This window comes from Burkholderia sp. SRS-25 (assembly GCF_004343765.1).
Taxonomy (GTDB): Bacteria; Pseudomonadota; Gammaproteobacteria; order Burkholderiales; family Burkholderiaceae; genus Burkholderia; species Burkholderia contaminans.
This window is the reverse complement of the sequence record NZ_PTXM01000007.1, coordinates 57,672-115,342: the sequence shown is the minus strand read 5'-3', so window position 1 is coordinate 115,342 and position 57,671 is coordinate 57,672. Positions and strand designations below refer to the sequence as shown.

Sequence of the window (57,671 nt, the reverse complement as noted above, 5' to 3'; positions counted from 1 at the left end):
GTCGCCGTGACCGGTACGGTCAGCATCACCTGCACGTGGTCGGCCGTCTCGCTGACGCCGAACGTGCTCGTGTGCCTGAACCTCGGCGGCACGAGCCCGCGCAGCCTCGTCAACGGCGGCAACGCGATGCAATACGACCTCTATCTCGACGGCGGGCATTCGGTCGCGTGGGGCTCGGTGTATTCCGGCACGACACCGGCGTCCGTCACGCTGGCCAAGCCCGCGCTCGGCACGAGCGCGTCCGCGACGGTGACGGTGTACGGACAGATCACCGGGAACCAGCCGACCGTACCGACGACCGGCAACAGCACCACGACCTACTCGCAGACGTTCGGCGGCAACACGACATCGATCAACGCCGGGTTCTATCTGCTCGGTGCGCCGACTTGCGCGTCGCTGACGACATCGAACGGGACCTTCCCGTTCAGCGCGACCGCCAACGTCATCAACAATTGCAACATCAATGCGACCAACGTCAGCTTCGGCACCGCGAGCCTGCTGTCGGGCACACTCACGGCAACGGGTACGATCACCGCGCAGTGCACCAACGGCGACGCATGGAAAATCGCGCTGAGCGGCGGCAACAGCGGCGACGTGACGGCGCGCCAGATGCAGCGCAACGGCGGCGGCGGCGCGATCAGCTACGGGCTTTACACGGACGCCGCACGTTCGATCGCGTGGGGCGACGGCACGGGCGGCAGTTCGACGGTCACGGGTGTCGGCACGGGCACGTCGCAGGTCGTGACCGTGTACGGCGCGGTGCCGGCGCAAACCACGCCAGCGCCCGGCAACTACAGCGACATGATCACTGCGACGATCAGTTTCTAGCGTTCAGTGGCATGAGCGGGCGCAGGCGCACGCGCCGCGCCGCCCGCTCAAAACATGACGGTCCATGCGGACGGCGCGCCCGCCCCGCGCGACGCCGACCGCGCATCGGGCAGCGGCGCGTGGCTGAGCAGGAACGGCGTGCCGTGCGCGCAACTGACACTCGGGATGCCGGTATCGGCGACGCCCTGCGGCGCGCCGGTGCCGATCGTGCAGGTTTCCGGAATGGTGAGACTGACGCGCAGCGGAATCGAGGGCTCCGTCGCGTTCGCGAGGGACCCTACGCCGGGCGCGGCCAGCGCGAGCGCGATCGCACCCCGTCTGATTTGGTCGGCTGTCATCGTGCGGCTCTCCTTCGTGCATCCATTCAGCATATGCGCGAATTATCGGCGTGCGGGCGGAAAACCTGAACCCGCACGCACGTGGCCGTGCCCCGCCGCGCCGGTCAGCGCGCGGCGGCGAACCCGCCGAAAAACGCGCGCGCATTCGCATCGAGGCTGTCGAGGTGATAGCCGCCTTCCTGCACGATCACCGTCGGCAGCTCGAGTGCGCCGATCGCACCGCCAAGCCGCCCGAAGCCGTCGGTCGTGACGGCCACCTGCGATTGCGGATCGTCCTTGTAGATATCGAAGCCGAGCGCGAGCACGAGCGCATCGGGCTGGAACCGCGCAAGCGCGCGCAGCGCGTCGTCGAGCCGCGCGAAGAACGCCGACTCCGGCGCGCCGTGCGGCATCGGCAGGTTGAGGTTGAAACCGTCGCCGGCCCCGGTGCCCGTCTCTTCCTCGTAGCCCGCGACGACCGGGTAGAAGTTGGTCGGGTCGCCGTGGATCGACACGTACAGCACGTCGTCGCGGCCGTAGAAGATCTCCTGCACGCCTTGCCCGTGATGCATGTCGGTGTCGAGGATCGCAACCCGGCGATGGCGGCCGAGCAGCGACTGCGCGGCGATCGCCGCATTGTTCAGGTAGCAGAAGCCGCCGGCCGCGTCGCGGCGCGCATGATGGCCGGGCGGCCGGCACAGCGCGTACGCCTCGCGTGCGCCGCCGTTGACGTCGGCCGCGGCCGCCAGCGCGCCCTGCGCGGACCAGTACGCAGCGCGCCACGTGTTCGCACCGACCGGGCAACTGCCGTCGGCGAGGTAGCGCGCGGCTTTCGCGAGCACGCCGCGCAGCGGGTTCGGGTCGCGCACGAACACGTTCGACATCACTTCGTCGCCCCAGTCGTCGGGCATCTGCTTCCAGTCGCGATGCGCTTCCTCCAGGAAGCGCAGGTAGTTCATGTCGTGCACGGCCGCGATCGGCGCGGTGCCGCGGTCGGCCGGCTCGCGCACGTCGAAGTCCAGCGACCGGACGGCGGCGACGAGCCGCGCCGCGCGCTCGGGTACTTCCTGCGGCTCACGCATCTGGCCGCGCGACAGGTAGCTGCGCGGATGGTGCAGCAACTGCTCGGGATGGAAATAGGTTTTCATCGTTCGCCCTCGTCGGTGTTTCGATTTACCGGCTTGCCGGTTCGCCGCGTCATGCGTCCTGCGTGGCGGCCGCCACGGCGGCGCCCGCCGCAACACCCGCACGCGCGAGCACCGCATGAAGCAGCACGTTCGTGCCGCGCGTCACGTCATCCGGCAGCGCATCCTCGGCTTCGTTGTGCGACAGGCCGTCGACACACGGGATGAACACCATCGCGGTCGGGACGCAACGCGCAAGCAGGATCGCGTCGTGCCCGGCGCCGCTGACGATCCGTTCGTTCGAATAGCCGAACGCGGCGGCCGCCCGCGCGACCTGTTCGACGCAGTCGCGATCGAATGGCGTCGCCGGGCTACGCCAGCACGTTTCCATCGCAACCTGCACGCCGCGCGCGGTGGCGACACGCGTGCACGCATCGCGCAAGTCGCGCTCCATCGCGTCGACTTGCGCATCGTCGTGATGGCGAAGGTCGACCGTGAACGTCGTCTCGCCGGCAATGGTGTTGCGCGACGCATTGCGAATGCCGACCTGACCGATCGTCGCGAGCCCGCGCGGCGCATGACCGGCGACGATCCGTTCGAGTTCGAGCGCCATCTGCGCGCTCGCGAAATATGCATCCTTGCGATACGGCATCGGCGTCGTGCCCGCATGCGCGGCCACGCCCGTCACCGTCACGTCGAGCCAGCGGATCGCCTGCCCGCCCGTGACGATGCCGATCGTCGTGCCGTTCGCCTCGAGCACGGGGCCCTGTTCGATATGCGCTTCGAAGTACGCATCAACCGCACCGCCCGTCGCACGCGTGCCGCGATAGCCGCATGCGTCGAGCGCAGCGCCGAGCGTGATGCCGTCGGCGTCCTGCTTCGCGAGCGCTTCGTCGAGCGGCAACGCGCCCGTGAAGACGGCCGAGCCGAGCATGGCCGGCGCGAAGCGCGCGCCCTCCTCGTTGGTCCAGGACACGATTTCCAGCGGCTTGCCGGTCGCGATGCGTGCGTCGTTCAGCGTGCGCACGAGTTCGAGCGCGGCGAGCACGCCATAGACGCCATCGAAGCGGCCGCCTTCGGGCTGCGTGTCGAGGTGGCTGCCGATCAGCACCGGCGCTGCCTGCGCATCGATGCCGTCGCGCCGCGCGAACAGGTTGCCGACGGCGTCGACGCTCACCGTCATTCCCGCGTCGCGGCACCACTGCGCGAACAGGTCGCGCCCGCGACGATCGTCGTCGGTGAGCGCGAGGCGCCGCACGCCGCCGCGCGGCGTCGCGCCGACGCGCGCCATGTCCGCCAGGCTCTGCCACAAACGGGCGCCGTCGATTTCCAGCAGGTCTTTCATGTGCACTCCGGATGAATTCGTTCGTTGAGGTTCACTGCGAGCCGAGCGCTTCGGCGGCGGCCGGCCGTGCCGCGCGGCGGGCGTCGAGCGCGACGATGCACAGCAGCGAGATGCCGGCGAGACACGTGTAGAACACCGCGAGCGGCCACCACTGGCCCGCGAAGCGATGCGCGAGCCACGTGCCGACGAGCGGCGTCAGCCCGCCCGCGATCGCGCCGCAGATCTGGTAGGCGAGAGAGATCGCCGAATAGCGCACGTGCGCGGGGAACACGTCGCTCACGAAACCCGCGATCACCGAATAGAAGCCGGCCATGCAGACCACCGCGAGCGCGATGCCCGCGATGAGCGACGCGGACGTGCCGCCCTGCACGAGCATGAACATCGGATACGGCGACAGCATCGCGAGCAGCGCCGCGAGCTTCAGGAAGCGTGCACCGCCGATGCGCTCGGCGATCCACGCGGCGATCGGTTGCGCGATGAACTGGATGATAGCGACCGCGAACAGGCTGTCGAGGATCAGCGAGCGCGAGACGCCGATGTACTGCGTCGTGTACGCGATCATGAACGTGTTCGTGAAATAGACGCCCGCGATGCCGATCGTGTTCGCGCCGATGCAGAGCGCCACGAGCCCCGACGCGGAGCGGAACACTTCCGCGACCGGCAGCTTCACCGTGCGGTTGGCTTCCTTCACGCGCGCGAATTCCGGCGATTCGTTCACGCCGAGCCGGATCAGGATGCCGACCACGAGCAGCACCGAACTCGCGAGGAACGGCAAGCGCCAGCCCCACGCGAGGAAGTCGGCCTTGTCCATCGACGTGACCGCGCGAAACGCGATCAGCGACAGGATCAGCCCGGCCGGGCTGCCGAGCTGCGCGAACGACGCGAAGAACGTGCGGCGCCCCTGCGGCGCATGCTCGCCCGCCATCAGCACCGCGCCGCCCCATTCGCCGCCGACCGCGATTCCCTGCACGACGCGCAGTGCGACGAGCAGCACCGGCGCGAGCATGCCGACCTTCGAATAATCGGGCAGCAGCCCGACGCAGACGGTCGCGACGCCCATCATCATCAGCGTCGTCATCAGCGCCTTCTTGCGGCCGATGCGGTCTCCAAGATGGCCGAAGATCACGCCGCCGAGCGGCCGCGCGAAGAAGCCGACCGCGAACGTCGCGAACGACGCCATCGTGCTGACGAAGCGGTCATGCGACGGGAAATAGAGCTCGCCGAATACGAGCGCGGCGGCGGTCGCGTAGATGTAGAAGTCGTACCACTCGATCATCGTGCCGATGAACGCGGCCGTCGCGGCGCGCCCCGGCTGGCGGGCGGAAGGAAGGGACTGGGTCATGCGGGCTCCTGACGCGCGCCGCGGCAGGCGGTGCGCAATGTCGTGTGACGGCCGTCTGTCGCGGCATTGCGCCGCACGCTGCGGCACCCCTCCTTTATCGGTGACCGCAAATCATTAGTCAAATTTCAAGTTATTATTCGCTGTATAAATTCAACTAATGTCATTGACGATGCCCCGCCCGGAGACCCGATGCGCCCCGACCTCGCCCCGTTCCTGAACGACCGACTCGACTGGAACCTGTTGCGCACGTATCTGGTGATCATCCAGGAGCGCAGCGTGAGCCGCGCGGCCGCGCGCCTGCACGTGACGCAGCCGGCCGTGAGCCAGGCCTTGCGGCGGCTCGAGGACACGCTCGAGCGCAAGCTGATCGAGCGGCGCGGCACGCACTTCGCGCCGACGCCGGCCGGCGAAGCCGTCTACCGGATCGCGAGCGACATCTACGGCGGCATCTCGCGCCTCGAAACCGAAATCGACGACAGCACCGCCGACCTGACCGGTTCGATCCGGCTGCTGACGGTGAGCCGCATCGAGTCGCCCGTCTACGACGAATTCCTCGCGGACTTTCATCGCGCGTACCCGCGCATCGACCTGCAGATCGAGGTGATGCGCTCGTCGGACATCCTGTCGTCGCTGCTGCAGAAAACGGCCACGGCCGGGCTCGGCCTGTGCCGCACGCCGCACGACAAGCTGGAGATGCGCTGCTTCCTGCGCCAGCGCTATGCGATCTACTGCGGCCGCCATCACCGGCTCTTCGGGCAGACGCAACTGCGGATGGACGATCTGCTCGCCGAGAATTTCGTGTCGTTCACGAGCGACCAGATTGGCGACAGCCTGTCGCCGCTCACCGTGTTTCGCGACCAGAAGGGCTTCACGGGCCGCATCGTCGCGTCGTCGCCGAGCCTCGAGGAAGTGCGGCGGCTGATCTTCGCCGGCTACGGGATCGGCTGCCTGCCCGAGCACATCGTGCGCGACGACATCGCGCAGCAGCGGCTGTGGCGGCTGCCGCCCGACGACGGGCTCGTCGACGTCGACGTGTTCCTGCTGTGGCATCGCGATCGAAAGATGAACGCGGCCGAGCACGCGTTTCTCGACGCAATGGAGCGCTGCATGCAGCGCTATTCGCTTGCTGAGCGGCTGGGGAAGTAACGGCGCGAATGCGCCCGCGGCGAGCGCCGGGCGCACACGGCCCGGCGCGCCGGCTGCATCAGAACCGATGCACGATGCCGAGCTGCACGCCGCGTGCATTCGCCCCCGGGTATGCGAGCGGCAGGCCGGGGTTCGCCGCACCGGCGAGCGTATAGCCGGCCTGCTTGCGGTTGCGCAGGTACGACAGCGCGCCATAGAAGCTCGTGCGCTTCGACAGGTCGTACTCGTACATCAACCCGAGCTGGTCCGCATGGTTGCCCTGCGACGACTGGTCGTGCAGATACGCGTAGCCAAGTGCGACGTAGTTCGCCGGATTGAACTGATATTTGACCGAAAGCCCGTACACGCGCGAATCGATGCCGAGATCGGCCCACTTCACCGCGGAGAAGCCGCCGTACACGGTTGCCTTGCCGATCTCGTACGACGCGCCGGCCATGATCGTGCGATCGGTGGTGGTCGCCGTCGCGTTCTTCAGCCACTGGCCCGCGACGAACGCGCCGAACGGCCCGTGTTCGTAGGTCAGGTCGAACTGCTGGCTGGAGCCTGCCGAGCGCACGCCGCCCGCATCGCCGAACCCGAAGTACAGCCCGCCCTGGAAACCGGCGATTTCCGGGCTCTGGTACGACAGCGTGTTGCTGGTGCGGAACGCGAACACGGTCAGGTTGTCCATGCCGGACGCCTGCGTGACGCCGCCGAACGCATCCTGTCCGCCCTGGTCGTTGAACAGGGGTGAATTCTGGCGGCCGGCGCGCACCTTGCCCCATTGCCCCGCGATGCCGACCCATGCCTGCCGGTTGAACATGCTGCCGGAACTCGCGAGCGAACCGTCGTTCGGATTAAAGCCGTTTTCCAATGCGAATTCGATCTTCTGGCCGCCGCCGATGTCCTCGCCGCCCTTCAGCCCGAACCGGCTGCCCCACTGGCCGCCCGAATTGATCGCCGCCGTGTAGCCGTTGCCCGTATTCACGTATTGCGCGAATTCGTCGATCACGCCGTACAGCGTGACGCCGTCCTGCGCGAACGCGGCGCCCGGTCCTGCGATGCACGCCACTGCGAACGTCATGCGAAGACCGGCGTGCGCCGGCCGCGCCCGGGAATCGCTTCCGCGGACTGTCTTTTGCTTAGTCATACTATTCAATTGTCAGAGAATGAAACGACACCGGGCGCGACAGTCATGCCGCACCGGCATCGCGGGAAAGGAAACGTGGGGAAGCGCCGGGTGCAGGCAGCGCCCGGCTCGCGCAACGGTCAGGCCGGCAGGCCCGATGCGCGTGACGTGTCGTCAGTGGTGAACTTCGCCGCGTTCGAGCGGCAGGATCAGGTGTTCGGGAATGCTGCGGCGCGACGCACGCGCGCCGATGTAGTACAGCACCGCCGGCACGACCAGGCCGAGAATCCACGAGATATCGGTGCCGCCGAGCGCATCGACGAGCGGCCCCGTGTAGATGTGCGTCGACATGAACGGCAACTGCACGAGGATGCCGACCACGTAGATCGTGATCGCCATCATGTTCCAGCGGCCATAGCGTCCGTCCGGATCGGACAGCGCCGGCACGTCGTAGCGCGAACGCGTGAAGCAGTAGTAGTCGACCAGGTTGATCGCGCTCCATGGCGTGAAGAACGCGAGCAGGAACAGGATGAACGCGGTGAATTCCTTCAGGAACGAATGGCGGCCCGCGAGCGCGATGAGCGTGGATACGCAGATCATCCCGAAGATGTAGACGAGGCGGCTCTTCGACGACACCGCACCCTTGCCGCGAAAGCCGCTGACGATCGTCGCCATCGACATGAAGCTGCCGTATGCGTTGAGCGCCGTCACCGTCACCTTGCCGAACGCGATGCTGAAGTACAGCAGTGCAGCCACGGCGCCCGTCGAGCCGAGGCCGACGATATACGCGACCTCATGGTGCGCGAACTGGCCGCCGGCCAGCGCGGCCGCAAACACGCCGAACACCATCGCCGCCTGCGCGCCGATCACCGAGCCGAGGCCCACCGCGACGAACGTCGCGACCGACGACGTCGAGCGCGGCAGGTAGCGCGAATAGTCGGCGACATACGGGCCGAACGCGATCTGCCACGACGCGGACAGCGACATCGACAGCAGGAAGCTCGCGAGCGAGAAATGCTTGTTCGCGAGCAGCGCGCCGATGTCGTGGTTCGCGAACAGCTGCGTGAACATGTAGACGAACGCGGCGATGCCGACCACGCTGGCGATCCGGCCGACGGCGTGGATCGCGCGATAGCCGAATACCGTCAGCACGACGATCACGGCCGCGAACAGCAGGATGCCGGCCGCGTCGTCGACGTTCAGCAGCTGCGCGACGGCCTGCCCGGCCAGCACCGAGCCGCTGGCGGAAAAGCCGATGTACATCAGGCACACGAGCACGATCGGGATCATCGCGCCGTAGACGCCGAACTGCACGCGGCTCGAGATCATCTGCGGCAGCCCGAGCTGCGGCCCCTGCGCGCCGTGCAGCGCCATCACCGCGCCGCCGATGAACTGGCCGAGCAGCAGCGCGACCAGCGACCAGAACACGTCGCCGCCGAGCACGACCGCGAGTGCACCCGTGACGATGGCCGTGATCTGCATGTTCGCCGACAGCCACAGCGTGAACTGGCTCAGCAAGCCGCCGTGGCGCTCGGCGTCGGGAATGAAGTCGATCGAACGGACTTCGATCAGGCCGCCGGCTTTTCCGCTGGGATTCGTTGACACGGGGAAATCTCCAAAATACTCAGGATCACAAATGGTTTGAACGTGGCAGGAAGCTGCGAGCCGCCCTTTCGGCTCGGTGGGTGCGGGGCGCCGTGGATCGCCGGCATGCGCCACGCACGCACGGTCTGCACGCTGGCGCGCAAGCGGCACGACGTGTGCCGACATTGCCAGCGGATGATCTTGTATATACAACTTGCGAGGTATCGGTGATTACCCGGAATCCGCCGATTTTCGAAAATGTCCGAATGATCGGGCTACGTTCGACCTGTCCAGTCGAAAGATGGATGTCGGAATAATGAAAGCTCAGGCGCGTGCGGGTGATGCCTGATCGGGCTCGGCCGTCATGTCGGCTGCGGGAAGGAGATTCAGCATGCGCCGGGCGGCCTCGATGTCGCGCACGTGCAGCCATTCGTCGTAATCGTCGCGGCGCAGCATCACGACGCCCCGCTTCTCTTCGTCGGGCCGATGCATCCGCGCGAACAGCGGGTGCGTGTCCGCGTTGACCGTGAGCATCGCCATGCCCACGCGCTCGCGGCCGTCGTCACCTTCGTAACGCCGCCAGATGCCGGCGACACAGTACGGCTGCCAGCCGTCGACGCCGATCCGCTGCCACACGTTGCGGCCGGTTTCGTAGCAGGGTTCGAAGATCCAGCGCACCGGAATCAGGCAGCGCTGGCCGTTGCGCCACGCGTTGCCGTAGAGCCGCGACGAGCCGACCGTTTCCGCGCGTGCGTTCACCGTGTCGAGCTTCTTCTTTTTACGGCCGTTCTCGTCGAGCCGCTCCGGCTGCATGAATTTCGGCCAGAAGCCGAACACGGCCGCGACGACTTCGAGGCCGTCGCCGGCGGCGCGCGCGATCGGCGCCGCGTAGTCGGGATACACGTCGGGGGCCCACGGGTCGCGGCGATACAGATCGCCGATGCCGATCTTCAGTTCGCTGATGCCCGGGTCTTCGTCGGGGGCGCGGTAGTGAGTGCACACGGCTCGGCGGACGATGGATGCAATGTTTCCATCGTAGATCAGCGCAGGGGCCGCGGTCGCGCTATTGTTTGGTATGACGAAACAGTTTTACGAATCGATGATGTGCCGGGAGCGACCCGGTCGGCGTCCAGCCCAGATGCCGGTAGAAGCCATGCGAGCGCGACGCGGGATCGGTCGAGCATCCCAGAAACAACGACGTGAAACCATTCGCCGCGAACGCGTCGATCACCTGCCGCATGTCGGCTTCCTGCCCGGCCATGTCGCGGCGCCGTGGGTCGCCGCGGGCAAGATGCGCCGGCTGCTCGCGAGCAAGCTGAGCCATACGGTCGCATTCCAGCTCGCGACGCCGAGGAACTGCGACGGCAGCGAAGCGCTGGAGGCGTTCACGGCGGCGCTTGCCGAACAGTTCGGCGGGCTCGACGGCGTCGCGGATCGGTGACCGGCGCGCGCCGTCCGTTTTGCGTCAGACGAGTTGGTCCGACGCGATGACCTGCACACCCGGCCGCGCGTCGATTGCCGCGTCGAGCATCGCGCGGGCGATCCGCGACGCGGGATTCACGCGCCACTTCGCCGGCAAAACAGGCCGGGCCACGTTCAACACGGACACCAGCAGCCGCTCGCCGAACCTGAATTCATCGCGGCTGCCGCCGATCAGGCCGGGCCGCACGTAAGTGAGCGACGCGAACCCGACACCGGCGAGCGCCTGCTCGACCTCGCCCTTCACGCGGTTGTAGAAGATGCGCGACGCCGGATCCGCGCCGAGTGCGGAATTCAGCACGTAAGCCGGTGTGCCGTGGCGGTGCGCGAGCCGCGCGATCGCGAGCGGATAGTCGTGGTCGACGCGCCGGAATGCCGCCTGGGAGCCCGCGGCCCGCATCGTGGTGCCGAGCGTGCAGATCACGGCATCGGCGTGCCACCAGTCGGCGGTGTCGGGCAGATGATCGAAATCGACTTCCAGCGCACGCATCTTCGGATGCGGCGACAGCGGCCGGCGCGCGAGGACGACCACCTGATCGACCCGCGAATCGGCGAGCGCGACTTCGAGGACGTGACGCCCGACGAGACCGGTCGCGCCGACGAGCAGCAATTTCATGTCCGCTCCTTCCGTGTAGAGCCTGCGTTGGCGAGCCGGGAACGGCCCGGTTTACGGCTTCCCACATGATCGTCGGCCGACTCCGCGCCGACAACCTTCCAACATCTCCAAAAGTTACAGGGCGTGCGCTACAAACCCGCCCCCTGTCGCGGCACGCTCGGCGCGACACCTGTCCAGCGCCTGTACGCCTGCGAGAACGACGACGTGCCGCCGAATCCCGGGTTCTGCGCGATTTTCTCGATCGACAGCCGCCCTTGCGCGATCAGCGCCTGCGCGCGGATCTTGCGCACCGCGCCCGACATGCCCCAGACGCATGCGCCGTCGTCCTGCAACCGGTCGAGCCGGCACGGCAAACGAAAAACCGCCGATGCGCACGTTGCGCATCGGCGGCTTCGTGTCACCCGCGAGACGCGTCAGACGTGCAACGCGTGCCCGAGCGCGCGCAGCGCCGCTTCCTGCAGCGCCTCACCGAGCGTCGGATGCGCATGAATCGTGCCGCCGATGTCCTCCAGCCGCGCGCCCATCTCCAGCGACTGCGAGAACGCGGCAGCCAGCTCCGACACGCCGCGCCCGACCGCCTGCCAGCCGACGATCAGGTGGTTGTCGCGCCGCGCGACGACGCGCACGAAGCCGTCGGTCGCCTGCAGCGTCATCGCGCGCCCGTTCGCCGCGAACGGGAACGACGCGCTCACGCAGTCGACATCGGCCGCACGCGCGTCGTCAGGCGACCAGCCTGCCGTAACGATCTCCGGATCGGTGAAGCACACGGCCGGGATCGATGCGGGCATGAACTTGCGACGCTTGCCGGCGATCAGCTCGGCCACCATCTCGCCCTGCGCCATCGCGCGATGCGCGAGCATCGGCTCGCCGGCGACGTCGCCGATCGCCCAGACGTTGCGCATCGAGGTCCGGCATTCGTCGTCGATCCACAGCGCGCGGCCGTTGCGATCGAGCGGCAGCGACTCGAGCCCGAAACCGTCGACCCGCGGCCGGCGGCCCACCGCGACCAGCACGCGATCGGCCGGCAACGTCTGCTCCGCGCCATCGGCAGCCTGCACGCGCACCGCGCCGTGTTCCGCGAGCCCGAGCACCTTGTGGCCGAGCAACAGCCGCACGCCGAGTCTTGCAAGCGAATCGGCAACCGGCCGCGCGAGTTCGGCATCGTACGCGGGCAGCACGCGCTCCGCCGCTTCGACGACGCTCACGTCGACGCCGAGCTTGCGATAGACGATCCCGAGTTCGAGCCCGATATACCCGGCCCCGACGACGACCAGCCGCTTCGGCAACGTGGCAGGCGACAGCGCCTCGGTGGACGACACGACATGCCCGCCGAACGGCATCGACGGCAGCGCGACCGGTTCGGAGCCGGTCGCGAGCAACAGGTGCTCGCAGCTGATGCGCGTCGTATGGCCGCCGCCGACGACGTCGACGGTCTTGCCGTCGACCACGTGCGCGTCACCATGCAGCACGCGCACGCCGTTCTTCTTGAGCAGCGCGCCGACCCCGCGCGTCAGCCGGTCGACGATGCCGTCCTTCCAGGCGACGCTTTTCGCGATGTCGATCTCGGGCGTGCGCACGCGGATCCCGAGCGCGCCCTCGCCCGCGTGGCCGCACGCCTGTTCGAATGCGTCGGCCACGTGGATCAGCGCCTTCGACGGAATGCAGCCGATGTTCAGACACGTGCCGCCGAGCCGGTCGCGCTCGACGAGCACCGTCGGAATGCCGAGCTGGCCGGCCCGAATCGCGGCGACGTAACCGCCCGGGCCGCCGCCGATGATGAGCAGTGTGGTGTGTTCGTTCTTCATCGTGCTCACTCCACGAACAGCAGGGCCGGGCGTTCGAGCACCGCGCGCACGGCCTGGATGAACTCGGCCGCATCCGCTCCGTCGACGACGCGATGGTCGAACGATGACGACAGGTTCATCATCTTGCGCGCGACGACCGCGCCGTCGCGGATCATCGGCCGCTCGACGATCCGGTTCACACCGACGATGCCGACCTCGGGATGATTGATGACCGGCGTCGACACGATGCCGCCGAGCGCGCCGAGGCTCGAAATCGTGATCGTCGAACCGCTCAGCTCGTCGCGCTGTGCACGGTTCGCGCGCACGGCATCGGCGAGCCGCGCAATTTCTGCGGAGATCGACCACACGTCGCGCGCTTCGGCATGACGCAGCACCGGCACCGTCAGCCCGCCGTCCGTCTGCGTCGCAACACCCATGTGCACCGCGCCGTAGCGCGTGACCACGCCGGCTTCGTCGTCGAAGCGTGCGTTGATCTGCGGGAAGTCGCGCAGCGCGAGCACCATCGCGCGGATCAGCAGCGGCAGCGGTGTGAGCTTGCCGCGCGTGTCGCCGTAGCGGCGGTTCAGTTCGGTGCGCAGCGATTCGAGCTCGGTGACATCGATTTCCTCGACGTAGCTGAAGTGCGGAATGCGGCGCTTCGCTTCCTGCATCTTGCGCGCGATCGCGCGCCGCAGGCCGATCACCGGTACGTCGGTTTCGTCGTTGCGTTCGTCGTAGCCGCGCGCCTGCGACGCATGGCTCGTCCCGCTGCCCGTACGCGCATACGCATCGAGATCCGCGTGCAGGATCCGCCCCGCTTCGCCGGTGCCGCGCACATAGCGCAGCTCGATGCCCATGTCCCACGCGCGCTGGCGCACGGCCGGCGACGCGAGCGGCCGTTCACCCGGCGCGAGCGCCGCGCGCGGCGGCTCCACTTTCTCCGCGTGATCGGCAGGCTTCGCACGACGCGGCTCCGCGGGTGCGTGCTTCGCCGCCGGCTTGGCGGACGATTCCGCGGGCGCGTCCGCCACCGCCTTCGAAGGCGCTGCCGCGACCGGTGCGGTTGCTACCTTTGATTCCCGCACCGGTGCGCCGGCCTTCAGGTTGCCTTCGCCTTCGACCTCGAGGCGGATCAGCTCGCTGCCGACCGCCATCATCTCGCCGATCCGGCCGCCGAGCTCGATCACCTTGCCCGTCACCGGCGACGGAATCTCGACCGCCGCCTTGTCGGTCATCACGTCGGCGAGCGGCTGGTCTTCCTTGATCGTCTGCCCGACTTCCACGTGCCAGGCCACCAGCTCGACCTCGGCAATCCCTTCGCCGATATCCGGCATCTTGATGACATGAATCCCCATCTCACGCCTCCATCACGCGTCGCAACGCTTCACCGACCCGGGTCGGGCCCGGAAAATACGCCCACTCCTGTGCGTGCGGATACGGCGTATCCCAGCCCGTCGTGCGCTCGACCGGCGCTTCGAGGTGGTAGAAGCAATGTTCCTGGACCAGCGACACCAGCTCCGCGCCGAAGCCGCAGGTGCGCGTCGCCTCGTGCACCACGACGCAGCGCCCGGTCTTGCGCACCGACGCGACGATCGTGTCGAGGTCGAGCGGCCACAGCGTGCGCAGGTCGATCACCTCCGCATCGATGCCCGTCTCCTCGGCCGCGGCGAGCGACACGTGCACCGTCGTGCCGTAGGTCAGCACCGTCACGTCGTTGCCGGGCCGCACCACGGCGGCCGTATCGAGCGGCACCGTGTAGTAGCCCTCGGGCACCGCGCTTGCCGGATGCTTGAGCCACGACGTGACCGGCCGATCGTGATGGCCGTCGAACGGCCCGTTGTACAGCCGCTTCGGTTCGAGGAAGATCACCGGATCGTCGTTCTCGATCGACGCGATCAGCAGCCCTTTCGCGTCATACGGATTCGACGGCATCACCGTGCGCAGCCCGCACACCTGCGTGAACATCGCTTCGGGGCTCTGGCTGTGCGTCTGCCCGCCGTAGATCCCGCCGCCGCAGGGCATGCGGATCGTCATCGGCGCGGTGAACTGGCCAGCCGAGCGATAGCGCAGCCGCGCGCCTTCCGACACGATCTGGTCGGACGCCGGGTAGAAATAGTCGGCGAACTGGATCTCGCACACCGGGCGCAGCCCGTATGCGCCCATTCCCACCGCTGCGCCGACGATCCCGCTCTCGGAGATCGGCGCATCGAACACGCGCGACTTGCCGTATTTGTTCTGCAGTCCTTCCGTACAGCGGAACACGCCGCCGAAATAGCCGACGTCCTGCCCGAACACCACCACGTCGCTGTCGCGCCCGAGCATCACGTCCATCGCCGAGCGCAGCGCCTGGATCATCGTCATCGGCTGCGTTGCCGTGCCTGTCTCTTGTTGCGCCATGATCACGCTCCCAGTTCCTGGCGCTGACGGCGCAGGTGCGCGGGCAGCTCCTTGTACACGTCGTCGAACATCGAGGCGGGCGATGGGATCCGGTCGTCGGCCAGCGTCCCGTACTTTTCCGCCTCCTTCTGCGCGGCGATCACCTCGGCCTCGAGCTCGGCCGTCAGCGCTTCATGCGCGCTGTCCGACCAGATGCCCTTGACGATCAGGTGGCGCTTGAAGCGCTCGACCGGATCGCCGAGCGGGAAATGGGACCAGTCGTCGCTCGGCCGGTACTTGGTCGGATCGTCCGACGTCGAGTGCGCGCCCGCACGGTAGGTCACCCACTCGATCAGCGTCGGGCCGAGATTGCGGCGTGCACGTTCGGCCGCCCAGCTCGACGCCGCATAGATCGCGAGGAAGTCGTTGCCGTCGACACGCAGCGACGCGATCCCGCAGCCGACGCCGCGCCCGGCGAAGGTCGTGCCTTCGCCGCCCGCGATCGCCTGGAACGTCGAGATCGCCCACTGGTTGTTGACGACGTTCAGCACGACTGGCGCGCGGTACACGTGCGCGAACGTGAGCGCGGTATGGAAATCGGATTCGGCCGTCGCGCCGTCACCGATCCACGCGGACGCGATCTTCGTGTCACCCTTGATCGCCGACGCCATCGCCCAGCCGACCGCCTGGATGAACTGCGTCGCGAGGTTGCCGGAGATCGAGAAGAAGCCGGCTTCGCGGTCCGAGTACATCACGGGGAGCTGGCGGCCTTTCAGCGGATCGCCTTCGTTCGACATCAGCTGGCAGATCATCCGTTCGAGCGGGACGTCGCGCGCGATCAGGATGCTCTGCTGCCGGTAGGTCGGGAAGCACATGTCGCCGTCGCGCAGCGCCATCGCATGCGCGGTGCCGATCGCCTCTTCGCCGAGGCTCAACATGTAGAAGGAGATTTTCTTCTGACGCTGCGCGATCATCATGCGCGCGTCGAAAATGCGGGTCTTGAGCATCGCGCGCAGGCCGGCGATCAGCCGCGCATCGTCGAGATCCGGGGCCCACGGGCCGACGGCCTTGCCGTTGTCGTCGAGCACGCGCACGAGGCTGCGGGCGAGATCGGCGGTGTCCGCCGCGGCAACGTCGATCGGCGGGCGGCGAACGGCGCCGGCCGGCGATAGATGCAGATAGGAAAAGTCCGTCTTGCAGCCCGGGCGCCCGGTGGGCTCCGGCACATGCAGACGCAATGGCTCTGACAGGCTCATCGTGTCGTCTCCACGCTCGATTGTGTCTCACGCTGTTTGGGAACGCGCAGGCCGGTTGCCGGCCTGCGCGCGAGCTGGCGTGCGGATACGCACGTCAACCTCGGAAATCTATGCCTTGCGGCGGCGGGCGTCGATGCCCAAGCCGCTCGTTCGTCGTGAGCAGATTTGCCATGGGGAATCGCTTCGGCGCGTCGGGGCGACCGGTGGCATCGGCGCAGCACGGGTTTGCTGCGGTGCAGGGTCGCAGGGTCGCCTGGCCGGCGGCGATCGGGCATCGGGGCGCGCACGGGTCGTGCGCGCGGCGGTCATGCGAAGGTACGACGCAAAAGACCCCGCGAAATCGTCGATCTCGGCGGGGTCTTTCTGGGCGGCCGCGGCCGGGCCCGGTGGCCCGGCTAGCCGGCTTACTCCGGCGCGCGACCGGTCACGCGTCGGGGCGGAAGATGTCGAAGCGGCTGTCGGGCTTCACGTGCACGTAGGCGGACGGGCCGCCCGCACGAAGAATGATGCCGGCGCCGAACGTATCGAAGATGCCGTCCTTCAGCAGGTCATGGCGGATATGGACCGCGACGACCTCGCCCAGCACCAGCGTGGCCGGCGTCTCGACGCCATGATGATCGCGCAGCCGGATCACGTCGGTCACCTTGCATTCGAAGTTCACGCCGCTTTCCGCGACACGCGGCACGTTGACGACACGCGACGGCACCGCGGTCAAGCCGCCGAGTTCGAATTCGTTGACCTCGTACGGCACGGCGGCGCAAGTCTGGTTCATCCGCTCGGCGAGATCGCGCGTCGCGAGATTCCACACGAACTCGCCGGTCTCCTGCACGTTGCGCAGGCTGTCCTTCGCGCCGGTACTCGAAAAACCGATGATCGGCGGACGATAGTTGAACGCGTTGAAGAAACTGTACGGCGCGAGATTGAGCGTGCCGTCGCCGCCGCGGGAGGCGATCCAGCCGATCGGGCGCGGGCCGATGATCGCGTTCAGCGGATCGTGCGGCAGGCCGTGGCCTTGCGAGGGTTCGTAATAGTGATGGGTCGAGTCGGTCATGACGGGTGGTGTGGCGAAACTCAGGCGGGCCGGCGAGGCGTGTTTGCCGATGGCGAAAAAGGTATGCGATGCAACGTGCGCGCCAGTATCACATGGCGCGGTTTTCAGTGCAGTGACGCGGAGAGCCGGCGTCGCGTTTCACGCGTCCGGTTCGCCAAGGCGCGTGAGATGGTCGACCAGCCACTGCGTCGCCGGCCCGCTCGCACGATCGGCCCGCCGGATCAACGACATCTCGTATCGAAACACATCGCGGTCCGACAACCGCACGACTGCCAGCCGGCCTTGCCGCAGGTCGTCCTCGATCAAATGCGTCGGCATCGAGCCCCAGCCGAGCCCTTCGAGCAACAGCCGATGCTTCGCGCCGAGGTCCGCGGTCTTCCACGTCCGGGTCGCATACACACCGAACGACTGCCCTTCGGTGAGTTTGCTTCGATCCGTCAGCACGAGTTGCGTATGTTCACGCGCCTCGGATAGCGAAACACGGCCGCGGCGCTGCGCCAGCGGATGTGTGGGCGCGGCGACGGTGACGAGGTCGATCGCGCCCATGGAGGTCGCGTCGATCACGTCCGGCCAGTTTTGCGCGGGGCCGCTGATGCCGAGTGCGCAGCCGCCGTCGACCACGAGCTTTAGCACGCCGCCGAGTGCCTCGATCGTCAGGTTGAGCGCGACCGTGGGAAATTCGTCGGCGAACGCGCTGAGCCCCTCGACCAGCCTGGCCAGTGGAAACATGACGTCCACCGCCAGCGACAGTTCGGCTTCCACTCCGCCGCGCAATCCCGCGGTTTTCGCCAGCAACTGGCCCGCCAGCATGTCGAGCCGCCGTGCGTCGGCGAGGACGATTTCACCGGCCGCCGTCAACGTCGGCCGCCGTTTCCCTCGTTCGAACAGTGCCACGCCCAGCAACGACTCCAGGTTGGCGATCGCGTAGCTGACGACGGATTGCGCGCGCTCGAGCCGCCGCGCCGCGCCGGAAAAGCTGCCGGCCTCGACCACCGCGATGAAGGCACGCAGTTGATCCAGATTGGGGCTTCGCTCCATTAGCTATCAAGAAAATAGATTCTAACGATCCATTTTAGACGATTGTTTGGATCACGACATTCTCCTAAATTGCTGCTCAGCAGCGCTCGGCGCGTGCATGCCGGGCCTCCCGGATCGCGCTTCGACGCCCCATGAACACAACCGGAAAACGTCAACATGACGCTCGACACCTCTCCTCCCCGCCGGACGACATTGCCCGGCGCCACGTTGTTCGACCCGCTGGAATTCGGCGGGATCACGCTCGGAAACCGCATCGTGATGGCGCCGATGACGCGCAGCCGTGCCGGCGCCGGCGATGCGCCCGGTGCGATCAATGCCACCTACTACGCCCAACGCGCGTCGGCGGGCCTGATCATCACGGAGGGCACGCAGATCTCGCCGCTCGGCAAGGGCTATCCGTTCACGCCCGGGATCTACAGCGATGCGCAAATCGACGGCTGGAAGCGCGTGACCGATGCCGTGCATCGCGAAGGCGGCCGGATCTTCGTCCAGCTCGCACACGTCGGCCGCATCGGTCATCCCGACCTGCAGCCCGACGGCGCACTGCCCGTCGCGCCGTCGGCCATCCAGCCGGACGGGCAGGCATTCACGCCGAGCGGACCGAAACCGCACCCCGTTCCGCGCGCGCTCGGCACGGACGAGCTGCCCGGCCTCGTCGAGGAATACGCGCATGCGGCGCAAGCCGCGTTGCGAGCCGGCTTCGACGGTGTCGAAATTCACGCGGGGAACGGCTATCTGCTCGATCAGTTCCTGCGTGACGGAACGAACCGGCGCACGGACCAATATGGCGGGACGATCGACAACCGTATCCGGCTGCCGCTCGATGTCGTACGTGCGGTCGGACGTGTCGTGGGCCCCACGCGCGTGGGCGTCCGCATTTCGCCGGTCACGCCGCATTTCGGCGGCATCGCGGACAGCCGGCCGCAGGCGCTGTTCGACCAGTTCGCCGACCGGCTGACGGGTCTCGCGGCCTATCTTCACGTCGTCGAAGGCATTCCGCAGGGCGCGGCCGACCAGGCACCGCCGTTCGACTACCGCGCATTGCGTCGTGCTTTCGGCGGGTTCTACATCGCGAACGGGGGCTACACGAAGGCGCGCGCGCAACAGGCACTCGACGACGGCCATGCCGACCTCGTGTCGTTCGGCTATCCGTTCATCGCCAACCCCGACTTCGTCACACGCATTCAGCACGATCGCCCGCTCGCGCACGCGGACATGTCCACCGCGTACGGCGGCAGCGAGGCCGGCTACACCGACTACCCGACGCTCGAAACATAAGCCGTCGATCGCCCGAGAGCAGGTCGGGCACCCGGCCGGCTCAACGATTCACCAACCTATTCATTATGGATTCCATATGATCAATTCGATCAACCGTGTGCTGTACAACAAGACCGTTCAAACGCCGGTCGTCAACCTCGTACTGTCCGTGCTCGTCCGCGTCCTCATTGCCGGCGTATACCTCGGCGCGGGGATCAGCAAGATCTTCAACTACGCAGGTACCCAGCAGTACATGGAACACATGGGCGTATCGGGCGCACTGCTTCCGCTCGTGATCGTCGTCGAAGTTGCCGGCGGCCTCGCGCTGATCATCGGCTTCATGACGCGGCTCGCGGCGCTCGGGCTCGCGATCTTCTCGATCATCGCCGCGGTGATCTTCCACGGCGGCGGCGACCAGACGCAGCAGACGTTCTTCATGATGAACCTGTCGATGGCAGGCGGCCTGCTCTCCCTGTTCCTGCATGGCGCCGGCCGTATCGCGTTCGATCGCGCGCAACCGGACTGATGCGTCAGGCCCGCGGCGACACACGGCTGCGCGGCCGATTCGGGCCAGCACTTCGTTCATCCCCCGGGGGCGAACGCCCCCCTTCAAGCGAGATATTTTCATGACCACCATGTACGCCATCCAGATCGAGCGGGTCGGCGATCCTTCCGTCCTTCGTCCCGTCGTGATCGAACGTCCGACACCTGCCGCGGACGAAGTCCTCGTGCGCGTCACGCGCATCGGACTGAACTTCGCGGAAACGCTGCAACGCGCCGGCACCTATCCGGGCCCGGCGCTGACGCTGCCTGCGGTGCCCGGCTCGGAAGTCGTCGGCACCGTCGCTGCCGTCGGCGCGAACGTCCGGGACATCCGGATCGGCGCGCGCGTTGCGGCGCCGCTATTCGGCGCGATGCGCGCAACCGGCGGCTATGCCGAATACGTGACCCTGCGCGCCGCGCTGATTACCAAGATTCCCGACGAAGTCTCCGACGACGATGCGGTCGCCGTGATGCTCCAGGGGCTGGTGGCCCGCGTGCTGCTGCGAGAAACACCCGTGGCCGCGCGCACGGTCGCGATCACCGCCGCGGCCGGCGGCGTAGGCTCGATGCTGATTCAGCTGGCGAGACTCGACGGTGCGCGCGCGATCACGGGGCTCGCAGGCGCGCCAGCCAAACTGCATGCGGTGCAAACGCTCGGCGCCGATACGGCCATCAGCTATCGCGATGCGCACTGGGCCGACCGATTGAGCGACGCCACCGGACAGGAAGGCGTCGACGTCGTCTTCGATTCGGTCGGCGGGACCGTCGCCCGCACGCTGGCGTCCGGTCTTGCGGTATATGGTCGATTCGTCAGCTACGGTGCCGCGAGCGGTCAACTCCTGACGGTCGACGAGGCGTTGATGAACGCGTTGATCTTCGGCTGTCGGTCGGTGTCCGGCTTCGCGCTGTACGCGTTCCTGAACGACGAAGTCGTGCGCCGGACTCTCACCGAATTGTTCGGACTGCTGGCGACAGGCAAGCTCAAGCCGCTGATCGGGGGCAGCTATGCGTTCGACGCGATTGCCGATGCGCATCAGGCGCTCGAAGCCGGTCAAACGACAGGCAAGCTGATTCTGCGCGTCGAGTGAACGGCCGGTTTCTCTCACGGAGCCTCTGTTCAAAGACGACGATAACGAACCAGGCATGCACGTGTCGTGCCGGCATGTCATCGGGAATCCTGGCGCACGGGCCGCGCTGGCCGCAGTCGGTCCGTCCGCGGCGTATGCCGCCGATGCGCCCCCACTGCCGGAACACTGACGAATCCGGTCGACCTGTACTCGAAACCGCCCTTTCCGCATCAGGTTCAGGCGCCGCCGGGGCTCGCGTCACAGCCATCTCGTCGATGGCGGCGCTGCCCAAATAAAAAACCCGCGAGCGCTTCATTTCTCGCGGGTTTTTTCCGTTCTTCATCGACGCAATCGATGGTGCCGGGGACCGGACTTGAACCGGCAAGCCAATTAAGGCGGCGGATTTTCGTCACACTGCTTCTTTCAAAGCCGGCTTCGCGTGCGCGAACCGTTCGTGCGCTGGACTATGCCTTCGCCATCGCGCATGGGCGTGCCTGCTGCCCGTGCGCCTTAGGCGCCCCCCGTCTAGTCTCTACACCTTCCTCGCGGATGCCGCGAGGCTTGGCTCGGCGTTGCCTCGATGCGCGCATCAGGGGTTTCGCCGAATTTGAAGGGTTCTGCACCGACCGTTTCCGGTCGGGCACTCAATCGTTTAAGTCCGCTATGTTTACCAATTTCATCACCCCGGCAAGAGGGCGGACGCGATTCTACCATTGCTTGCGCATGCGTTCCCTTATTCTGCGGTGCCGCATCGCGATACCCGCGCCGTCTGGCGGCATCATCATGCGTAATCGCCGCCCGCGCGCCGCCGGCAACGATTTCCTCCTGCACCGCACCATCCCCGATACAATCGAGTACGCGTCGTCCGGCGGCCTCATCCGTCAGACGTTTGTGTCGTGTTTTTTTGCGAAACAAGCGTCGCCAGCGTCATCGCGAAGTCACAAACGTTTTCGATAATTCCCCGGCCGAAAACGTTTACATCGCGTTATTTCATGACCTCGACCATCAAGGACGTCGCTGCCCTCGCGGGCTTCTCGATCGCCACCGTCTCGCGTGCGATCAACGCACCGCATACCGTCAGCCCCGCCACGTTGCAGACGATCCGCACCGCGATCGACACGCTGCAGTTCCGCCCGAGTCCGCTCGGCCGGCAACTGCGCGGCGAGCGCACGCGGCTCGTCGGCGTCGTCCTGCCGACGCTCTCGAACCCCGTGTTCGCCGACTGCCTGCAGGGCATCGACGAGCTCGCGACCGCAGCCGGCTTCAAGCTGATCCTGATGACGACCGAATACGATGCCGCGCGCGAGCGTCACGCGATCGAGACGCTGCGCGAGCAGCGCGTCGAAGGGCTGATCCTCACCGTCGCCGACGCGGACACGCACCCGCTGCTCGACATGCTCGACCGCGACGGCCCGCACTACGTGCTGATGCACAACGACACGCAACGACGCCCGTCGGTGTCGGTCGACAACCGCCGCGCCGCGTATGACGGCGTGCGGCTGCTGACCGCGCGCGGCCACCGCCGCGTGCTGATGCTGGCCGGCTCGCTCGCGGCGTCGGATCGTGCGCGTCAGCGCCATCTCGGCTATGCGCAGGCACTCGAGGAAAGCGGCGTTGCCGCGCTGCCGCCCGTCGAAGTCGACTTCAACGCGCCCGAGTTGCCCGACGCCGTGCTCGCGCATCTCACCGCGCACGCGACGCGCCCGACCGCCCTCTTCTGCAGCAACGACCTGCTCGCGATGGTCGTGATGCGCGGGCTGCGCCGCGCAGGCTTCTCGGTCCCGGACGGCCTGTCGGTGCTCGGCTTCGACGGGATCGCGCTCGGCGAACTGCTCGCGCCGCCGCTCGCGAGCGTCGCAACACCGAACCGCGACATCGGCCGCCATGCGTGGCAGCGTCTCGTCGAATGTATCGGCGGCGTCGCCATCGAACGCACGTCGCTGATCCTGCCGCACGTGGTGCGCGACGGCGCGACGATCGCGCCGCCGGCCACCGACCTGCAATTGCGCAAGGCCTGAACGCGCGCGCCACATACCCCGCACACAGCCACGCCACCCCAGCCGCCTCACCCTCGCCCGGAGACTCACCGTGTCCTTTCGCCTGACCTCGCTGCTGCGCGCGCTTGCAGCGCCCGTAGCCCTTGCCGCGCTCATCGCCGGCGCGCCCGCCGCCCACGCCGATGAAACGGCGATCTGCTACAACTGCCCGCCCGAATGGGCCGACTGGGCCGCGCAGATCGCGGCGATCAAGCAGAAGACCGGCATCCGCGTGCCGTTCGACAACAAGAACTCGGGCCAGTCGATCGCACAGCTGATCGCCGAGCAGAAGAGCCCGGTCGCCGACGTCGTCTATCTCGGCGTGTCGTCGGCGTTCCAGGCGAAGGACAAGGGCGTGATCGTGCCGTACAAGCCCGCGCACTGGAACGACATCCCCGCGAACCTGAAGGACCCGCAAGGCTACTGGTTCGCGATCCACTCGGGCACGCTCGGCTTCTTCGTCAACAAGGACGCGCTCGACGGCAAGCCGGTGCCGCGTTCGTGGGCCGATCTGCTGAAGCCGGAATACAAGGGCATGGTCGGCTATCTCGATCCGTCGAGTGCGTTCGTCGGCTATGCGGGCGCGGTGGCCGTGAACCAGGCGCTCGGCGGCAGCCTCGACAACTTCAAGCCGGCGCTCGACTGGTTCAGGAAGCTGAAGGCCAATGCGCCGATCGTACCGAAGCAAACCGCCTATGCGCGCGTGCTGTCCGGCGAGATTCCGATCCTGCTCGACTACGACTTCGATGCGTATCGCGCGAAGTACAAGGACAGCGCGAACGTCGAGTTCGTGATCCCGAAGGAAGGCACGATCGCGGTGCCGTACGTGATGAGTCTCGTGAAGGGCGCACCGCACGACGCGAACGGCAGGAAGGTGCTCGACTTCGTGTTGTCCGACGAAGGCCAGAAGCTGTGGGCCAATGCGTACCTGCGCCCGGTGCGCGCACAAGCGCTCGGCGCCGACATCGCATCGAAGTTCCTGCCGGCAAGCGAGTACGCCCGTGCGAAACCGGTCGACTTTGGCAAGATGGCGGCCGGTCAGCAGGCATTCGGCCAGCAATACCTGCAGGTCATGCAGTAAGCGGCCGGACCTCATCGATGCTCGACCTGACTTTCCCGCTGCGCTGGCGCGTCGCGCTCGTCGCGCCGGCGCTCGCGGTGTTCGCCGCGTTCTGGCTGCTGCCGATGGCGGCACTCGTGCAGGTGTCCGCCGACGGCGCGTTCTTCTCGCACTATGCGGCGCTGCTCGGCAATGCGCGCTACATGAAGAGCCTCGGCGAGACCGTCGCGCTGTCCGCGGGCGTCACGCTCGCGACGCTCGTGCTGTCGACGATCTCGGGCCTCCTGCTCGCACGCCGCGAATTCGCGGGCAAGCGCGTGCTGCTCGCGCTGCTCACGTTCCCGCTCGCGTTCCCGGGCGTCGTCGTCGGCTTCATGGTGATCATGCTCGCCGGCCGGCAGGGGCTGATCGGCATGCTGTCCGCGAAGCTCACCGGCGACAAGTGGGTATTCGCGTATTCGGTCGCCGGGCTGTTCGTCGGCTACCTGTACTTCTCGATTCCGCGCGTGATCGTCACCGTGATCGCGGCGGCGTCGAAGCTCGACGCGTCGCTCGAGGAAGCCGCGCGTTCACTCGGCGCATCGCCGTGGCGCATCTTCGTCGACATCGTGCTGCCCGCGCTCGCGCCGGGCCTGATCGCGGCCGGCGCGATCTGCTTCGCGACCGCGATGGGCGCGTTCGGCACCGCGTTCACGCTCGCCACCGACCTGAACGTGCTGCCGATGACGATCTATACCGAGTTCACGCTGAACGCGAACATCGCGACGGCGGCCGGCCTGTCGATCGTACTCGGCATCGTCACCTGGGCCGTGCTCGCACTCGCACGCCGCTTCACCGGCCACACCGCCGCCGCCGCGGCCTGAGGATTCCTGCATGCAATCGCTTTCCGGCTCTTCCGCGCCGTCGCCGGCCCCCGCTCCCGCGCAGGCGAACGGCGTCGCCCGCCGCGCGCCGCGCGTCACCGGCGCGCGCGTGATCGCCGCGCTGCAATGGGGCGTCACGCTGCTGCTGTGTGCGTTCCTGATCGTGCCCGTCGTGATGTCGGTGCTCGCGGGTCTCACCGTCAACTATTTCCGCGGCCTGTCGAGCGGCCTCACGCTGCGCTGGCTCGAGCAAGTGTGGCAGCAGTATCACGGCTCGGTCGCGCTGTCGCTCTACGTCGCATTCGCGACGCTCGCGATCGTGCTCGTCGTTGGCGTGCCGGCCGGCTATGCGCTCGCGCGCAGCAAGAGCCGCGTCTCGCGCGCGATCGAGGAGGCGCTGGTGCTGCCGGTCGCGCTGCCCGGCCTCGCGTCGGCGCTCGCGCTGCTGGTCGTGTACGGCGGCTTCACCGCGTTCCGGATGAGCCTGTGGTTCATCGTCGTCGGCCACGTCGTGTTCACGCTGCCGTTCATGGTCCGCGCGGTCGCGGCCGTCGCGGCCGGCGCCGACCTGCGCACGCTCGAGGAAGGCGCGGCGAGCCTCGGTGCGTCGTTCGTCACGCGCTTCGTCACGATCGTGCTGCCGAACCTGCGCCCCGGCATCGTCGCGGGTGCGCTCGCGGTGCTCACGCTGTCGATCGGTGAATTCAACCTCACGTGGATGCTGCATACGCCCGACACCAAGACGCTGCCGGTCGGGCTCGCCGATACGTATGCGTCGCTGCGCCTCGAAGTGGGCAGCGCGTACACGATCCTGTTCCTGCTGATGACGCTGCCGCTGCTCGTCGCGATGCAGTGGCTCGGCGTCGATCCGTCCGGCACGCGGGCACTCAAGAAGCGCCCGCGCTGAATTTCTCGCAGACATGAAACTCGATTCCACTCCCATCACCCTGACCCGCTGCGCGAAGACGTTCCGCGGCACGCGCGTGCTCGAACCGCTCGACCTGTCGATCGGCGCGGGCGAAACGCTCGTGCTGCTCGGGCCGTCGGGCTGCGGCAAGACCACGACGCTGCGCCTGATCGCGGGCCTCGACACGCCGGACGCCGGCGGCACGATCGCGTTCGGCAATGACGACGTCACCGCACTGCCGATCGAGCGCCGGCAGGTCGGCATGGTGTTCCAGAACTACGCGCTGTTTCCGAACCTGACGGTGCGCGGCAACGTCGGCTACGGGCTGAAGATCCGCAAGACCGAGCCGCGCGCACTGCGCGAGCGTGTCGACGAGCTGCTCGCGATGATGCGGCTCGACGCGCACGCGGACAAACCGATCGACCAGCTGTCGGGCGGCCAGCGCCAGCGCGTCGCACTGGCCCGCGCTCTGGCGGTGCGACCGCACGTGCTGCTGCTCGACGAGCCGCTGACCGCGCTCGACGCGAAGCTGCGCGACACGCTGCGTCGCGAGATGAATACGCTGCTGCGCGAACTCGGTGTGACGACGGTTTACGTGACGCACGACCAGGCCGAGGCGATGGAGCTCGGCGACCGGATCGTCGTGATGGGCGCAGGCCGCATCGAGCAGATCGGCACGCCGCGCGACATCTACTACCACCCGGCGAATCGCACGGTCGCGCAGTTCATCGGCACGCTGAACCGGCTCGCCGGGCAATGGCGCGACGGCACGCTGGTGACCACGGGCGGCGCGATCGCGACGCCGCACGCCGCCGACGAGTGGTTCTTTCGCCCCGAGGATGCGCAACTCGCCGATCCCGCGCATGCGCCGCTGCGCGGTGCCGTGAGTGCCTGCGCGTTCCTCGGCGAGCGCACGCGGCTCACGATCGAGCACGCGGCACCCGATGCGCTCGTGATCGACGTGCCGGGCCGCGTCGCGCTTGCACGCGGCACGGCGGTCGGCCTCACGGTCGCACCGGAAGGCCTGATCGCGCTCGGCGCCTGAACCGTCATTCCGGCATCATTCATGCAGCACCCCACCGCGGCGCACGACGCCGCGACAACAACCAGACAATTCCGAGGAACGACGATGCTGCTTGCTCAAATCAGCGATCTCCACATCAAGCGCCCGGGACAGCTCGCGTACCGGCGCGTCGACACCGCGGCCGCGCTCACGCGTTGCATCGAGAAACTGAACGCGCTCGTGCCGCGCCCCGACGCCGTGCTCGTCACCGGCGACCTGACCGATTTCGGCCACGACGAGGAATACGGCAACCTGCACGGGCTGCTCGCCGCGCTCGAGATTCCGTACTACCTGATGATCGGCAATCACGACGACCGCGCCGGGCTGCGCCGCGCGTTCGCCGACCGCGCCGAGTTGCAGGCGGGCGAATTCGTGCAGTACGCGCTCGACGTCGGCGCGGTGCGCGTGCTCGCGCTCGATTCGCAGGTGCCGGGCGCCAGCTACGGCGACCTGTGTGACGCACGGCTCGCCTGGCTCGCCGCGCAGCTCGACGCCGCGCGCGACCGGCCCGTGATCGTCGCGCTGCATCACCCGCCGTTCGCGTCGGGAATCGGCCACATGGACAAGCTGCGCCTCGCGCCCGCCGCTTCCGCGAAACTCGACGCGCTGCTGCGCGGCCACCCGAACGTCGAGCGCGTGCTGTGCGGCCACGTGCATCGCACGATGTTCACGCGCTTCGGCGGCACGCTCGCAGTTGCGGTGCCGTCGCCCGCGCATCAGGTAGCATTCGACCTGCGAACCGATGCGCCCTCCGCGTTCCGGCTCGAACCGCCGGCCTTCGCGGTCCATCACCATGTACCCGATGCGGGGATGACGTCGCATCACGTGTATGTCGACGAAGGCGCGGGGCCTTATCCGTTCTATGAACCGACGGGTGAGCTGGTCGATTGACGGGTTGACGCACGCACGATGACGGGCGGCGGCCGGCCGGATACACCGGTTCGGCCGGTTTGTCCGGCTTGGCCGATTTGCCGCCGTCCGGCAGGATTCACGTCGCTCCGGTATGATCGGCAGCCTCGACGGCGCCCCGCCCGCCTGCGCACCCGACGCGTGCGCCGCGCGCTGCGCCGCCCCACTTCCGTTCGCGCAGCCATGTCCACCGCCTCCACCGACCGCCCGACCGACGCCGCCTCGCCCCACTATTCGCGCAGCCTGCTGTTGCTGCTCGCGACGATCGCGGGGGTGTCCGTCGCGAACATCTACTACAACCAGCCGCTGCTCGACAGCTTCCGCTCGGCGTTTCCCGACGGCGCTTCGTGGATCGGCGCAGTGCCGACCGCGACGCAGCTCGGCTATGCGGCCGGCATGTTCCTGCTCGCGCCGCTCGGCGACCGCTTCGACCGCCGCGGGCTGATCCTGATGCAGATCGCCGGCCTGTCGATCGCGCTGATCGTCGCAGCTACCGCGCCGTCGCTGGCCGTGCTCGCCGTCGCGAGCCTCGCGATCGGCGTACTCGCGACCATCGCGCAACAGGCCGTGCCGTTCGCCGCCGAGATCGCGCCGCCCGCCGAACGCGGGCATGCGGTCGGCACCGTGATGAGCGGCCTGCTGCTCGGCATCCTGCTCGCGCGAACGGCTGCCGGCTTCGTCGCCGAGTATTTCGGCTGGCGCGCGGTGTTCGCCGCGTCGGTCGCGGCGCTCGTCGCGCTCGCCGCCGTGATCGTGCTGCGGCTGCCGCGCAGCTCGCCGACGTCGACACTGTCGTACGGCAAGCTGCTCGGCTCGATGTGGCATCTGGCGGTCGAATTGCGCGGGCTGCGCGAGGCGTCGCTGACGGGCGCCGCGCTGTTCGCGGCATTCAGCGCGTTCTGGCCCGTGCTGACGCTGCTGCTCGCCGGCGCGCCGTTCCATCTCGGCCCGCAAGCCGCCGGCCTGTTCGGGATCGTCGGCGCGGCGGGTGCGCTCGCGGCACCGTACGCGGGCCGCTTCGCGGACAAGCGCGGCCCGCGCGCGATCATCTCGCTCGCGATCGCGCTGCTCGCGCTGTCGTTCGTGATCTTCGCGCTGTCGGGTTCGAGCCTCGTCGGGCTCGTGATCGGCGTGATCGTGCTGGACGTCGGCGTGCAGGCCGCGCAGATCTCGAACCAGTCGCGCATCTATGCGCTGAAGCCCGAGGCGCGCAGCCGCGTCAACACGGTGTACATGGTGTGCTATTTCATCGGCGGCGCACTCGGCTCGTCGGCCGGCGTCGCGGCATGGCACGCGTTCGGCTGGATCGGCATGTGCACGACCGGGCTGGTGTTCACCGCGCTTGGGGGCTGGTCCCACCATCGCGGGGGCCGGCGCGGCTGAGCGCGACCGGCCACGGCCGCATCACGCGTCGGCGCGGGGTGCGGCCGGTTCGGCGGCGCGCGGCGGCGCAAATGCCGGTTCCGGTTCGGTAATGGGCGGCGGCACGAACGCCTGCTCCGGCTCGGCGCTGGGTGGCGTAGCAAACGCCGGTGCCGGGTCGACGACCGCGGCAGGATCCATCACGGCGCCCGGCGTCGGCACGGCCAGTTGAACGGCTGAAGGCGCCAGGATCGGCGCCGCATCCGGCACCGCGATCTGTTCGGGCGCCGATGCTGCCTCCGCCGTCGACGCGGCTGCCGCGGCCGCCGAACTGGCAGCTGCCGCGCGCGCCGCGGGCCGGCGCGCCGGATCGAACACGAACGACAGCCCGACGCTGCCGAGGATCGCGACGGTCGCGATCACGGTGGCCATCGTCACCGGCTCGCCAAGCAGCAGCGCACCGAGCGCGACCGCGACGATCGGGTTCACGTACATGCAGCTGCTCGCGATGATCGGGCTCGTGTGGCGGATCAGGTAACCGTATGCGACGTACGCGGCCATCGTGCAGAACACCATCAGGTACAGGAACGCGAACACCGGCCCCACCATCAGGTGTTCGACGCGTTCGCCGACCAGCCACGCGACGAGCGTCGAGATCATGCCGCCGAGACCGATCTGCAGCGACGTCGACAGAAACAGGTCGGACGGCAGCTTGAGCCGCGTCGCGAGATGCGCGCCGCCGGCCCAGAACAGGGCGCCGGCCAGCACGCAAATCGTGCCGAGCGCCGAACTCTGCGCGGCCGCGCCGCCCGAGTTCAGCACGACGATGCCGACCATCCCGAGCGCGACGGCCGACCACTCGCCTTTCGTGACGGGCCGCCCCGCAACCGCCGCGATCACGGTCGCGAACAGCGGCACCGTGGCCACCATCACCGCGGCCGAACCGCTGCTGACCAGACTGATCCCCAGCGCGATCGTGCCGGACGACAGCGCGACGAGCATCGTGCCGACGATCCCCGCATTGCGGATTTCGAGCAGCGTCGGCCATTCGGGCTTGCGCCGCAGCGCGAAGATGAACAGGCCGATCCCGCCGAGCAGGTTGCGCAGCCCCGACAGCAGCAGCGGCGGGAACGACTGCAGCGCGAAATGCAGGCCGCTGTAGGTCGAACCCCAGACGAAATAGATGAAGACGAGCGCCAGCGCGACGCGACCGCCGCGGCTTTGCGGCAGGCGGATCCGGAACGAGAAGCGGGTGAAGAAATCGAGGAGACGGTCGAGCGGCGTCATTGCGCAGCCTGCCCGCACATCACGCCGAGTGCTCCGCTGAAAGACGCCGGCGATGCCGGCAAACGGCCCTGGCGGGACCGGGAAGGCAGAGCGAACGTGCGGAACGACATGGCAGTGCGAACGGCGACGAAAGAGAACCGGCAAGCGGCGGCAGAGGGACAAAAAAACGCGCGCAACCGTTTCGGCTGCGCACGCTCGGCATTATGGCATCAAGGATTCGAAAGCATCGTCGGACCTGTCTGAAAGGAACACGAATGATGTTTCCGCGCGACATTTCCCGGCCGGCGGGCGGGTGAAATCGGGGGCCGGATACGCGACACGCATGCGTTGCCTGGATGTCGATCCGACCGCCATCCATGCCATCCGTCGCAATCGGGTCAGCCATCGGCCGAACGGCCAGTCCCGCACGCCGGCCAGCGCTTCCCCCTTATCGTGACGATCGGCTCACGCACCTCATGCGCCGGACGACCTTCCTTCGACACCCGCACTGGCCATACAAAATTTTGTATAATCCAACCATTCTCCCGCCGAAACCTGTTGTTTTCGTCGGCAGCGCGCTCGCGGATCTTCGCGGCTTTCCGCTGCCTGCGCGACGCGAAGCCAGCCACCAGATCGACCAGGTACAACGCGGGTTCGCGCCCGACGACTGGAAGCCGATGCGTACCGTCGGTGTCGGCGTGCGGGAAATTCGCCTGCGCGATGCGAGCGGCGCGTTCCCGATCATTGACGTCGCGACATTCGCCGACGCCGTCTACGTGCTGCACTGCTTCCGGAAGCAAGCGGCGCGCACGACCCGGGCCGATATCGAACTGGCCGCCCGGCGCTATCGCGCGCTGACGATGGAGAGGAAACGATGACCAACGACCGTTATTCAAGCGTCTGGGACGCACTCGAGGGCCAGCCGGCCGAAGCCGAGAACATGAAGCTGCGATCCGGGCTGATGATCGCGCTCAAGCAGCGCATCGCGCAGCTCGAGCTCAGTCAGGCCCAGGCCGCGAAACAGCTGGGCGTCACGCAGCCGCGCGTCTCCGACCTGATGCGCGGCAAGATCAACCTGTTCGGGCTCGACGCCCTCGTGAACATGGCGGCGGCCGTCGGCCTGCGCGTCGACCTCCAGGTGCGCGAATCCGCGTGACGCGTCGCGTGCGATGCCGCGATGCCCGATGCGTCGCGGCACGCGCATGCGCCGCCACCGCACACCACGCACCGCACCGCACCGCTCACGATCCGCCGAACCAGTTGTACCCCTGGTCGACCCAGTAGCCGCCCGGAAACGTATCGGTCACGAAGATCTCCATGATGTGTTTCGGATTCTTGTAGCCGAGCTTGGTCGGCATCCGCAGCTTCATCGGGAAACCGAACTCCGGCGGCAACCGATGGCCGTCGTAGTCGAATGCGAGCAGCGTCTGCGGATGCAGCGCGGTCGGCATGTCGATGCTCTCGTAGTAATCGTCGGCGCACTTGAAGCCGACGTACTTCGCCCGCGTATCGGCGCCGGCGCGGGCGAGAAACGCGCCGAACGGCGTACCGCCCCAGCGGCCGATTGCGCTCCACCCTTCCACGCAGATATGCCGCGTGATCTGTTCCGCGTGCGGCAGCGCATACAGTTCGTCGAGCGTCCACACGCGCTTGCCCGTCACGCGGCCGGACAGCACGAGCCGGTACGTCGACGCATCGACGTGCGGCACGTCGTCGATCCCGTAGTACGCGTTGAACGGGAACGGCCGCGTGATGTCGGCTTCGGTGTAGGTCGGCGCAAGCCGCTCGCCGCTGAACAGCCAGGCCTGCACGCGGTCGTTCATGCGCGACACCGTTTCGAGGAACGTGTTGACCGACGCGTCGTCCTTCAGCGTGCAGCCGGTCAGCATCGTCAGGCCGCCGAGCGTCAGCACGCGCCGGTTGAACAGCCGCCGCGACGGCATCTCGAGCTCGCGGCGCACGTCGAGTTCGAGCGACTTCCGGTCGAGCGTCCAGCGCGAACCGTCGCGCTTGTTTTCGGATTCCGACATGATGATTTCCTTCACCCGAGGTTGACGGGTCAGCGCCCGCGCAACATCGCGAGCAGCGAGCGCGGCACCAGCAGCGCCATCGCGACGTGAACGACGAAGAATGCGACGAGCAGCGACATCGCCCAGAAGTGCACGACACGCGCGTTGTCGTAGCCGCCGAACAATTCGCGCAGCAGCGGGAATTGCACGGATTTCCAGATCGTGAGCCCGGAGAGCACCAGCACGACGAGATCGACGATCGCGGTCAGGTAGGCGGCACGCTGCACCGCGTTGTAGACGCTCAGGTCGGCGTGCGACAGCCGCCCGCCCAGCGCAGCACGGACATCGCGCCAGATCGACGCCGGCGTGACGGGCAGCATCTTGCGCGCGAGGCGCCCCGTCGCAATCGACATCGTCAGATAGAACAGCCCGTTGAAGACGAGCAGCCACATCGCCGCGAAATGCCATTGCAGCGCGCCGCCGAGCCAGCCGCCGATCGTGATCCCGTGCGGGAACGTGAACGGCGGATAGATCGGCGACGCGTCGTAGATGCGCCAGCCGGACAGCACCATCAGGATCGCCGCGAGCGCGTTGAGCCAGTGGCTCGCGCGCACCCACAGCGGATGGATCGGGCGCGCGGGCGGCGTGGCGGCCGCGCGCCCGGTGGCGGGAACGGTTTGCATGATGAAGACTCCCGGTATGAGTCGACAGGACGGGACGCGATGCGGGCGGCCGTCGTGCGACACACGCGCCGGCCGCGCCGCGTCCGCCTTTCGTCAGTTCGACGGCGCCATCTTGTCGCCCGACGGCTTGCCCATCTCGTCGTGCGACATCGCGTCCTTCTTCATCGCGTCTTTCTTCATCGCATGCTTCTTCATGCCGTCCTTCTTCATCGCGTCATGGCCCATTGCATCCTTGGCCATCGCGTCGTGACCCATCGCGTCCTTCGACATCGACGAACCCGGCTGCGACATCGCATCGTTCTGCGCGTGGGCGCCCGTGGCGATCGTGGCAAAAGCGGCGACGCAAGCGGCAATCAGTACTTTTTTCATGACATCTCTCCAAAACAACATGGGTTTAAGGAGCCGAATAGACGGACGACGTCGCGGGAAATGACAGCCGCTGCGAAAATTTTTTTTGAAGTTGTGCGAAAGCGCGCCATGCTGCACCGCTTCGCCGTGGCCGGCCAGGCCGGGAGGCCGCGCGGCGGCGACGCGCGCTGCCATTTCGACGGGCGACCGCAACGCCCGCCATGCTGCGGCCGCACCGGGACAGCCGACCCTCTGCCGGTTGAAACCGCCGCCAAGCCAGTGTATCGTGTGCCCTGCTAACGCGGGGGTCCTGCAATGCGCCCGGTCAAACAACCGGCATTGCGGGTGAGAAATACCCTTTGAACCTGATCTGGATAATGCCAGCGCAGGGAAGCGTACGGAATTCGCCGCCATCCTTCTGACGAAATCCGCCGCCTCACCAAGCCTCGTCTCCTGCTTAGCTCGAGCCCCACATACGTCAAGGGCTCCGGGCAAGCGCCGAAGCGCCTGTCCGGCGCTCACACAGGAGATTGCATGAACGCCAATCCGAAGTTTCTGTCCGCCGACGCTCATGTCGATGCCGCGGCCGTCGCCCCGCTGCCCAATTCGCGAAAGGTCTATGTAACCGGCTCCCAGCCCGACATCCGCGTGCCGATGCGTGAAATCACGCAGGCCGACACGCCGACCGGCTTCGGCGGCGAAAAGAATCCGCCGATCTACGTGTACGACACGTCGGGCCCCTACACCGATCCGGACGCGAAGATCGACATCCGCGCGGGCCTGGCCCCGCTGCGCCAAGGCTGGATCGAGGCGCGCGGCGACACCGAAGTGCTCGGCGGCCTGTCGAGCCAGTACGGCCTCGAGCGCGCGGCCGACCCGGCCACCGCCGACCTGCGGTTCCCGGGCCTGCACCGCAACCCGCGCCGTGCCCGGGCCGGCAAGAACGTCACGCAGATGCACTATGCGCGCCAGGGGATCATCACGCCGGAAATGGAATACATCGCGATCCGCGAGAACCAGCGCCGCGCCGAGTACCTCGAGAGCCTGAAGGCGAGCGGCCCGAACGGCGCGAAGCTCGCCGCGATGATGGGCCGCCAGCACCCGGGCCAGGCGTTCGGCGCAGCGGCATTCGGCGCGAACGCGCCGACCGAGATCACGCCGGAATTCGTGCGCTCGGAAGTGGCGTGCGGCCGCGCGATCATCCCCGCGAACATCAACCACCCGGAATCCGAGCCGATGATCATCGGCCGCAACTTCCTCGTGAAGATCAACGCGAACATCGGCAACTCGGCCGTCACGTCGTCGATCGGCGAGGAAGTCGACAAGATGACGTGGGCGATCCGCTGGGGCGGCGACACGGTGATGGACCTGTCGACCGGCAAGCACATCCATGAAACGCGCGAGTGGATCATCCGCAACAGCCCGGTGCCGATCGGCACGGTGCCGATCTACCAGGCGCTGGAAAAGGTCAACGGCAAGGCCGAGGATCTCACCTGGGAAATCTTCCGCGACACGCTGATCGAACAGGCCGAGCAAGGCGTCGACTACTTCACGATCCACGCGGGCGTGCGCCTGCAGTACGTGCCGCTCACCGCGAACCGGATGACGGGCATCGTGTCGCGCGGCGGCTCGATCATGGCGAAGTGGTGCCTCGCGCACCACAAGGAAAGCTTCCTGTACGAACACTTCGAAGAGATCTGCGAGATCATGAAGGCGTACGACGTGAGCTTCTCGCTCGGCGACGGCCTGCGCCCCGGCTCGATCTACGACGCGAACGACGAAGCGCAGCTCGGCGAGCTGAAGACGCTCGGCGAGCTCACGCAGATCGCATGGAAGCACGACGTGCAGGTGATGATCGAAGGCCCCGGCCACGTGCCGATGCAGCTGATCAAGGAGAACATGGATCTCCAGCTCGATTGGTGCAAGGAAGCGCCCTTCTACACGCTCGGGCCGCTGACCACCGACATCGCACCGGGCTACGACCACATCACGTCGGGCATCGGCGCCGCGATGATCGGCTGGTTCGGCACCGCGATGCTCTGCTACGTGACGCCGAAGGAGCACCTGGGCCTGCCGAACAAGGACGACGTGAAGGAAGGCATCATCACGTACAAGCTCGCCGCGCACGCCGCCGATCTCGCGAAGGGCCACCCGGGCGCGCAGGTGCGCGACAACGCGCTGTCGAAGGCGCGCTTCGAGTTCCGCTGGGAAGACCAGTTCAACATCGGCCTCGATCCGGACAAGGCACGCGAATTCCACGACGAAACGCTGCCGAAGGATTCAGCCAAGGTCGCGCATTTCTGCTCGATGTGCGGCCCGCACTTCTGCTCGATGAAGATCACGCAGGACGTGCGCGAGTTCGCGGCGCAGCAGGGTGTGTCGGAAACCGAAGCGCTGAAGAAAGGGATGGAAGTGAAGGCGGTCGAGTTCGTCAAGACCGGCGCCGAAATCTATCATCGCCAGTAAGCGAACGCGCGGTCCGGCGATGGCCGCCGGACCGCCTCGCCAGGCACGAAGCCCGCTTTCGAGCGGGCTTTTTTGCGCATGTCGCGTGCCTGCCGGCGCACCGGAAACCACCGGAAACAATTCATTACGAAACCGCGCGGGCCTTAACAAGTGCTTACAGCAGCGTCGGGGGACGGCGCGTAGATTGGGTTCATGCGCGGCCGCCGGCCGGTCGCGTGTCCTCCGTTCACAACCGCAAGGACAACGATCATGAATTCGATACGGCGTATTGGGATATGCACGCTGCTCGTCGCGACCGTGGCAAGCCTGTCGGCCTGTGACTCGATGTCGAGACGCCAGCGCGACACGGCAATCGGTGCGGGCGTCGGCGGCGTCGCCGGCGCGGCAATCGGCGGCAGTGCGCTGTCGACGCTGGGCGGCGCAGCGGCGGGCGGCATCATCGGTAACCAGGTCGGCAAGTAAGCGGCGCAACGCGCCGCGACGGTCAGCCAGACGGCGTTTTCGCGGTGCGGAAGCGCCGTTTTCGCATGCGGCGCCACAACGTGGCGGGCAGCCTGCCGCGGAAATGATCCGTTACCGTTTTGCACACCGTGTCATCGGCGCGCGGCCTAAGCTTAAGCATCTGCCGATTGCCGGCTCCGCCGGAGAGACATCATGAACAGGACCTTCGTCGCCGCGGCGCTCGCCTGCGTGACGCTCGCCGGCTGCTACTACCCGTACGGCTATTATCCAGGCGGTTATTACACGGCGGCTCCCGTGCAGCCGGCTCCGGTCTACGTCGATCCGGGCCCGGCCTATTACTATCCGGCACCGGCCTATGCGCCTGCGTGGGGCGGCTATTGGGGACCGGCGGTTTCGCTCAACTTCGGCTTCGGCGGACGCGGCGGCTGGCGCCATCACTGATCGGGCACGCCCGCCGGCGGGCGGCCGCACCGCACCGGCCACCGGCGACATTCCCGTTTCTTGTCATTTCATCGAAACGTGAAACGACGGCACGGTAACGCGGTGTAAGATTCTCCGCATCCCGTCCCCGCCCTTCACGATCGATGTCACCCAAGAACGCCCTGCTGCTGACCGTACTTGCTGCCCTGTGGGGTGCGTCGTTCCTGTTCATACGGATCGGCGTCGTCGATCTCGGCGTCGCGCCGCTGATGGCGTTGCGGGTGGGCATCGGCGCGCTGTTTCTCGCCGGCTTCGCGCTCACGCGCTTCAAACCCGCCGATCTCGGCGCCCGGCTGCGCCGTCATGCGTGGCCGTTGTTCGTCGTCGGCGCGCTGAACTCGGGCATCCCGTTCTGCCTGTTCGCGTTCGCCGAACTGACGCTGTCGGCCGGCGTGACGTCGGTGATCAACGCGACGACACCGCTCTGGGGCGCGCTCGTGGCCTACCTGTGGCTGAAGGACAAGCTGTCGCTGCCGCGCGCGCTCGGCCTCGTGATCGGCTTCGCCGGCGTACTCACGCTCGTGTGGAACCAGATCGCGAATGCGCACGGCGAAACGGGCGCTGCCGCGACCGCGCTCGCCGCCGCGGCAGCCCTCGGCGCGACGCTGCTGTACGGCATCGCGGCCAACTACACGAAGCGCAAGTTGACCGGTGTCGATCCGCTCGTCAACGCGACCGGCAGCATGATCGGCTCGACCGTCCTGCTGCTGCCGTTCGCGATCGCCACCTGGCCGGCCGCGCCGGTCGGCGCGCACGCGTGGGCCTCGGTACTCGCCCTGGGCGTCGCCTGCACGGGCATCGCGTATTTCATCTTCTTCCACCTGATCGCACACATCGGCCCCGCGCGAGCGATTACCGTGACGTTCGTGATCCCCGTGTTCGGCCTGCTGTGGGGCGCGCTGTTCCTCGGCGAACACGTGTCGGCCGTGATGATCGAAGGCTGTGCGATCGTGCTCGTCGGCACCGCGCTCGCGACCGGCGTGATCAAGCGGATTCCCGGAATCCGGCCGCGCAGCGGCGAAGCGACCTGACGATACATTCGGGTGCACGCTTCGCCGTTCGTTCCGGCCGTCATGCCTGACGACCGGGCGCCGACCGTTCATCGGCGCGCCGCGGATAGTGCCGCAGTGCGACCGGCATTCCTCTGACGGCGACCTTCGCTCGCCATTTGCCGGCTGTCGGGATTTCCCGCCTCCCCGCGTGCCTGCCATGCTGACGGATTGTCCTGTGCGGCGGCGGCGACGCCCGACGCTACGCGGCGATCTTGCGCGGCGCGCATGCGGGCAGCGCCGGCCGCAGTCGCATTCCCGCGTGCGTCTGGAGTTTCCCTGATACGCGAGCGGCCGCGTTCCCGTTACACTCCAGACACTTACCCGCAGAAGGCGGTCTCGATGCCCCACGTCCTTTCGCGTCCGCCGGCGCGTGCGACTGCTTCAGCGTGGCGGCGCGCTGCCGTTCCGCCGCTCACTCCCGGGCACCGTTGACATGAAGCCCGCCCGCGACCTCTCGCTCGACTCCCTGCTCGAACGCCTCACGCCGACACCCGGCGGCTGGGTCGCCACCTATCGCACCACGACATTGCGCAGCGTGTTCCAGCCCGTGTTGTCGATCACGCACAAGCGGGTCGTCGGTTACGAGGCGCTGCTGCGTGTCGTCGATTCGAACGGCGCGCTGATCTCGCCCGCCGCGCTGTTCGACAAGACGCGCGCCGACGCCGACGCGCTGCTGCTCGACAGGCTCGCGCGCTGCCTGCATACGGCCAACTTCGTCGCGCAGGGTATCGGCGACGGCTGGCTGTTCCTGAACGTCACGCCGCGCGTGCTCGACTCGGGCCTCGTGCAGCGCGAATTCGTCGAGGCGCTGTGCCGGCATTTCTCGCTGCCGCCGAACCGCATCGTGCTGGAAGTCGTCGAACAGCCTGCACGCGACGAAGCCGCGCTCGCGCGCACGATCGACATGATCCAGCATCGCGACTTCCTGATCGCGATCGACGACTTCGGCACGGGATTCTCGAACTTCGACCGCGTGTGGCGCACGCGACCCGACATCGTCAAGCTCGATCGCTCGCTCGTCGTACGCTCGACCGGTTCGGCCGAGGACCGCCGCATCATGCATCACCTCGTGTCGATGCTGCATCAGGCCGGTGCGATGGTGCTCGCCGAGGGTGTCGAGAGCGACGACTCGCTGCAGGCGCTGATGGAAGCCGACATCGATTTCGTGCAGGGTTTCCAGTTCGGCCAGCCCGATGCATCGATCGCGCATGCCAGCGCGGCAGCGCCCGCGATGCTCGACGCCGCGTGGCAGCGCTTCATCGCGCGCCGGCACACGCCCGTCGTCGCCGAGCAGCCCGGCTTCGACGCGATCGAGCGGCTCGTGCTGTCCGGCGCGGCGGCGTTTTCCGCAAGCGGCAACCTGCAGGACGCCGCGCAACGGGTGTTCGCGGTACCGGCCGCGCGCCGCGTGTTCGTCACCGACGAAACCGGCGAGCAGTTCCTGCCGTCGATCGGCGCGCGCACCGACGACGGCCAGGCGGGCGTCACCCGCCTTTCACCGCTCTTCCCGGAAACTCACAGCAACTGGTCGCGGCGCCCGTATTTCCAGCGCGCGATCGCCGCGCCCGGACGCGTCGCGCTGATGGGCCCGCACTTCTCGCTGACGGAAGGCCGCGACTGCTATACGGCCGCCGTCGCGATCCACGCGCTGAGCCGGCTGGTCGTGTTCAGCGTCGACTTCGTGCTCGACAGCGCCGGGACCGTGATGCGCTAGCCGGCACGACGGCGGACGACCGGCTACCGCACCCGTCGTTCGTCCGCTCATCCATTCGTCAGTCGATCACCTTCCCTCTCCCCGACTTCACCACGCTGCGACGCGACTTGTGCTCGAGCCGCCGCTCCTTCGACGCACGCGTCGGCCGCGTGGCGACCCGCGCGCGCGGCGTGAACGCAACGCCGCTGATCAACGCGTCGAGTCGCGCCAGCGCGGCTTCGCGGTTCTTCTCCTGGGTGCGATATTCCTGCGACTTGATCACGACGATGCCGTCGCGCGTGATGCGCTGGTCGGACAGCGCGAGGAGCCGCTCCTTGATGACGGGCGGCAACGACGACGCGCGGATATCGAAGCGCAGGTGGATCGCGCTCGACACCTTGTTCACGTTCTGCCCGCCCGCGCCCTGCGCGCGCACGGCCGTCCATTCGACTTCGGCCGGATCGAGCGTATAGCGGATCATCATCGCGAAGCCTCCCTGCGGCGCCGCGCAAGCGCCTCGTCGACGCGTGCCGCGAGCCCCGAATCACGCTGTGTACGCGTCGCGACCGCCTGCGCCAGCACGCGCCGCGGCCCGATCACCTGGACGCGCGTGCGGGCACGCGTGACGGCCGTATAGACGAGTTCGCGCGTGAGCACGCGGCCGAACGACGCCGGCAACACGAGCGCGGCTTCGTCGAATTCCGAGCCCTGCGATTTGTGGACGGTCAGCGCGAACGCGGTTTCGTGCGGCGGCAGCGCGGCCGGCGACACCGCGCGCGCGGTGCCGTCCGCTCGCCTGAACCACACGCGCAGCACGCCGTGCGCGTCGGGCAGCGCAATGCCGATATCGCCGTTGAAGAGCCCGAGCGCATAGTCGTTGCGCGTCACCATGATCGGCCGCCCCGTGAACCAGTGCGCGCCGACCGCCAGCGGCACCCGCGCCGCGTGGCGCACGTGCGCGGACACGAGCGCATTGACGTGCTCCGCGCCGCGCAAGCCGCTGCGGGTTGCGCACAGGATCCGGAACCGGTTGAGCGCGTCGAACAGCGGCAGCGGATCGGGCACCGGCGCGGCCAGCGTGTCGCGCAACGCGTCGAGGTAAGCACCGAAGCGCCGCGCGAGCCGCTCGACCGTCGACGACGCGAGCGACTCGCCCGCATCGTCGTGGAATGACGCGGCGGCCGAATCGTCGGCCGGCAGCGCATCGAGCGCGGCCTGCACGTCGCCGCTGCGGATCGCGAGCGACAGCCGCCCGATCGGTGAATCGAGACCGAAGCGGTAATTGCGTTCGAGCCAGACCACGCAGTCGGCGAGCGGTGCGGGTGCGGGCGTGGCTGGCGCGGCGACCGGTTCGCCCGGCAGTAGCGACGTGACCGATGCAAGCGCCGCGTCGCCCGCGTCGAACTGCGGCAGCTCGACGGCGTCGAGCCATGCAAGTTCGTCGACCTCGATCCACGCGGGGGCCTCGCCTGCCTCGCCTGCCTCGCCTGCCGCGCCGGCCTCACCCGGCTCACCGGTTTCGGTCGGCGCCGGACCTGCGACCGGCGGCGGCGCGGCGTTGGTCGGCGAAACTTCGTCATCCTGCGGTTCGTCGTCGAAGAGCGATGCCTGTCGCTCATCGACTTTCCGGCGCGACGCAGGTTTGCGAGTAGCAGCCGCGGCAGGCGCCGGCGCCCGGGCCGCCGCGCTCACCGGATGCGCAGCGGAAATCGCTGCGGTCGCAGCTTCGTCCTGCACCGGCAACGCCGCGACGAATGCTGCCTCGTCGATGCCGAGCGCCTGCGCGATGCGCGTGCGCGCCGCGGCGGTAAATGCCGGCCGCGCGCTCAACTCCGCAAACACGGCGCCCGCCTCGACCGCGGCCAGTTGGTCCTTGTCGCCGAGCAGCACGAGCCGCGCACCCGGCGCGAGCGCATCGAGCAGATGCGCGGCGAGCGCGACGTCGATCATCGACGCCTCGTCGACGACGATCAGGTCATACGGCAGCGGATTGTCTCGGTGATGCCGGAACCCGGCCGCCCCGCCGCCGCCCAGCAGCCGGTGCAGCGTGTATGACGTATCCGGCAGGCGCGCCGCGAGTTCGGGCGGCAGGTCGCCGGCCCGTGCGTGCAGTGCTTCCTGCATCCGCTGCGCGGCCTTGCCGGTCGGCGCGGCCAGCGCGACGCGCAGCCCCGGATGCGCGTCGAGCAGACAGGCCAGCACGCCGACGACGGTCGTCGTCTTGCCCGTGCCCGGGCCGCCGCTGACGATCGTCACGCGGCCCGTCAGCGCGACGATCGCCGCGACGCGCTGCCAGTCGACTTCGCCGGTTGCCGGCCCGAAGTAACGCGCGAGGCTGTCGCGCAACCGGTCGGGCGCGAGACCTTCGTCCGGCGCGGCCACACCGGCCTGCGCGACGAGCGCATCGGCAAGCCGCCGTTCGTAGTCGAAATAGCGCGACAGGTACAGGTGGTCGTGGCGGTCGACGATCAGCGGCCGTTCGTCGCCGCGTGCGAGCGTGCCGAATGCGACCACGCCGCTCGCGGCGAGCGCCGAGCGGACTTCGTCGAGCGGTGCTTCGTAGCGCTGCGCGAGCGCGCCGAGCGCGACGCACACGTGGCCGCCCGCAGTCGCACGACTCGTCGCGAACGCGGCGCGCGCCGCCCACCGCGCGGCCGCGGCCGGCGCACCGGCGCGACGAGCCAGATCGCCGATGCGGCGCGCGAAACCTTCCGCGAGTGCAATGCCGAAATCGGCGGGTTCGGGCAGCCGCGCGACGAGGCCGCCGGTAAATTCGAGCGTGTCGTCCTGCACGTTCATGTTCATGCGCGGCCCCCTTCCATCATCCGGTCGAGTGCGTCGACGAGCGCGCGCCCGGGTCGCCGCGCATGCACGCCGGCCGGCTCGCCGCCGCTGCGCCAGCCGGGCCGCACGCCACGCACGAACAGGTACAGGTAGCCCGCGATATGCGTGTCGTAGTCGTAGTCGGGCAGCCGCCCGCGCAGGTAGCGATGCAGTGCGACCGTATAGAGCAGCGCCTGCAGGTGATACGCGTGATCGGCCATCGCGACGTCGAGCGCGCGCGGGCCATAGGCGTCCGGCGTCGTGCCGAGATGGTTCGACTTCCAGTCGACGATCCAGAAGCGGCCGTCGTGTTCGACGATCATGTCGATGAAACCCTTGATGAAACCGGCGAGCATGCCCGCCTCCAGTGCAACGTCCGGATAGCCGTGCGCGACCAGCAGCCGGCGCAGCGCCATCAAGTCGAGCGCGGGCGCCGGGAACAGGAAACCCATTTCGTCGAGCCGCTTCGCGGGATCGAGATCGGCGAGCCGCATGCCCGGCACGAGCTCGGTATGCACGACATCGTCGACCAGCTGCACCATCATTGCCGGCAGGCGCGCGGCCAGCTCGGGCACGGCCTCGACCGGCCGGTCGTGCAGCGCGCCGAGCGCGGCCCTGGGCCACGACTCGGGCTCGGTGAAGCGGCTGAGCTCGAACAGGCGGTGCAGGCACTCGCCGGCCGCCGCGCCGCGCGGGAACACGAGGATATCGTCGTCCGGCGGCTCGGGCGCGACCGTATCGGCCAATAGCCATTCGCCATCCGGCGCCACCGCGGCAAGCGCATCGTGATCGGGCCGCAGCTCGTCATCGGGCACGGCCGCGACGCCCGCCTCCTCGCGCGCCATCGACGCCGTCAGCGAACTGAAGCTGGCCATCCGCCACGCATCGCGCAGCACGCGCGTCGCATGGCGCGCCGCGAGTGTCTGCGATGCGTCGTGCCCGGCCGCGAGACGCTCGGGGCGCGCGGGCGCCGGCAGCGGCGCGACGCTCACGGGGCCACCCGCGAGCGCCTGCCACGCCGCATCGAGCGCCGCTTCGTCGGGCGGCTCGTCGAGCCATGCATCGAACGACTGGCCCGCGCCTGCGACGAGCCAGTTGAGCACGCTGCGTCGTGATTCACGCGTCGAGCGCGACGACAGGTACGGCCCGGCGACGACGTAGCAGCGATAGACCGCGCGCGTGAGCGCCACGTAGACGAGCCGCGCGCGTTCCGCCGCCTGCTCGCGCAGCGCCTGCCGCGCCGCATGCTCGGCTGCCTCGTCGTCGCACCCGTAATGCAGCACCGCGTCGCCCGCATCGTCGTGATACTCGCGCGCATCGGGCAACGCGGACGCGGGCGGCTCGCGCAACCCGCCGTCGTTCAGGAACGGACAGAACACGATCGCGTATTCGAGGCCTTTCGACTTGTGCACGGTGACGATCTGCACGAGGTTGCGATCGGATTCGAGCCGCAGCTGCGCTTCCTCGCCGCCGCCGTCGAGCCGTTGCGCGGCGAGCCAGCGCAGCGTCGGCGCGATGCCCGGCTGCGCGGACGCGCGAGCCTGCGTCAGTTCGGCCAGATGGTTGATGTCGGTCACGCGGCGTTCGCCGTCCGCGCCGGCCATCAGGCGCTCGGCAATCCTCAGTTCACGGGTGAACGTGCGCCACATCACCGCGAAGCCGCGTTCGCGCCACAACAGCCGATACCGCGAGAAGCGCTCGACCCAGCTCATCGCGTCGGCGCTGTCCGCCGCCGATGCTTCCCGCTGCGGGTCGCCGTCGCCCTGTTCCATCCGCCACAGCGCGCCGGCATCGAGGCCGAACCAGTCGGATGCGAGCGCCGCGCGCAAGCGCCGCAGGTCGCCCGGTGCATCGATCGCCGCCAGCACGCGTTCGAGCTGCTCGGCGTCGCCGGTCGAGAACACCGACGCCTGCGCCAGTTCGACGCTGCCGATGCCCCACGTGGCCAGCACGCGCTTCACGAGACTGCCCTGCCGGTGCGTCTGCACCAGCACCGCGATGTCACCCGGCGACAGCGGCGACTCGCCGAGCCGCACGCGCCCTTCGCGCGCGCCGCGCATCAGCCGCGCGATCTCGGCGGCACAGGCCTGCGCGGCCTGGGCCTGCGCATCACGCTTGAGCAACGTGCCTTCGCCCCCCGGCAACGCCCATACCCGGAAGTCGCCTGCCGGGCCCGGATCGGTTGCGTCGACGAACGGCGCACGCACGCGCGTGCCCGCGCGCACCGCGTAATAGTCGAGCCCGTCGAGCACGAACGCGCGCGGATTCGACATGAAGAAGCGGTTGCACGCATCGACGATCGCGGGCGTCGAACGCTGGTTGACCGCGAGCGTGTAGCGCTCGCTCGCCCGTGCGCGCGCGGCAAGATAGGTATGCAGATCGGCCGCGCGGAAGCTGTAGATCGCCTGCTTCGGATCGCCGACCAGAAACAGCGGGCCGCCCGGTGCGAAGATCCGGTCGAAGATCGCGAACTGCAGCGGGTCGGTATCCTGGAATTCGTCGATCAGCGCGGCCGGATAGCGCGCGCGCAGCGTCTCGGCGAGCCACGGATGCGCATGCAACGCGTGGTACAGGTTCGCGAGCAGATCGTCGAACGAGACGACGCGCCGCGTGCGCTTGCGCTCGGCCAGCTCGCCCGGCGCCATGTCGAGCCATTCGGCGATCAGCGCGAGCCAGCGTGCGCGCTGCGCGGCCTCGGCGGCCGCCACGGCCGCTTCGAGCGCGTCGGCCACGTCGAAGAATGCATGTTCGGGCGTCGCGCCGCCTTTTTTCGTCGCCTTCACGAGCGCGGTGCGCGTGAGCTTCAGCGCGGCCTTCGGCAGCGCAGCCGTCGCGTCGCCCTGTGCGAAATGCGCGGCCCACGCGGCCAGCGCATCGGCCACGGCTTCGGGCTTGTGCGAACGCTGGTTGAGCGCGGGCTGCGCGGCGCGCAGCAACGCATCGATCGCTTCGCGCTCGGCCGCCCACATCCGCCCGGCCTCGGCAAAGCATTCGGCAGCCGCCTCCTCGGCCGATTCGTCCGGCTCGGTCACGCCGTCCCAGCGCAGCGCGGCGAGCGGCTTCTTCAGCCGCCGCGCGAGCTGCGCATCGAGCGCGGCCGGGCCAGCGCCCGAATCGACGAGCCAGGTCGCGAAGCCCGGCCAGCGCGCGGCCGCCGGTTCGACCCGTGTGCGCCAGAAATCCGCTGCGAGCTCGAAGCGCAGCGACGCGTCGTCGGCCTCCATGTCGAACGCGAACGGCATCGCCGCCGCGAACGGCGCTTCCTGCAGCGCGCGCTGGCAGAACGCGTGGATCGTATGGATCGCGGCCTGGTCGAATGCGCGCAGCGCGCGCCGGATCCGCTTCGCGGCCGTTTCGGGATCGAGCGCACCGTCTTCGCCGAGCGTGGTTTCGAGCAGACGCTCGATGAACGGATCGCCACCGTCGTCACCCGTGTCGAGCGCATGCGCAAGCTGCGCGAGCCGACCGCGAATCCGCTCGTGCAGCTCGGCGGTCGCCGCTTTCGTGAAAGTCACGACGAGGATTTCGTCCGCGCCGAGATCCTTTTCCAGCAGCAGACGCACATACAGTGCGCAGATGTTCCAGGTCTTGCCGGTGCCGGCCGACGCCTCGATCTGGTTGACGCCGTCGAGCGGGCACGCGAACACGTCGAGTTCGAGCGCCTGCTGCGGCTGCGACACGGCGCTCATGCGACCTCCTTCAGATGCTCGACGAGCGGATCGAACACAAGGCGCGCGAGCGTGCCGAACGGCTCGTCGAGCGATGCATGCGCACCGCGCCACGCGATCGCGATGGCCGGATCGTCGGCTTCGCTCACGACCCGTTCGTTGATCCAGACGCTGGCGGCCTTCGCCTCGCCGTCGGACACCCTCGCCCACGCGCTGCGCGGGAAAAACCGCAGCGGCATGCGCCGCCCCGCGCGAAACAGCGCGGCCAGCGGCGCGAGCTGCTCGAGCGGCGCCGCGACGGGCGTCAGCTCGAATGCGCCGCCGCTGCCGAACCACAGCGTGCGGCGCGGGCCGCCGGGCTCCACCGCGCAGTAGACGAGATGGGCGAGCCACGCGGACAAGTAGTCGCGCGCACTCGGCCGTGCATAGCGATAGATGATCTGCCCGGCCGGCGTGAGCCGGTTCAGCGTGCCGTGCAGGTCGAGCGGCGCGCTCACCGCGTCGACCGACAGCCGCGCGTCGTCGGCGCCGAACAGCCCTTGTTCTGTGTCCGGCCACACCGGCACGACGGTGAGCGTGAACGGCCGCCGCTCCATACCGTCGGCCAGCGCGCGGCGCACGTTCGACGCAAGCTGCGTCATCGAACCGAGCGCCTGGTCGCGCCACACGGCGCCTGTCGCACCGCCCGGCAGTTCGGGGCTCGCGTCCGCAATGCGTAGCGCGTGATCGTGCACGCCGCCCTCGTCCGACTCGATCAGCAACGGCAGCACGCGCTCGGCGAGCGCGTCGCTGCCGGCGAAGTCGAGCGCGAACGGCTCGGTGTCGAGCAGCTCGGCCTGCGCGTCGGCGAGCACGATGCCGAGCCGCGCGCGCAGCAGCGCACGTGCGGGATGGCGCCAGAAGCGTTCGAATTCGCTGAATGCGACGGGCTCCACCGGTTCGACCGGCAGCGGCTGCGCGAAGAACGGCAGCTCGCGCGGCCCGTCGCGCGACGCCTCGGCGGCCAGCAGCGACGCGAGCGTCGCACGCTCGGCGTCAAAGGAAACGAGTTCGCTGCCGGGCTGGAAATACGCGGCCGCGAACGGTTGCAGCGGATGCTCGACGACGAATGCACGCCGCGCGGCATCGACCGCGTCCGGCGCGGCGTCGGGCCCGGCCGTGACGAGCGCGAGATGGTCGAGCAGCTCGTCGACGAGTGCCGCGGGCGGCAACGGCGCGTTGTCGCGAATGCTGCGGCCCGTGTAGGCGATCATCAACCGGTCGCGCGCGGCGAGCAGCAGGTCGAGAAACAGGTTGCGCTCGTCGTCGCGGCGCTGGCGGTCGCCGAGCTTCGGCAATACGGCCATCAGATCGAATTCGTCCGCGCGCGCGAGGCTCGGCAGCACGCCATCGTCCATCCCGAGCAGGCAGACGACGCGATACGGCAGGCCGCGCAGGCTCGTCAGCGACGAGAACGTGACACCGCCCCACGGCACGCCGCCGCGCGCCGGGTCGTCGAGCGCGGCGGCCAACCCCGCCCGAACGACGGCCGCCGGCAACGCTTCATCGGGCGCGCCCTCCGTCATCGCGGCCAGCATCGCATCGAGCGCGTCGCGCACACCCGCGAGCGCGTCCGCATACGCGGCGCCCGAATCGAAGAAACGTGCGAGCGTATCGGCGAACAGCTCGCTCCAGCCTTGCGGCGTATGCGATTCGGCCAGCCGCCGCGCGAAGCCGTCGAGATCGTCGGTGAAGCGCGCGAGCCGGCCGAGCAGTTCGGCCTCGCTGCCGGTGGCCGCCTCGATCGGCAGCCACGCGCCGACCGGCGCCGCGCCCTCCGGCATCGCGTAACCGAGAAAGAGCCGCGCGAGCGCATCGGAGAACGTATGGCGCGGCGACGGCACCGCCGCGTCGTCGCTCGCGCGCGGCGACAGCCCGCGCCGCGCGCCGGCGGCCGCGAGCCAGGTCTGCACCGTCTCCAGCGCCGCCGCATCGATGCCGTAGCGCGCCGCCACCGCGTCGACGCGCAACCATTCGACCAGTTCCGGCGCGCCGACCTGCCGCTCCGGCAACGCGAGCCAGTCGAGCAGCACGCGCGCGACCGGGTTCGCCTGCGACGGCGGCAGGCCGGTGATCCGGTAAGGCACACGCGAGCCGCCGGCGCCGGCCGTGCCGAACACCGCGTCGATCAGCGGCCCGGCCGCGGCGAGATCGGCCACCGCGACGAGCACGTCGGACGGCTGCAGGCTCGCGTCGGCGTCGAACCATGCGAGCAGCCGGTCGTGCAGCACCTCGAGCTGGCGCGCGAGGCTGTGGCACACGTGCACTTCGATCCCGCGCTCGGCCGGCGTGTCGCCGGTTTCCGCCTCCGGCTGCAGTTCGAGGATCGCGTTCTGCACGCGCGCGAGCCACGTCGGCGCGGGATTCTCGACGAAACGCGACGCGTCGCCCGACGCGGCGCTTTCGGTCAGTTCGTGCAGCATGTGCAGCTGCGCCTGGGTCTGCCTGCCCCATTCGGCGAGCAGCGGATGGCCGACTTCCTGGTAGTCGAGCCGCCCGGCCGCATCGAGCGCCTCGGCATGCGCGGCGGTCACGATGTCGAACCAGAATTCGCGGCATGGGTTCAGCGCATAGACGCGCACGTCGATCCAGCGCGACAGCTCGCGCAGCAAGGCGACATGCAGCGGCGGCATCGTCGGCAGCGCGAACACGCTCACCGATTCCGGCCACTCCGCACGCGCGATGGTTTCGGGATCGAGATGGCGCGCCTCGACGAGGAAACGGTGCGCCGGCGGCGTGCCGCTGTCGCTCAGCTCCGCGAGCAGCGCGCGCCACAGCGCGGCCTGCCAGCGCTCGTCGTCGCGGGCGGCGTCGCTGCCCCCGCGCGGCGCGCCGTCGCCCGCGAGCACGGACTCGCCGGCCTGCCATGCGGCCAGCCATTCGGGGCGATAGGTCAGGTAATGATCGAGCACGGCCGCGACGCGGTGTGCCAGCTCGTAGCGCATCGCATCGTCGGACGCGGACAGGTAGGCGGCCAGCCGCGGCGACGCGAGCCACGGTGCCTCGTCGTTCGCCTGTGCAAACAGCCGGTAGCAGCGCCACACGAGGCGGTCGGGTGCGAACGGCGAACGCTTGGGGACCTCCATCACACGACCGATCTGCGCCCACAGCCATTGCGCGAGATAGGTGAACTCGACGTTCGCGCACACGCCGTTGCGCGCGGCGATGTCGAGCTCGAGACGGCGGCGCAGCGCCGCACTCGGCACGATGACCTGTTGCGGCGCCCACGGGCCATTGCGGGCCGGGAACGCGGCCAGATCCTCGAGCAGCGCATCGGCCAGCGTTTCGTGACGGTTCGAATAGAAGAGATGGAGCATGAAGCGGGCGTCGGAACCTCGCGCCGGCCGGGCCGGGCGAACAGGATCACCAAGGATAGCAAATGGGCCGCCGTCGCGAACCTCGTCCGGACAGCCAGGTTTTACGGACCGCGAAATACGATAGACTCGTCGCCAGTCAAGACGCCGCCCCCGGGCGTCTTCGTCTGCCATTCAGCCCATCGATGCGCTATTCGGTCGAAATCAGAAAGTTTTTCTACAGCCAGTACTTTTTCGGCGGCCTGCGGATCGCGGTCGGCGTCTCGCTGCCGGCCGTGCTGTGCCTGATCGTGTTTCACAACCGGGAGCTCGGCTTCACGATCTCGACGGGCGCGCTCGGCGCCTGCGTCGTCGACATGCCGGGCCCGCTCAAGTACAAGCACAACGAAATGCTCGCTTGCAGCGTGATCGGTTTTCTGGCCGCGCTCGCCACCGGCCTCGCGACACCGAACATCTTCGTGCTGTGGCTCACCATCGTGCCGCTCACCTTCGTGCTGTCGCTGATCGTCGTCTACGGCAACCGCTGGCCGCAGATCAGCTTCGCGACGCTGTTCATGATGGTGATGACGCTCGAGGAGAAGTTTACGCCGCTGCAGGCGTTCATCAACGCCGGCTGGATCCTCGCGGGCGGCCTCTGGTACACGTACTGGGCCACGCTCGTGTCGCAATGGCAGGCGCGCCGGATCGAGCAGCAGGCGCTTGCCGAGAGCCTGTTCGCGTGCGCCGACTACCTGCTCGCGCGCGCGCAGTTCTACGATCTCGATGCCGATCTCGACGAGTGCTACCGCAATCTCGTCGCCAAGCAGATCACGGCGGTCGAAACGCAGGAAACCGCGCGCGACATCGTGCTGCGCAACCTGCCGAAGCTGCGGCGCGGCAAGCTCGACCCCGGCCGCACGACGATGTACAACCTGTTCATCAACAGCGTCGACCTGCACGAGCTGTTCGTCGGCGCCCACACCGACTACCCGCTGGTGCGCAATACGTTCGGCGGCTCCGATCTGATCATTTTCTACCGCGACCTGATCCGCAAGGCGGCCGCCGATCTCGAGGAGATCGGCCTCGCGGTGCTCGAGAACCGCGCACCGCATTCGCGGATCAGCGTGAAGGCCGAGCTGCGCGCGATCGAGTACGAGATCGAGCTGATGCGCAAGAAGAACTTCCCGGCCACCAACGCGGAAGCTTACGCGGCCGTGCTGGCCACGTTCCGGCGCATCTGGAGCGCGACGCGCCTGATCGACCGGATGCGCCGCAACCTGTCGGGCCACGCCGATCCGCAGCAAACCGAACTGAAGATCGACAAGGCGCTCACGCGCTTCCTGCAGCGCCGCCGGATGTCGCCGCTCCTGATCTTCTCGAACCTGAACATGCGCTCGCCGAGCTTCCGCCACGCGCTGCGCGTGACGATCGCGGTGGCGGTCGGGTTCTGGCTCGGCCGGCTGCTGCCGCTCACGAACGCGTACTGGATCGTGATGACCACCATCATCATCCTGAAGCCCGGCTACTCGCTGACCAAGCAGCGCAACGCGGCGCGTATCGTCGGTACGCTGATCGGCTGCGCGGCGAGCGTCGCGCTGATCTACACGGTCAAGGATACGCACCTGCTGATCGCGATCATGTTCGGGTCGATGGTGATGAGCTACAGCCTGCTGCTGTTCAACTACGCGGCGAGCGTCGTGTTCACGTCGTCCTACGTGCTGCTGATGTTCCACCTGCTCGCGCCGGGCAGCATGCGGATCATCGGCGAGCGCGCGATCGACACGGTGGTCGGCTGCATGATCGCGATCGCCGCGAGCAGGCTGTTCCCGTACTGGGAATACCGGCTGATGGGCAAGCAAGTTGCCGACATGCTCACCGCCACCCGCAAGTATTTCGAGGCGGTGTGGCGCGCCGGGCGCGGCATGTCGCCGCCGCCGGTGCCGGCCGCCGACGGCGCGGCCGTCGTGCCGGTCGTCGCCGCAGCCATCGAAACCCCGGCCACGACCCTCGACGACGACTACCGCTACCGGCTCGCGCGCAAGGACGTACACATCGCATTCGCGAATCTCGGGCAGGCGTTCCAGCGGATGATGATCGAGCCGAAGGCGCACCAGCGCTTCGTGCCCGAACTGAACGACCTGCTCGTGCAGACGCACGTGCTCGGCGCACAGATCACGGCCGCCGCGCCGCTGATCCGCGCGGCCTGCGCGGCCGACGGCAGCATCCTCCACGACGACGCGCTGCATCGCGGCCTCGCCGCCGTGCTCGACAATCTCGAGAAGGCCGAAGCAGGCGAGCCGCCGCCCGCCGACCAGCTCGACGCGTCGAAGCAAATCACGCGTGATCTCGACGCGATGGTCGTGTCCGCGGAGAAATCCGATGCGGTGGGTGCCGAGCTCACGCACGACCTGAAGGTGCTCGCGCACCAGTGCAAGCAGATGCTGGCTTCGTCGCTGCTGATCCGCAAGGATGCGAGCGTGATCCGCCTGCCCGCCTGAGCGCGGCTCTACCCCGCCGGTGGCCGGCCCGCGCATGCCGCGGATCGGCCCCGGCGCTCTCCGATTCAACGATCCCCGAAGCATGACCCGCCCGTTCCATGCGGCCTGCGCCCTCGAAGCGCGTCCGGCCAGCCCCCTGTTGCGCCCGTCGCGCCAGTCAGGGAATACCCGATTCCGGTCACCCGGCCCGGCTTGTTATCATTCGTTCACATTTAAGTTGTATAGACAACTTGAGCCAATCGGATCGGCCCCGCTCGCCCGGTCCGTCGCATAACGATATCGGAGACACGATGAAAAACTTGCAGCGCCATCTGAGCGCGCGGCACATCCGCTTCCTCGCGCTGGGGTCGGCGATCGGCACGGGCCTGTTCTACGGTTCGGCGTCCGCGATCCAGCTCGCGGGCCCGGCCGTGATCCTGGCGTACATCCTGGGCGGCGCGGCCGTCTACATGGTGATGCGCGCGCTCGGCGAGATGGCCGTGCGCGACCCCGTCGCAGGCTCGTTCGGCCACTACGCGACCGAGAACCTCGGCCCGTTCGCCGGATTCGTCACCGGCTGGACCTACACGCTCGAAATGGTGATCGTCGCGATCGCCGACATCACCGCGTTCGGCATCTACATGGGGTTCTGGTTTCCGGATGTCCCGCAATGGATCTGGGTGCTCGGCGTGGTCGCGATCATCTGCGGGCTGAACCTGTGCCACGTGAAGGTGTTCGGCGAACTCGAGTTCTGGCTGTCGATCATCAAGGTCGGCGCGATCATTGCGATGATCGGCGGCGGCGTCGCGATCCTGCTGACCGGCATGCACTTCGGCCACTCGGCCGACGTGCCGACGTTCGCGAACCTGTGGAACCATGGCGGCTTCCTGCCGAACGGCGTCGGCGGGCTGATCGCGTCGCTGTCGGTCGTGATCTTCGCGTACGGCGGGATCGAGGTGATCGGCATGAGCGCCGGCGAGGCGAAGGATCCGGAGCGCGTGATTCCACGCGCGATCAACGCGGTGCCCGCGCGCATCCTGCTGTTCTACGTGCTGACGATGGTGGTGCTGATGTCGATCAGCCCGTGGACGGGTGTCGGCAACGACGGCAGCCCGTTCGTGCAGATCTTCTCGGCGCTCGGCGTGAAGTCGGCGGCGACGATCCTCAACCTGGTCGTGATCAGCGCGGCGATCTCCGCGATCAACAGCGACATCTTCGGGGCGGGCCGGATGATGTTCGGGATGGCGCGCCAGGGCCAGGCGCCGGCCGTGCTGATGACGACGTCGCGGCACGGTGTGCCATGGGTCACGGTGCTCGTGATGGCGGTCGCGCTGCTCGTCGGCGTGCTGCTCAACTACCTGATGCCGAAGGACGTGTTCCTGATGGTCGCGGCGATCGCGACGTTCGCCACCGTATGGGTGTGGCTGATGATCCTGCTGTCGCAGGTCGCGATGCGCCGCCGGCTGTCGAGCGCCGAAGTCGCGGCGCTGAAGTTCAAGGTGCCGTTGTGGCCGGTCGCGCCGGCACTGACGATCGCGTTCATGGGCTTCGTGATCGTGATGCTCGGCTGGTTCGAGGACACGCGCGTCGCGCTGTATGTCGGCGCGGCCTGGCTCGCGCTGCTCGCGGCCGTGTTCTACGCACGGATCCGCCCGAAGTTCGCGCCTGCGTCACGTTGACGCGCAACTGACTGCATACGCGGTGCGCCGGTTCCGGCGCCCGCTTCTCTCCCGGCTCCGCGCGGCTTCCAGCGCGCCAACCGCCGCGGATTCATCCCCTTTGCATGCCCCCTGCGTGCGCGGCCCGCCGGGCCGCGCATCGGCACGTCAGTGCGACGCCGCGCTCGCGGCCTCCGCCGGATGGGCCTCGTCGTACGCGTGCTTCTGCGAAATCGCGTTGTACAGGATCGTCCCGATCACGAGCAGCACGGCCACGACGATCAGGATGCTCACGTTGCGGACAGGGTTCTTCTTGCGCTGATCGTTCATGGTCGGGGCGACTCCGTCAAATTCATCGAAGCGGGCATTCTACGCGCTTGCGCGCCCGCTGCGACGCGCCGTTGCCGATCCCCATCCTCCGTCTCCTCCCGCCCGCCGCAAGCTTTCATTTGGTAATCGTTCCCATTTCGATCTAGAATCTCCAGTCTTTCATTTTGTAATGTTCCAGGCAGTTCGTGCGGCAGGCGCGCCCCGGAACGCTCCCTTCGTCCACCTGCCCCTTCCGGAGTCTTCATGTCGAATCCGCGCACCCGCCTGCTGCCGATTGCCGGCGCCCTCGCCCTTGCCGCCGCCGCATTCGCGCCGCTGGCCCAAGCGGCCGAGGAAGTGAGCCTGTACACCACCCGCGAACCGAAGCTGATCCAGCCGCTCATCGACGCGTTCACGAAGCAGAGCGGCGTCAACGTCAACACGGTGTTCGTGAAGGACGGCCTGCTCGAACGCGTGAAGGCGGAAGGCGCGCAGTCGCCGGCCGACGTGCTGATGACGGTCGACGTCGGCAACCTGCTCGATCTCGTCGACGGCGGGCTCACGCAGCCGGTGCGCTCGAAGGCGCTCGACGACGCGATTCCCGCGAACCTGCGCGGCGCGAACGGCGACTGGTACGCGCTGTCGCTGCGCGACCGCGTGCTGTACGTCGAGAAGGACCTGAAGGTCGATGCGTTCCGCTACGAGGATCTCGCCGATCCGAAATGGAAAGGCAAGGTCTGCATCCGCTCGGGCCAGCACCCATACAACACGGCGCTCGTCGCGGCGATGATCGCGCACGATGGCGAAGCGGCGACCGAGAAGTGGCTGCGCGGCGTGAAGGCGAACCTCGCGCGCAAGGCGACGGGCGGCGACCGCGATGTCGCGCGCGACATCCTCGGCGGCATCTGCGACGTCGGCCTCGCGAACGCGTACTACGTCGGTCACATGAAGAACGCGGAGCCCGGCAGCGACGCGCGCAAGTGGGGTGACGCGATCAAGGTCGTGCGGCCGACGTTCGCGAACGCGAAGAGCGGCGGCACGCACGTGAACATCAGCGGCGCGACGGTCGCGAAGCACGCGCCGCACAAGGCCAACGCGGTGAAGCTGCTCGAGTACCTCGTGTCGCCGGAAGCGCAGGCGCTCTATGCGCAGGCGAACTACGAATATCCGGTGCGCGCGAACGTGAAGCTCGACCCGGTGATCGCCAGCTTCGGCACGCTGAAGATCGACCCGCTGCCGCTGGCGGACATCGCGAAGCATCGCAAGCAGGCGAGCCAGCTCGTCGACAAGGTCGGTTTTGACAACTGACGCGACCCTCGCCGGCGCGCGCCGGCCGCGCGTGCTGCCGCGCGCGGGCAGTCTGTGGCTGCTCGCGGCGCTGGCGATCGCCGCGGCGGTCGCGGCGCCGCTCGCGGTGCTCATGGCCGCCGCGTTCGACGCCGATCTCGCGCACTGGCGCCATCTCGCCGAATTCGTGCTGCCGCAGGCGCTCGTCAATACACTGCTGCTGCTCGCGGGCGTCGGCGCAATCGTGTCGATCGTCGGCACGGGCTGCGCGTGGCTCGTCACCGCGTACGACTTTCCCGGGCGCCGGATGCTGACGTGGGCGCTGCTGCTGCCGCTCGCGGTCCCCACCTATATCGTCGCGTTCGCCTATCTCGACCTGCTGCACCCGATCGGCCCCGTACAGGGCGCGGTACGCTGGCTGCTCGGCTTCGACAGCCCGCGGCAGTTCCGCCTGCCCGACCTGCGCTCGCTGCCCGGCGCGATCTTCGTGCTCGGCTTCGTGCTGTATCCCTATGTTTACCTGAGTACGCGCGCGATGTTCGTCACGCAGTCCGCGAGCCTGCTCGAAGCCGCGCGCACGCTCGGCGCGGGACGCGTCGCCACGTTCTGGCGCGTCGTCGTGCCGCTCGCGCGGCCCGCGATCGCGGTGGGCGTGAGCCTCGCGCTGCTCGAAACGCTGAACGATATCGGCGCGTCGGAATTCCTCGGCGTGCAAACGCTGACCGTGTCCGTCTACACGACGTGGATCACGCGCTCGGATCTCGCCGGCGCCGCGCAAATCGCACTCGCGATGCTCGCGATCGTCGTCGGCATGATCGTGCTCGAGCGCTACGGGCGGCGGCGCCAGCGCTACGCGCATGGCCGGCGCATGCGACCGATCGCGCCGCGCCGCCTGACGGGCACGGCCGCATTCGGCGCCGCCTTGCTGGGCTGGCTGCCCGTGCTGCTCGGCTTCGGCGCGCCGGCCGCGTACCTCGCGGTCGAGACGGCCAAGCGGCTGCATCTGGTCGGCGGCGTATCCGCACAACTGATGACGGGGCTCGCGAATACGCTGACGATCGCCACCGCCGCCACCGTCGCGACGCTCGCGTGCGGGCTCGTCGTCGCATGGGCCGCGCGCGCGCAACGCGACAGCGCTCGGGCGGGGCCGGCCCGCGTGTGCGCGAGAATCGCGAGCCTCGGCTATGCGGTGCCCGGCACCGTGCTCGCGATCGGCCTGCTGATCCCGTTCGCGGCGGCCGACCGGCTGTTCGGCGCGGCGCTCGGCCGCGACGGGCTGCTGCTGATGGGTTCGACCGCCGCGCTCGTGATCGCCTACACCGTGCGCTTTCTCGCGATCCCGGCCGGCAGCATCGAGGCCGGCCTCGCGCGCATTCCGCCGTCGCTGGAACAGGCGGCCCGCTCGCTCGGCGAAACGGCCGGCGGCACGCTGCGCCGCGTGCACCTGCCGCTGCTGCGGCCCGCGCTCACGACGAGCGCGCTGCTGGTGTTCGTCGACGCGATGAAGGAATTGCCGGCGACGCTGTTGCTGCGCCCGCTGAACTTCGACACGCTCGCGACCTGGCTGTATGCGGAAGCCGCGCGCGGCACCTACGAGGAAGGCGCGGTCGCCGCGCTCGCGATCGTGCTGGCCGGGCTCGTGCCCGTGATCCTGCTCGCCCGCACCCGCCACAAGATCGGAGCCTGACACCGTGAACCTGCTCGAACTCGATGACCTCTGCCTCGCCTACGACACGCCGCACGGCCGCCGCACCGTGGTCGACGGGCTGAGCCTCGCGCTGCCGCGCGGCGACATCGGCTGCCTGCTCGGCGCGTCCGGCTGCGGCAAGACCACCGTGCTGCGCGCGATCGCCGGCTTCGAGCCGGTCCGGATGGGGCGCATCGTGCTGGACGGCGTGCCCGTCGCGGCGCCGTCGCTCGACGTGCCGCCCGAACGGCGGCGCATCGGCATGATGTTCCAGGACTACGCGCTGTTCCCGCACCTGAGCGCGGCGGACAACGTCGCGTTCGGCCTGCGGCGCATGCCGAAGGCCGAACGGCGCCTGCGTGTCGCGGAAATGCTCGAACTCGTCGGCCTCGCCGATTCGGGCGGCGCGTATCCGCACGAGCTGTCGGGCGGCCAGCAGCAGCGCGTCGCACTCGCGCGTGCGCTCGCGCCGTCGCCGGAGCTACTGCTGCTCGACGAGCCGTTCTCGAA

Annotated in this window: 48 protein-coding genes, 2 pseudogenes and 1 riboswitch (2 of these 51 cut by a window edge); of the genes and pseudogenes, 25 read left to right on the top strand and 25 right to left on the bottom strand. The window is 68.4% G+C overall.

Annotated features, from left to right (window positions below):
• On the top strand, positions 1-828 hold the 3' portion of the coding sequence (locus tag C5O79_RS10785) for a spore coat U domain-containing protein (protein ID WP_047850450.1). Its footprint begins 135 nt before the window's first position; the window shows 828 of its 963 coding nt (coding positions 136-963); its start codon lies off the left edge, out of view; it ends in the stop codon at positions 826-828.
• 47 nt (positions 829-875) lie between these two features.
• On the opposite strand, the gene C5O79_RS10780 is transcribed toward C5O79_RS10785, so the two are convergent.
• From C5O79_RS10780 to C5O79_RS10765, 4 genes are all read right to left on the bottom strand, one after another.
• Entirely contained in the window at positions 876-1,166 is a 291-nt protein-coding gene (locus tag C5O79_RS10780) for a hypothetical protein (protein WP_047850451.1), read from the bottom strand.
• Between the two features lie 104 nt (positions 1,167-1,270).
• Positions 1,271-2,293, bottom strand: coding sequence for a histone deacetylase family protein (locus C5O79_RS10775; RefSeq protein ID WP_122473741.1), 1,023 nt, complete (start codon positions 2,291-2,293; stop codon positions 1,271-1,273).
• 49 nt (positions 2,294-2,342) lie between these two features.
• A complete protein-coding gene (locus tag C5O79_RS10770) occupies positions 2,343-3,614 on the bottom strand; it encodes a Zn-dependent hydrolase (protein ID WP_122473740.1) in 1,272 nt (423 codons plus the stop codon).
• Between the two features lie 31 nt (positions 3,615-3,645).
• On the bottom strand, positions 3,646-4,956 hold the full coding sequence (locus tag C5O79_RS10765; protein WP_122473739.1) for an MFS transporter: 1,311 nt from the start codon (positions 4,954-4,956) through the stop codon (positions 3,646-3,648).
• Between the two features lie 189 nt (positions 4,957-5,145).
• On the opposite strand from C5O79_RS10765, the gene C5O79_RS10760 reads away from it, so the two are divergent.
• Positions 5,146-6,102, top strand: a complete 957-nt coding sequence (locus C5O79_RS10760) for a LysR family transcriptional regulator (protein ID WP_047850454.1) — start codon at positions 5,146-5,148, stop codon at positions 6,100-6,102.
• Between the two features lie 58 nt (positions 6,103-6,160).
• Here the strand turns inward: C5O79_RS10760 and C5O79_RS10755 are convergent, their stop codons facing one another.
• The 4 genes and pseudogenes from C5O79_RS10755 to C5O79_RS38530 all read right to left on the bottom strand — a co-directional run.
• Entirely contained in the window at positions 6,161-7,231 is a 1,071-nt protein-coding gene (locus C5O79_RS10755; RefSeq protein WP_047850455.1) for a porin, read from the bottom strand.
• A 153-nt stretch (positions 7,232-7,384) separates the two neighbouring features.
• On the bottom strand, positions 7,385-8,815 hold the full coding sequence (locus tag C5O79_RS10750) for a cytosine permease (RefSeq protein ID WP_122473738.1): 1,431 nt from the start codon (positions 8,813-8,815) through the stop codon (positions 7,385-7,387).
• Positions 8,816-9,118: 303 nt separating this feature from the next.
• Positions 9,119-9,796: an SOS response-associated peptidase family protein gene (locus tag C5O79_RS10740; RefSeq protein ID WP_122473737.1), complete on the bottom strand. Its 678-nt coding sequence runs from the start codon at positions 9,794-9,796 to the stop codon at positions 9,119-9,121.
• A gap of 61 nt (positions 9,797-9,857) precedes the next feature.
• Positions 9,858-10,034, bottom strand: a pseudogene (locus C5O79_RS38530) (GNAT family N-acetyltransferase); the annotation flags it as partial.
• On the opposite strand from C5O79_RS38530, the pseudogene C5O79_RS10730 reads away from it, so the two are divergent.
• Positions 10,032-10,235: pseudogene (locus C5O79_RS10730) on the top strand (LysR family transcriptional regulator); the annotation flags it as partial. The pseudogenes C5O79_RS38530 and C5O79_RS10730 sit on opposite strands and share 3 nt — an antisense overlap.
• A gap of 24 nt (positions 10,236-10,259) precedes the next feature.
• On the opposite strand, the gene C5O79_RS10725 reads toward C5O79_RS10730, so the two are convergent.
• From C5O79_RS10725 to C5O79_RS10690, 8 genes are all read right to left on the bottom strand, one after another.
• Positions 10,260-10,889: an NAD(P)H-binding protein gene (locus tag C5O79_RS10725; RefSeq protein WP_122473736.1), complete on the bottom strand. Its 630-nt coding sequence runs from the start codon at positions 10,887-10,889 to the stop codon at positions 10,260-10,262.
• Positions 10,890-11,017: 128 nt separating this feature from the next.
• On the bottom strand, positions 11,018-11,242 hold the full coding sequence (locus C5O79_RS10720) for a helix-turn-helix domain-containing protein (protein WP_226236212.1): 225 nt from the start codon (positions 11,240-11,242) through the stop codon (positions 11,018-11,020).
• 60 nt (positions 11,243-11,302) lie between these two features.
• Entirely contained in the window at positions 11,303-12,694 is a 1,392-nt protein-coding gene (gene lpdA / locus C5O79_RS10715) for a dihydrolipoyl dehydrogenase (RefSeq protein ID WP_122474518.1), read from the bottom strand.
• 5 nt (positions 12,695-12,699) lie between these two features.
• On the bottom strand, positions 12,700-14,028 hold the full coding sequence (locus C5O79_RS10710) for a dihydrolipoamide acetyltransferase family protein (RefSeq protein ID WP_122473735.1): 1,329 nt from the start codon (positions 14,026-14,028) through the stop codon (positions 12,700-12,702).
• Position 14,029: 1 nt separating this feature from the next.
• Positions 14,030-15,070 (bottom strand): alpha-ketoacid dehydrogenase subunit beta, encoded by a 1,041-nt coding sequence (locus C5O79_RS10705; protein WP_046545325.1) that lies wholly within the window; start codon positions 15,068-15,070, stop codon positions 14,030-14,032.
• A gap of 2 nt (positions 15,071-15,072) precedes the next feature.
• Positions 15,073-16,305: a 3-methyl-2-oxobutanoate dehydrogenase (2-methylpropanoyl-transferring) subunit alpha gene (locus C5O79_RS10700; RefSeq protein WP_122473734.1), complete on the bottom strand. Its 1,233-nt coding sequence runs from the start codon at positions 16,303-16,305 to the stop codon at positions 15,073-15,075.
• 424 nt (positions 16,306-16,729) lie between these two features.
• Positions 16,730-17,356 carry a flavin reductase family protein gene (locus C5O79_RS10695; protein WP_046545323.1) on the bottom strand — a complete coding sequence of 209 codons (627 nt, stop codon included), beginning with the start codon at positions 17,354-17,356 and terminating at the stop codon, positions 16,730-16,732.
• Between the two features lie 138 nt (positions 17,357-17,494).
• Entirely contained in the window at positions 17,495-18,394 is a 900-nt protein-coding gene (locus tag C5O79_RS10690) for a LysR family transcriptional regulator (RefSeq protein WP_046545322.1), read from the bottom strand.
• Positions 18,395-18,550: 156 nt separating this feature from the next.
• Here C5O79_RS10690 and C5O79_RS10685 point away from each other — a divergent pair, with 156 nt between their 5' ends.
• From C5O79_RS10685 to C5O79_RS10625, 10 genes are all read left to right on the top strand, one after another.
• Positions 18,551-19,672, top strand: coding sequence for an alkene reductase (locus C5O79_RS10685; protein ID WP_122473733.1), 1,122 nt, complete (start codon positions 18,551-18,553; stop codon positions 19,670-19,672).
• A gap of 76 nt (positions 19,673-19,748) precedes the next feature.
• On the top strand, positions 19,749-20,177 hold the full coding sequence (locus C5O79_RS10680; protein ID WP_046545320.1) for a DoxX family protein: 429 nt from the start codon (positions 19,749-19,751) through the stop codon (positions 20,175-20,177).
• A gap of 100 nt (positions 20,178-20,277) precedes the next feature.
• Positions 20,278-21,282 carry a zinc-binding dehydrogenase gene (locus tag C5O79_RS10675; RefSeq protein ID WP_122473732.1) on the top strand — a complete coding sequence of 335 codons (1,005 nt, stop codon included), beginning with the start codon at positions 20,278-20,280 and terminating at the stop codon, positions 21,280-21,282.
• Between the two features lie 971 nt (positions 21,283-22,253).
• Entirely contained in the window at positions 22,254-23,279 is a 1,026-nt protein-coding gene (locus C5O79_RS10655) for a substrate-binding domain-containing protein (RefSeq protein WP_046545318.1), read from the top strand.
• Positions 23,280-23,349: 70 nt separating this feature from the next.
• Positions 23,350-24,378: an ABC transporter substrate-binding protein gene (locus tag C5O79_RS10650; RefSeq protein WP_122473730.1), complete on the top strand. Its 1,029-nt coding sequence runs from the start codon at positions 23,350-23,352 to the stop codon at positions 24,376-24,378.
• 17 nt (positions 24,379-24,395) lie between these two features.
• On the top strand, positions 24,396-25,220 hold the full coding sequence (locus tag C5O79_RS10645; RefSeq protein WP_039352321.1) for an ABC transporter permease: 825 nt from the start codon (positions 24,396-24,398) through the stop codon (positions 25,218-25,220).
• Positions 25,221-25,230: 10 nt separating this feature from the next.
• The gene (locus C5O79_RS10640; RefSeq protein WP_122473729.1) at positions 25,231-26,127 is read left to right on the top strand and encodes an ABC transporter permease subunit; all 897 of its coding nucleotides are present in this window, start codon (positions 25,231-25,233) and stop codon (positions 26,125-26,127) included.
• A gap of 13 nt (positions 26,128-26,140) precedes the next feature.
• Entirely contained in the window at positions 26,141-27,172 is a 1,032-nt protein-coding gene (locus C5O79_RS10635; protein WP_122473728.1) for an ABC transporter ATP-binding protein, read from the top strand.
• An 84-nt stretch (positions 27,173-27,256) separates the two neighbouring features.
• Positions 27,257-28,081, top strand: coding sequence for a phosphodiesterase (locus C5O79_RS10630; RefSeq protein ID WP_122473727.1), 825 nt, complete (start codon positions 27,257-27,259; stop codon positions 28,079-28,081).
• 201 nt (positions 28,082-28,282) lie between these two features.
• Complete coding sequence (locus tag C5O79_RS10625; protein ID WP_039352313.1) at positions 28,283-29,482, top strand: MFS transporter; 1,200 nt, start codon at positions 28,283-28,285, stop codon at positions 29,480-29,482.
• Between the two features lie 21 nt (positions 29,483-29,503).
• On the opposite strand, the gene C5O79_RS10620 is transcribed toward C5O79_RS10625, so the two are convergent.
• Positions 29,504-30,748, bottom strand: coding sequence for an EamA family transporter (locus C5O79_RS10620; RefSeq protein ID WP_122473726.1), 1,245 nt, complete (start codon positions 30,746-30,748; stop codon positions 29,504-29,506).
• Positions 30,749-31,251: 503 nt separating this feature from the next.
• Here C5O79_RS10620 and C5O79_RS10610 point away from each other — a divergent pair.
• Both C5O79_RS10610 and C5O79_RS10605 read left to right on the top strand, forming a co-directional pair.
• Complete coding sequence (locus C5O79_RS10610; RefSeq protein ID WP_122473725.1) at positions 31,252-31,605, top strand: type II toxin-antitoxin system RelE/ParE family toxin; 354 nt, start codon at positions 31,252-31,254, stop codon at positions 31,603-31,605.
• Positions 31,602-31,883 (top strand): XRE family transcriptional regulator, encoded by a 282-nt coding sequence (locus C5O79_RS10605; protein ID WP_039352305.1) that lies wholly within the window; start codon positions 31,602-31,604, stop codon positions 31,881-31,883. Before C5O79_RS10610 ends, C5O79_RS10605 begins: the two co-directional genes overlap by 4 nt.
• Positions 31,884-31,968: 85 nt before the next feature.
• Here the strand turns inward: C5O79_RS10605 and C5O79_RS10600 are convergent, their stop codons facing one another.
• The 3 genes from C5O79_RS10600 to C5O79_RS10590 form a co-directional block, all read right to left on the bottom strand.
• A complete protein-coding gene (locus C5O79_RS10600) occupies positions 31,969-32,757 on the bottom strand; it encodes a molybdopterin-dependent oxidoreductase (RefSeq protein ID WP_046545311.1) in 789 nt (262 codons plus the stop codon).
• A gap of 29 nt (positions 32,758-32,786) precedes the next feature.
• Complete coding sequence (locus C5O79_RS10595) at positions 32,787-33,419, bottom strand: cytochrome b/b6 domain-containing protein (RefSeq protein ID WP_046545310.1); 633 nt, start codon at positions 33,417-33,419, stop codon at positions 32,787-32,789.
• Positions 33,420-33,512: 93 nt separating this feature from the next.
• A complete protein-coding gene (locus C5O79_RS10590) occupies positions 33,513-33,788 on the bottom strand; it encodes a pentapeptide MXKDX repeat protein (protein ID WP_039352296.1) in 276 nt (91 codons plus the stop codon).
• Between the two features lie 272 nt (positions 33,789-34,060).
• A riboswitch (TPP riboswitch) is annotated at positions 34,061-34,177 on the top strand.
• 124 nt (positions 34,178-34,301) lie between these two features.
• Here C5O79_RS10590 and thiC point away from each other — a divergent pair.
• The 5 genes from thiC to C5O79_RS10565 all read left to right on the top strand — a co-directional run bounded on the left by thiC (position 34,302) and on the right by C5O79_RS10565 (position 39,941).
• Positions 34,302-36,233: a phosphomethylpyrimidine synthase ThiC gene (thiC, locus tag C5O79_RS10585; protein WP_046545309.1), complete on the top strand. Its 1,932-nt coding sequence runs from the start codon at positions 34,302-34,304 to the stop codon at positions 36,231-36,233.
• Positions 36,234-36,482: 249 nt separating this feature from the next.
• Positions 36,483-36,695 carry a glycine zipper 2TM domain-containing protein gene (locus C5O79_RS10580; RefSeq protein ID WP_039352291.1) on the top strand — a complete coding sequence of 71 codons (213 nt, stop codon included), beginning with the start codon at positions 36,483-36,485 and terminating at the stop codon, positions 36,693-36,695.
• Positions 36,696-36,887: 192 nt separating this feature from the next.
• Complete coding sequence (locus tag C5O79_RS10575; protein WP_046545308.1) at positions 36,888-37,136, top strand: hypothetical protein; 249 nt, start codon at positions 36,888-36,890, stop codon at positions 37,134-37,136.
• 143 nt (positions 37,137-37,279) lie between these two features.
• On the top strand, positions 37,280-38,206 hold the full coding sequence (locus C5O79_RS10570; RefSeq protein WP_122473724.1) for a DMT family transporter: 927 nt from the start codon (positions 37,280-37,282) through the stop codon (positions 38,204-38,206).
• Positions 38,207-38,660: 454 nt separating this feature from the next.
• Positions 38,661-39,941 carry an EAL domain-containing protein gene (locus tag C5O79_RS10565; RefSeq protein ID WP_122474517.1) on the top strand — a complete coding sequence of 427 codons (1,281 nt, stop codon included), beginning with the start codon at positions 38,661-38,663 and terminating at the stop codon, positions 39,939-39,941.
• A 58-nt stretch (positions 39,942-39,999) separates the two neighbouring features.
• Here C5O79_RS10565 and arfB read toward each other — a convergent pair whose 3' ends face one another.
• Genes arfB through recC form a run of 4 tightly spaced genes read right to left on the bottom strand, consistent with a single transcriptional unit; the run spans position 40,000 to position 49,767 of the window.
• Entirely contained in the window at positions 40,000-40,404 is a 405-nt protein-coding gene (arfB, locus tag C5O79_RS10560; RefSeq protein ID WP_039352282.1) for an alternative ribosome rescue aminoacyl-tRNA hydrolase ArfB, read from the bottom strand.
• Complete coding sequence (locus tag C5O79_RS10555) at positions 40,401-42,719, bottom strand: AAA family ATPase (protein WP_122474516.1); 2,319 nt, start codon at positions 42,717-42,719, stop codon at positions 40,401-40,403. Before C5O79_RS10555 ends, arfB begins: the two co-directional genes overlap by 4 nt.
• A 2-nt stretch (positions 42,720-42,721) precedes the next feature.
• On the bottom strand, positions 42,722-46,432 hold the full coding sequence (gene recB, locus C5O79_RS10550; RefSeq protein ID WP_131931361.1) for an exodeoxyribonuclease V subunit beta: 3,711 nt from the start codon (positions 46,430-46,432) through the stop codon (positions 42,722-42,724).
• Positions 46,429-49,767 carry an exodeoxyribonuclease V subunit gamma gene (gene recC / locus C5O79_RS10545; protein WP_131931359.1) on the bottom strand — a complete coding sequence of 1,113 codons (3,339 nt, stop codon included), beginning with the start codon at positions 49,765-49,767 and terminating at the stop codon, positions 46,429-46,431. The genes recB and recC overlap by 4 nt, the downstream gene beginning before the upstream one ends.
• Positions 49,768-49,949: 182 nt before the next feature.
• Between recC and C5O79_RS10540 the strand changes: the two genes are divergently transcribed.
• The gene (locus C5O79_RS10540) at positions 49,950-52,241 is read left to right on the top strand and encodes an FUSC family membrane protein (protein ID WP_047850471.1); all 2,292 of its coding nucleotides are present in this window, start codon (positions 49,950-49,952) and stop codon (positions 52,239-52,241) included.
• A gap of 290 nt (positions 52,242-52,531) precedes the next feature.
• Positions 52,532-53,899: an amino acid permease gene (locus C5O79_RS10535; protein WP_039352275.1), complete on the top strand. Its 1,368-nt coding sequence runs from the start codon at positions 52,532-52,534 to the stop codon at positions 53,897-53,899.
• A gap of 147 nt (positions 53,900-54,046) precedes the next feature.
• Here C5O79_RS10535 and C5O79_RS10530 read toward each other — a convergent pair whose 3' ends face one another.
• Positions 54,047-54,208 (bottom strand): hypothetical protein, encoded by a 162-nt coding sequence (locus C5O79_RS10530; RefSeq protein ID WP_006476417.1) that lies wholly within the window; start codon positions 54,206-54,208, stop codon positions 54,047-54,049.
• A 243-nt stretch (positions 54,209-54,451) separates the two neighbouring features.
• On the opposite strand from C5O79_RS10530, the gene C5O79_RS10520 reads away from it, so the two are divergent.
• The 3 genes in view from C5O79_RS10520 to C5O79_RS10510 are tightly spaced (at most 31 nt apart) and all read left to right on the top strand, a layout consistent with a single transcriptional unit that may run on beyond the window.
• The gene (locus tag C5O79_RS10520) at positions 54,452-55,495 is read left to right on the top strand and encodes a Fe(3+) ABC transporter substrate-binding protein (RefSeq protein WP_122473720.1); all 1,044 of its coding nucleotides are present in this window, start codon (positions 54,452-54,454) and stop codon (positions 55,493-55,495) included.
• A gap of 31 nt (positions 55,496-55,526) precedes the next feature.
• Complete coding sequence (locus C5O79_RS10515; protein ID WP_226148091.1) at positions 55,527-57,161, top strand: iron ABC transporter permease; 1,635 nt, start codon at positions 55,527-55,529, stop codon at positions 57,159-57,161.
• Between the two features lie 4 nt (positions 57,162-57,165).
• Positions 57,166-57,671, top strand: partial view of an ABC transporter ATP-binding protein gene (locus C5O79_RS10510; RefSeq protein ID WP_046545302.1) — the 5' portion only. Its footprint extends 268 nt past the window's final position; the window shows 506 of its 774 coding nt (coding positions 1-506); the start codon lies at positions 57,166-57,168; the stop codon falls past the right edge of the window.

Bases quoted from the DNA above. Each gene is read 5' to 3' on its own strand.
- C5O79_RS10780 (WP_047850451.1), bottom strand. From the start codon at position 1,166: ATGACAGCCGACCAAATCAGACGGGGTGCGATCGCGCTCGCGCTGGCC.
- C5O79_RS10775 (WP_122473741.1), bottom strand. From the start codon at position 2,293: ATGAAAACCTATTTCCATCCCGAGCAGTTGCTGCACCATCCGCGCAGC.
- C5O79_RS10770 (WP_122473740.1), bottom strand. From the start codon at position 3,614: ATGAAAGACCTGCTGGAAATCGACGGCGCCCGTTTGTGGCAGAGCCTG.
- C5O79_RS10765 (WP_122473739.1), bottom strand. From the start codon at position 4,956: ATGACCCAGTCCCTTCCTTCCGCCCGCCAGCCGGGGCGCGCCGCGACG.
- C5O79_RS10760 (WP_047850454.1), top strand. From the start codon at position 5,146: ATGCGCCCCGACCTCGCCCCGTTCCTGAACGACCGACTCGACTGGAAC.
- C5O79_RS10755 (WP_047850455.1), bottom strand. From the start codon at position 7,231: ATGACTAAGCAAAAGACAGTCCGCGGAAGCGATTCCCGGGCGCGGCCG.
- C5O79_RS10725 (WP_122473736.1), bottom strand. From the start codon at position 10,889: ATGAAATTGCTGCTCGTCGGCGCGACCGGTCTCGTCGGGCGTCACGTC.
- lpdA (WP_122474518.1), bottom strand. From the start codon at position 12,694: ATGAAGAACGAACACACCACACTGCTCATCATCGGCGGCGGCCCGGGC.
- C5O79_RS10710 (WP_122473735.1), bottom strand. From the start codon at position 14,028: ATGGGGATTCATGTCATCAAGATGCCGGATATCGGCGAAGGGATTGCC.
- C5O79_RS10705 (WP_046545325.1), bottom strand. From the start codon at position 15,070: ATGGCGCAACAAGAGACAGGCACGGCAACGCAGCCGATGACGATGATC.
- C5O79_RS10700 (WP_122473734.1), bottom strand. From the start codon at position 16,305: ATGAGCCTGTCAGAGCCATTGCGTCTGCATGTGCCGGAGCCCACCGGG.
- C5O79_RS10695 (WP_046545323.1), bottom strand. From the start codon at position 17,356: ATGACCGACTCGACCCATCACTATTACGAACCCTCGCAAGGCCACGGC.
- C5O79_RS10690 (WP_046545322.1), bottom strand. From the start codon at position 18,394: ATGGAGCGAAGCCCCAATCTGGATCAACTGCGTGCCTTCATCGCGGTG.
- C5O79_RS10685 (WP_122473733.1), top strand. From the start codon at position 18,551: ATGACGCTCGACACCTCTCCTCCCCGCCGGACGACATTGCCCGGCGCC.
- C5O79_RS10680 (WP_046545320.1), top strand. From the start codon at position 19,749: ATGATCAATTCGATCAACCGTGTGCTGTACAACAAGACCGTTCAAACG.
- C5O79_RS10675 (WP_122473732.1), top strand. From the start codon at position 20,278: ATGACCACCATGTACGCCATCCAGATCGAGCGGGTCGGCGATCCTTCC.
- C5O79_RS10655 (WP_046545318.1), top strand. From the start codon at position 22,254: ATGACCTCGACCATCAAGGACGTCGCTGCCCTCGCGGGCTTCTCGATC.
- C5O79_RS10645 (WP_039352321.1), top strand. From the start codon at position 24,396: ATGCTCGACCTGACTTTCCCGCTGCGCTGGCGCGTCGCGCTCGTCGCG.
- C5O79_RS10640 (WP_122473729.1), top strand. From the start codon at position 25,231: ATGCAATCGCTTTCCGGCTCTTCCGCGCCGTCGCCGGCCCCCGCTCCC.
- C5O79_RS10635 (WP_122473728.1), top strand. From the start codon at position 26,141: ATGAAACTCGATTCCACTCCCATCACCCTGACCCGCTGCGCGAAGACG.
- C5O79_RS10630 (WP_122473727.1), top strand. From the start codon at position 27,257: ATGCTGCTTGCTCAAATCAGCGATCTCCACATCAAGCGCCCGGGACAG.
- C5O79_RS10625 (WP_039352313.1), top strand. From the start codon at position 28,283: ATGTCCACCGCCTCCACCGACCGCCCGACCGACGCCGCCTCGCCCCAC.
- C5O79_RS10620 (WP_122473726.1), bottom strand. From the start codon at position 30,748: ATGACGCCGCTCGACCGTCTCCTCGATTTCTTCACCCGCTTCTCGTTC.
- C5O79_RS10605 (WP_039352305.1), top strand. From the start codon at position 31,602: ATGACCAACGACCGTTATTCAAGCGTCTGGGACGCACTCGAGGGCCAG.
- C5O79_RS10600 (WP_046545311.1), bottom strand. From the start codon at position 32,757: ATGTCGGAATCCGAAAACAAGCGCGACGGTTCGCGCTGGACGCTCGAC.
- C5O79_RS10595 (WP_046545310.1), bottom strand. From the start codon at position 33,419: ATGCAAACCGTTCCCGCCACCGGGCGCGCGGCCGCCACGCCGCCCGCG.
- C5O79_RS10590 (WP_039352296.1), bottom strand. From the start codon at position 33,788: ATGAAAAAAGTACTGATTGCCGCTTGCGTCGCCGCTTTTGCCACGATC.
- thiC (WP_046545309.1), top strand. From the start codon at position 34,302: ATGAACGCCAATCCGAAGTTTCTGTCCGCCGACGCTCATGTCGATGCC.
- C5O79_RS10580 (WP_039352291.1), top strand. From the start codon at position 36,483: ATGAATTCGATACGGCGTATTGGGATATGCACGCTGCTCGTCGCGACC.
- C5O79_RS10575 (WP_046545308.1), top strand. From the start codon at position 36,888: ATGAACAGGACCTTCGTCGCCGCGGCGCTCGCCTGCGTGACGCTCGCC.
- C5O79_RS10570 (WP_122473724.1), top strand. From the start codon at position 37,280: ATGTCACCCAAGAACGCCCTGCTGCTGACCGTACTTGCTGCCCTGTGG.
- C5O79_RS10565 (WP_122474517.1), top strand. From the start codon at position 38,661: ATGAAGCCCGCCCGCGACCTCTCGCTCGACTCCCTGCTCGAACGCCTC.
- arfB (WP_039352282.1), bottom strand. From the start codon at position 40,404: ATGATGATCCGCTATACGCTCGATCCGGCCGAAGTCGAATGGACGGCC.
- C5O79_RS10555 (WP_122474516.1), bottom strand. From the start codon at position 42,719: ATGAACGTGCAGGACGACACGCTCGAATTTACCGGCGGCCTCGTCGCG.
- recB (WP_131931361.1), bottom strand. From the start codon at position 46,432: ATGAGCGCCGTGTCGCAGCCGCAGCAGGCGCTCGAACTCGACGTGTTC.
- recC (WP_131931359.1), bottom strand. From the start codon at position 49,767: ATGCTCCATCTCTTCTATTCGAACCGTCACGAAACGCTGGCCGATGCG.
- C5O79_RS10540 (WP_047850471.1), top strand. From the start codon at position 49,950: ATGCGCTATTCGGTCGAAATCAGAAAGTTTTTCTACAGCCAGTACTTT.
- C5O79_RS10535 (WP_039352275.1), top strand. From the start codon at position 52,532: ATGAAAAACTTGCAGCGCCATCTGAGCGCGCGGCACATCCGCTTCCTC.
- C5O79_RS10530 (WP_006476417.1), bottom strand. From the start codon at position 54,208: ATGAACGATCAGCGCAAGAAGAACCCTGTCCGCAACGTGAGCATCCTG.
- C5O79_RS10520 (WP_122473720.1), top strand. From the start codon at position 54,452: ATGTCGAATCCGCGCACCCGCCTGCTGCCGATTGCCGGCGCCCTCGCC.